Below are 57,671 nucleotides of genomic sequence, written 5' to 3' on the forward strand. Positions count from 1 at the left end.
TGACTTCGCATATTCCGCAGGCCTCCCCAGATAAGAACGTCATCTGTCTGCCCGCGACCACCCAAGTCTACAGGACTAGCCCTTGGCGGCTTTGGATTTCGTTGTGTTTTGGCAACTCATCCGACTAACCCTGCCTCCAATTGGGTTCGTGTACCTTGGCCCGTGCATTTGCCTCCGGCTTCCTTCAGATTCCGCCTCACGACGGACACCCTTGCCCTTGGCTACGGTAGGCGCTCGCCAGCCCCCGCTCGGGACTTTCACCCTAAAGATGACGTCCATGCTGGGCGTACAAAAAACGGGAGACAGCCTCACAAGGCCGTCTCCCGTTGCCGTTTTGCCGCGTTATTGAGGCAGCTCGACCGAGACCTCGCGGCGCTGCTCCGCCGAGCGCAGCACGCCGTCGATAATCGCCTGCTGAATCAGAATCTGCTCGCCGGGTATCGGCGCCGGGCGACCGTCGCGCACCGCTTCGGCGAAGTCGCGCACTTTCTCGTCGAACAGGTTCAGCGAATGCTCGATCAGCGGCACCGGCGTTTCCGTATGGCCGCCGAACGCATCGTGGTAAACGGTCATGCTGCCGATCGAGCCGTCCCACACCCCGGACCACGGCCCCGTGCCCGCCGGCGTCACTTTCAGGCCGGCATCCGTGCCGAGAAACAGCGTCGCGCCCAGTGAATCCATGTGCATCGCCCATGAAATTTTGAACTGCAGCACGACATCGTTTTCAAACCGGACCATCGCCACGCCGAAATCCTCGACCTCGAAGCGGTCCGCCTCCGGATGGTATAGCGGATTCGTGCCGAAGTGATTCGATGTGAACGCCGACACCGTGAGCGGACGCGGATAGCCGAGCGCGTTCAGCGCAAGGTCGAGCGAATAGCAGCCGATATCCGCCATCGCCCCCGCCCCGGCAAGATCCTTGCGGATGAAGGTTCCGCCCGGCATGCCCCGGCGCCTTCCGCCGCCCGTTTCGACATAGTACACTTTGCCGAGACGGCCGGACTGCACGATCTCCTGCAACCGCTTCATATTCGGATCGTAGCGCGGCTGGAAGCCGATGCTCAGCATGTTGCCCGTCTCCCGCGCCGCCTGCGTCATCTCGACCGCTTCCTCAAGCGTGACCGACATCGGCTTTTCCAGCAGCACCTGCTTGCCTGCGCGCAGCGAGTCGATACTCGTCCGGTGATGGGAAGCGTTCGGCGTACAGATGCTTACCGCATCCAGATCGTACGCAAGCAATTCCGTATGGCTGTCAAAAGCGGCCGCTTCCGTCAGCCCGTTCGCCTCCGCGAACTGCCTCGCCTTGCCCGGGATCACGTCCGCCACCGCCACGATGTCGACGAACGGCAGCTTGCGGTAGGCCGAGACATGCGCGCGGGCGATCCCGCCCGTTCCGATAATGCCGACTTTGATTCGTTTTTCCATGGTAAGCCGCTTCCTCCCTGTCCGTGTTTCGGCTGTTCCGCCTTAGCGGGCCCCGCGCTTGTGCTTGCGGCGGTAGGCCGAGGGCGTCATGCCGAATTTGTTTTTGAATACGGGATACAAATAGTTCGGATTGCCGAATCCGTACCTCAGCGCGATTTCTTCGACCGAAAGGTCGCTTTGCAGCAGCTCCGAGCCGATCCGCTGCATCCGCGCGTTCTCCACCCATTCGCGGAACGTCGTCCGGCCTTCGCTCCTGAATATGCGCTGCAGCTGCCGGGGGCTGACCTGCACGCGTTCGGCCACTTCCTCCAGCGCAATCGGACGATCGGCATTGTCCTCGATGTACTGCGTTGCGAGCCGGAAGCGGTGTCCGTTCATGTCCCGCACGGGAAAACGCGCGGCCTCGTCCGGCTGGGCGAACACCCGCGACGATCTCAGCAAAATTTGAATGATGATCTGCTTCATCGTCGTGTAAAATCCGGTTCCCTGGTTTTCCCAGGTGCGATACGCCTCCAGAAATCCCGGCATGGCCTGGTAGCGGTCGGGCACGGGATAGCTCGGCATCGTCTGCAGCAGACGGACGCATTCCTCGGCCTCTCTCGCTTCCAGCTCGTCTCCCCATCCGTCCGGCGCCGCCCCGGCGAGCGGCACGATCTCGCAATGCAGGCACAACTCATGCATCGGGTCGTCTTCGTCCGACTGCTGCTCGTGCATCACGTCCGGCCCGGTCAAGTAAAACATCCCCTCGCGCAGCTCGTAAACGGTGCCGTCGATTACAACCGTTCCCTTGCCTTTGGGAATAAAATGAAACTCGAATTCGGAATGCTTATGCATCGGGATCAGGTGGCCCGGGGGAAAAGAAGCCAGATGGCAGCGCAGCACGCGAATGCCGAACCGCCCCCAGCGGAACTGCAAATCGAGCCGGTCCATCCCGTAGCGTTTTTCCGCCATTCGCGCATAGGGAAACGAAACCGCCGCCGCCTTCCGTTCGTGCGCGTTCGAACGTTCTTCCGTCTGCATGCCTTCCCCCTCCAGTCCTTTTTTTCCATGCAAATGCTTGGCCGCTTAGCTTTCCAGCTCCTCGAGCCGAATCTGGCGCCGCTCTTCGTACGAACGGTTCGACGCTTCCATCAGCTTCGTCAAATCGAGGGCGAGCGCCACATTTTCCGTTGCTTCCGTCCCTTTTTGAATATGTTCTACCCATTGGCTGAACGCGGAAGGAAGCGGCTTGCCGAGCGGCACCTCATGCCAGCCTTCGCCTTTGCGGTTGCTGCGCACAAGCAGCTTCTCCTCCGGGAAGCCGAACAGCAGCGTGCCCTCGGTGCCGTGCACTTCGATGGAAAACGGCGAATGGCTGTTGACAAAGCCCGCTTCCACGATGCCAAGCGCTCCGTCCTTGTATTGTAAAACGCTTACAGCATTGTCCTCGACCTCGCGCCCCGTCACAAAGCCGAAGCCGGACGTCACCGCATCCGGAAGCCCGAGAAACAGCCGCACCAGGTACATCGGGTGGCAGCCGAGATCGATCAGCGCGCCGCCCGCGCATTGTTCCTTGGAATAGAAATGCTCGGGCAGCCAGTTCGCGATCGCCCCGTTGTGCGACAGACGAACTCTGGCCAACGTCAGCTTGCCGAGCGCGCCTTCCGCCAGCACGCCGGCAATCGCCTGCGTATAGCCGTCATACAGCCGGGGCAGGGAAACCGTCAGCTTGACTCCCGCTTCTTTGACCGCCGCCAAAATTTCGCCGGCTTCCTTCAGCGTCGGCGCGAGCACTTTTTCCGTAAAAATATGTTTGCCTGCCTTGGCCGCCTTTACCATCACGTCCCGGTGGAGATGGGTCGGCGCATCCACGACGACGGCGTCAATGTCCTTGCGCGCCAGCAGGTCATCAAGCGATTCGTAAAAAGGAACATTGTACTTGGCCGCCTTCTCCCGTCCCCGCTCCGGCCGTTCGTCCCAGACAGCGGCAATTTCCGTATCGGGATGGTCCAGCACCTGTCTCGTGTAATCCTCCGCGTGCACATGCCAGTAGCTTAACATGCCTACCCGAATCATCCGTCTCGCCCCTCACTTTAAATATACGACACAAGGAGAAGATATCATATGAGTTTGCATTACATAAATGCATTTTCACGCCATTCCGACTATAAAAATGCGACAATTTGTTTTCTCTCGCTTCTTTCCCCCGCGCCGAAGGAACCGCCGCCGGTAGGCTTGACGGACCCTGCCGGAAAAACAAAAAGGCCCCCCGAAAGGGGAGCCTTCTTTCCGGCTTAGCCGGTTATCACATCATGTCCATGCCGCCCATGCCTGCGCCGCCTGCCGAAGCTTTTTCCTTCTCCGGCTTGTCGGCGACAACCGCTTCGGTCGTCAGGAACATGGACGCAACGGAAGCGGCGTTTTGCAGCGCGGTACGGGTAACTTTTACCGGGTCGATGATGCCGGCTTCGAACATGTTCACCCATTCGCCGGTAGCCGCGTTGTAGCCGATGCCGACTTTTTCCTTTTTCAGGCGTTCGACGATGACGGAGCCTTCTTGACCCGCGTTCGCAGCGATCGTGCGGATCGGCTCTTCCAGCGCGCGCAGGACGATGTTCACGCCGGTCTTTTCGTCGCCTTCCGCTTCGATTGCGGCAACAGCGTTGTATACGTTCACGAGCGCAGTACCGCCACCGGAAACGATACCTTCTTCAACCGCAGCGCGAGTTGCGTTCAGAGCGTCTTCGATGCGGAGTTTGCGTTCTTTCAGTTCGGTTTCGGTTGCAGCGCCGACTTTGATAACCGCTACGCCGCCGGCCAGTTTCGCCAGACGTTCTTGCAGTTTTTCGCGGTCGAAGTCGGAAGTCGTTTCTTCGATTTGCGCCTTGATTTGGTTGACGCGAGCTTTGATGTCTTCCGGATTGCCTGCGCCGTCCACGATGATCGTGTTTTCTTTGTTGACGCGAACTTGGCGAGCCGTACCGAGTTGTTGCAGGGTCGTGGATTTCAGTTCGAGACCCAGTTCTTCGGTGATGACTTGGCCGCCCGTCAGCGCCGCGATGTCTTGCAGCATCGCTTTGCGGCGGTCGCCGAAGCCCGGAGCTTTAACAGCTACGCAGGTGAACGTACCGCGCAGACGGTTGACGACGAGCGTAGCTTGCGCTTCGCCTTCCACGTCTTCCGCGATGATGAGCATCGGTTTGCCGGATTGTACAACTTTCTCGAGGATCGGCAGGATCTCTTGAATGTTGGAGATTTTCTTGTCGGTGATCAGGATGTAAGGATTGTCGAGGACAGCTTCCATTTTGTCCGTGTCGGTGATCATGTACGGCGACACGTAACCGCGGTCGAACTGCATCCCTTCGACAACTTCCAGTTCCGTCAGGAAGCCTTTGGATTCTTCGACGGTGATGACGCCGTCTTTGCCCACCTTGTCCATCGCGTCCGCGATCAGTTGGCCGACTTCTTCGTCAGCGGCGGAGATAGCGGCTACTTGCGCGATGTCGGTGCTGCTGCCGACTTGCTTGGAGATTTTCTTCAGTTCTTCGACGGCTGTGCGAACGGCTTTGTCAATACCTTTGCGCACGACCATCGGGTTGGCGCCCGCCGTAACATTTTTCAGGCCTTCGCGGATCATCGCTTGAGCCAGAACCGTAGCGGTCGTCGTACCGTCGCCAGCGACGTCGTTGGTTTTCGTCGCGACTTCTTTCACCAGTTGAGCGCCCATGTTTTCGAACGCGTCTTCCAGTTCGATTTCTTTCGCGATCGTCACGCCGTCATTCGTGATGAGCGGAGAACCGAATTTTTTCTCCAGAACGACGTTGCGGCCTTTCGGTCCGAGCGTTACTTTTACGGCATTCGCCAATGCGTCCACGCCGCGGAGCATGGCGCGGCGAGCGTCTTCGCTAAATTTAATCTCTTTAGCCATTCTTCAAAACCCTCCTCAAAATATCCTTGATCGTACGTATTCAAAAAACGTTGTTTATGTGGGTATATCGCGCCCCCGCGGCCCATTAGCCGACGATGGCGTGGATGTCGCTTTCTTTCATAATCAAATACTCTTTGCCCTCATACTTGATCTCGGTGCCGGCATACTTGGAGAACAGCACCCGGTCGCCGACTTTCACTTCGAGAGCAATGCGCTGGCCGTCCTTGTTCAAAGCGCCGCTTCCCACCGCGACGACCGTTCCTTCTTGCGGTTTTTCCTTCGCCGTGTCCGGCAGAACGATGCCGCTAGCGGTTTTCTCTTCTTTGGCACTCGGCTCGACAAGTACGCGATCGCCCAAAGGTTTGATCATGAAAATAGCCTCCTTTAGAACAAAGCTTGATTTGTATTTTTCATGTTCTTGTTAGCACTCGATTGTCTAAAGTGCTAACAGACAATTATTATGATACTGATTTTGGGAGTGCTTTTCAAGTCCTTTTCCGTTAAAATTGGCCGGCAAAAACGGGTCTCCGGCCGCATGTGGCGGAAACCTGAAAAGAGCGCCGTCCCGGCAGCGGAACGGCGCGTAGGTACGACATCAATTATTTCCCCATCTTTCTGCGTTCATTCAGACGCGGTAATTCCCGGTCATTCCTTTCAGGCGCGATGCCATTGCGCTCAGATTGCGGGCCGTCCGGGCCATCTCCTCCGTCGAGGACAACTGCTGCTCTGTCATGGCGGACATCTGCTGGGAAAAGGAGGCCGTCTCTTCCGTAATCTGCGTAATGTCCTGAATGGACTTCAGCACGGCCTGGCTTCCTGCCGACATCTGCTCCACGGCCGCAGCCGCTTCGATAATATTTCCGCTGAATTTGCTCACTTCGTCCACGATTTCGCGGAACGCTTCCTCCGCCGTGCGCATGCCGGTTACGGCGCCGTAGACCTGCTCCGCGCTCTGCTCGAACATTCCGGCCAAAGCACCGATGTCGTCCGACATCGTCTCCAGCGTGCTGCCGATCTGAACGGCCGATTGCTGCGTCTGGTCGGCCAGCTTGCGGATTTCCTGGGCGACGACGGCAAAGCCGCGTCCGTGTTCGCCGGCTCTCGCCGCTTCGATGGCGGCGTTAAGCGCCAGCAGGTGCGTCTGGTTGGAGACTTCCGATATGTACCCGATGACTTCCAACACCTGGGAGGACTGCTGGTTCAACCGCCGGACCGTTTCCAGCAAAGACCGGAAAGCGGACTCGACCTCGACCACGTCGGCAGCCGCTTTTTGCAGCAGCGCGGAACCGCTCTCCGCCCGGTTGCGCGCGGACATGGCCGTGTCCGACACGCCGGTTGTCGTCTCCGCCACCTGATGAAGGCCGTCCATCGTCTCGAGCATGACGGCGGAAATGTGTTGCGACTGCGTCACCTGCGTCTCCGAACCGTTTGCGACACGCTCGACCGCGCGCGTGACTTCCGCGCTGACTTTGGCGTTCTCGTCCGCGCCCTGCTGCAGCAGCACCGCCGCGGCCGCAAGCTCCGCCGTGCTGTCTCGCAGCTCGCGCATCATCTTCTGCAGGCCGCTCAGCATATCGTTCGCCGCCTGGGCCAAATCGCCCACCTCATCCTGCGACCGGAAGTCGATCCGGCGGGTCAGGTCGCCGCCCGAACCGGCGATATCCTTCAAAGCGGACGTTACGCGGCCGATCGGTTCGACGACGGACCGGTTCAGATACACGATCACGTATCCCAAGGCGATGAAAAGCACCGCTTCGATGGCGACGACCCCGAAGAACAGCAGTTTATCCTTCGCCCAGTCCATGCCGAGAAGCATCAGCGCCAAAGCGGCCGCCTGCAGCACGGCAGCGACGCCTCCGAAAATCCCCAACTTTTTTCCCAGTCCGATGCCCGCACTTCTCATAAACTCGACTCCTTCCCTTCCGTCCCGCGAAAAAATATAACGATGGCCCTAAAATATGTAATCGCTTCCAGGCGATTGTGCTACCAGTTTACCATAAATTTGTCGCAAAGAACATCGGGAAACAGCAAATGCTGTCATTTTTCGTCATAAAACGCATTTTCATGGAAAGGAGCCGAGATCGTTCATCGGAAAGGAAAGCGGGGAGATCCGGGCAAGGAAGCGCAACAGTTCACGCAAAAAAACGGCGAACCAGCGGCCCCGCCATCAAACGGCATGTAGTCCGCTCAGTACCCTTCTTTGCCGCCAGTCTCGCCGTTCACCCTTCATGTAGTCCGCTCAGTACCCTTCTTTGCCGTCAGTCTCGACGCACACCCTTCATGTAGTCCGCTCAGTACCCTTCTTTGCCGTCAGTCTCGAAGTTAAACCTTCATGTAGTCCGTCCAGTACCCTTCTTTGCCGTCAGTCTCGCCGTTCACCCTTCATGTAGTCCGCTCAGTACCTCTCTTTACCGCCACCGCCACTGCTAACGCGCCAAGCAGTCCGTTCACTACCTCACATGGCCCCGAGCGGTTATATTGGATTTTGTGCAGGATACCGGCGAATTTCGCTCATTTACGGAACCTATGTTGAATTGTCTCCAATGAAACGGCCCGAGAGCGTAGCGGATGCGGCTTCTGCGGGCCAAAAAACTGGATATATCCAACATAGACCGGCTTTCGGCGCCTGAACGGCGTATTGGGTTGGATTTTTCCAATTAGACGCGTAGCTGGGTTGCTATTTAGTCCCGATGGGGATATAAACGCACAGGCTGCGGATGCTCATAGGTTACGGAGGCTCTATGGCCGTGGTTGCGATAAATGGCCGAAGTTGCGGTATAGGGGCAGTTGCGGTATAGGGGCAGTTGCGATTATAGCCGCTGTAACGATATGGCTGGAATTGCGATTATAGCCGCGGTGGCTATACAGCGACCGGTTGCGATGAACGAACAGCCGCCGCGTGCTCTTGAACAACTGCGGCCGCTGCCGGCTTGCCGTTTTCGATTCTCCTTTCGGGTACAGCGCGATTCTTGGGGCAGGGGGCATTATCCAACCGCCGTCCAATAAGGCTCATCCCATGCTCGACAAGAGCGTTTGGGATGTTTGTCTGTTAACGAGCCAGCCGTACAAAAAAGCCGAGAAGGGCAACCCCTCTCGACTCGGGAGACGATTCACGTTTTCGAACCGGCCGTCCCCGCTCCGCTTGCCGCCTCGCGCTCCCATTGTTCCTCCCATTCCTGCTGCCGCGCCAGCTTTTTCCGATAAGCGGCGGAGGACAGCAGAATGCTCAGTTCGTACAGCACGATGAGCGGCACGGCCACCAGCAAATCCGAGATCACGTCCGGCGGCGTGATGACCGTCCCGACGAAGACCATGACAAACCAGGCCAGCCGGCGGAACTTCTTCAGAAACTGCGGGTTCAGAATGCCCAGCCGGGTCAAAAACAAAATCAAAAGCGGAAGCTCGAACAAAACGGCGAGCGGCAGCACGATATTAAACAGGAAGGAGAAATATTGCGCGGCTCCGTAAGTCTGCTCGAGTCCCAGCGTTTCCGTCATCTTCTCCGTAAAGGAATAAGCCATCGGGAAAACGACGTAATAGCCGAAAAGAATGCCGGCGACAAGCATGACAAGAGCCCCCGGCACATACCGGAGCGCGGCTTTTTGTTCCTGCGGGTGAAGCGCCGGACGGACGAACAGCCACATTTGAACCATGGCAAAAGGGATAACCACGACAAAGGAGACGACGAAAGCGAATTTCATGTATAAGCCGATCGCGTCCCAGGGCGAGAAGGTGTGCAGATCGATCCTCTCCGTCGGAGCCGCCGCCACGAGATAGTCGAACAGCGGCTTGGCGCAGAACAAACCGCCGACCAATCCGAGAACAAACACGATCAGAACGTAAATGACGCGTCTTCTCAGTTCGCCGATATGCTCCAAAAGAGGCATCCAGCCTTCGCCCGCTGGAAATTCCCCGGGAGAGTCGGTTCGTTCGTTCCGTTTCGTCATATTATTCCGGCAGTCGCCTTTCCGCTTTCGGCTGCTCCGGCTTCGCTTGCGTTTCCCCTTCCGAAGCGCCGACTTCGATGCGGCGGGACGGATTATCTTCCATGATATCGTTCGCGCCCCGCTTGAATTCCCGCAGCGTGCGGCCTACCGCTCTGCCCAATTCCGGCAGCTTGTTGGGACCGAACAACAGAAGCGCGACCACCACGAGCAAAATCATTCCTGTAGCGCCGATGCCAGACATCCAAAAGCCTCCTTGTTTGAAATCAAATGATCTTGCTTGTCTTAAAGGGCGGCCGTTCGCGATCAGCAGCGGTGCAAACCGCCGTACCCCATTGCGACAATATCTTCTTTGACAATTCTATCACCGGCAAGCACGCGAGGCAAAAGAACGTCGAACGAGGTATACGGGTCATGCATGACGCAGCCCGGCAAGCCGAAAATCGGCACATCCCGCAAATAGCCGAACAGCAGCATCGAACCCGGCAGCATCGGCGTGCCGTAGCTCACGATATCCGCGCCGGCATCCGCAATCGCCCCCGGTGTGCGGTCATCCGGATCGACGGACATGCCTCCGGTCACGAGTATCATATCATACCCTTGCCGAAGGAAATAGTGAATTTCGTTGACAATTGTTTGTCGGTCGTCGGGCGCGAAGCGCTGTTCGGCGACTTCCGATCCGAGCGCCGCCAGCTTGGCGGTCACCACGGGGCCGAATTTGTCGGCGATGCGTCCGGAGTAGACCTCGCTGCCGGTGGTGAGAAGCCCGGCCCGAAGCTTGCGCAGCGGACGGACGTCAACCGGGGAAGCCCCTGCGTTGCGTTCCCGGTAGCGCGCAGCTATTCGCTCGACCTCGGCCACCTTCGCTTCGGGCACGATGAGCGGGATGGCGCGCGTCGCGGCCACCGCTTCGCCCTCGCGCACGACCGTATGGGTTGCCACCGTCGCGAGCGCAATGTCGCCCAGCCCGTTAATCGCGTTCACGACCTCCTTCGCTACCGAAGCAAGCCCCGTAATGGCCGACTTGAGCGTAACCTTGCCTTCATGCGGCTCGCCGTAACGGATCCGATCGCCCGCCAATGCCGCGGCCATGCGCAGCGCCGCGTCGTCCTCGTGCAGATCTCCCGCGCCCAGCTCCATGACGTACAGATGTTCTTTGCCGATATCCTTCAGCTTCGGAATGTCTTCGGGAACGACCCGGTGTCCTTTCCGAAAAAGCCGTCCCTTGAACGCGCCGGGCAAAATTTGGGTCAAGTCGTGAGCCAGCAGCATTCCGACCGCGTCTTCGACCTTGACTTCGCGCAATACCGACGAGCTGCCGGCTCGCCGGATATGAGGTTCAGAAGCGCCTTCCGGTTGTTGCGTCATTCTTCAAGCTCCCCTCTCAGCCCCTTGACCTGATGCAAGGCGTACGGGAGCTGATCGATAATCCCCATGAACAGCTTGTGGACGGCTTTCGGTTCGCTCGGCAGGTTGATGATGAGCGTCTGGCCCCGGATGGCGCAGACGCCGCGAAACAGCATCGCCCGCCGCGTCCAGCTCATCGCCGAGGCGCGCATCGCTTCGGCCATCCCCGGAACGACGCGATCGGACACCTTCAACGTCGCCTCGGGCGTGACGTCCCTCAGTCCAAGCCCGATGCCTCCCATGGTGAAAACGAGGTCGGCCTGAAAATAATCCGCCATTTCAATGAGCGCGGCGCGAATTTCGTCCTGCTCGTCGGGCACGATCCGGTAATCGACGATTTCCCCGCCCAATTCCTCTTCCACCAGCTCGCGGATGACCTGTGCGCTCGTATCTTCCCTTTCGCCTCGCGAGCCTTTGTCGCTTGCCGTCAGCAAGGCCACTTTCCAACGCATGTCCTTCTCTCCCCTCCGCTCACCCGTTCTGTCTTTGATGCCGGCCTGTCCGGAACCTTTGGCGGCGCGCTCCCGATCGCGTCCGAAGCGGCGGCGCTAATCGGATGCCGGGTTTTCGGCCGGCCGACATTCGTCCGCGTAATAATCGCCGCTTTTGCCGCCGGTCTTGAAGACGAGCCGGGTCGGTCCGATCACCATATCCTTCTGCAGCGCCTTGCACATATCGTAAACGGTTAAAGCGGCTGCGGAAACGGCGGTCAAAGCCTCCATTTCGACGCCGGTTTTGCCCGTCGTTTTCACCTCGGCCGCAATAAAAAGCGTGTCCGTCCCGTTATCCGAAAACGTCAGGTTGACGCCCGTCAGCGGCAGCGGGTGACACATCGGAATCCAATCCGACGTCCGCTTCGCCGCTTGAATGCCGGCGACCTGCGCCACGGCCAGCACATCGCCCTTGGCGACGGAGCCTTCGCGAATCCGCCTCAGCGTCTCCGGCGCCATCGCGATGCGGGTCTCGGCCCGGGCCGTGCGGGCCGTAACGGGCTTGTCGGAGACGTCCACCATGACGGCCCTGCCCTGCTCGTTAAAATGAGTCAACCGATCTCCGTCCGGACTCATCCGCTTCCCTCCCTTCAAACCGGATCAATCCGTTCTCCGTTGCCAGTCCGTCCAGCACGAGATCGTGCGGCTCTCTCGGCAGCGGCTCCTCCACCGTCTGCAGCTCGAACGCGAAGCCGATCCAAAGCGAGGTGTGGCCGGCCGATTGCCTTGCGACGAACAAACGGTCGTAATAGCCGCCGCCGTACCCGAGTCGTCCGCCCTGCCGGTCGAACGCAAGTCCCGGCACGAGCACGACATCGAGCGTATCTTGCTCGCCGTACGTCCGGGTTCGCTCCGGGTTCGGTTCCGGAACGCCCCATTTGCCGGCCCGCCAATCCGCCGGCGAAGCGACCAGGCGCAGCTCCAGCCCGCCGCCGTCTTCGCGCACGCGCGGAGCCGCGATCCGGTGGCCGCGCGCCCAACACCAGTCCGCAAGCCATGCCGGATCGGCTTCGGAGCGGAATGCGCCGTACAGGCATACCGTCAGCGGACGGCCGAGCTTTTGCTCCATCGGAAGAAGAAGCCGGCCGGCGACGATCCGGCCGATTTGCCGCGACTTTTCGATTCGCTCCCGGGCCGGAAGGGCGTCTCTTGCGCTTCGGATCCGTTCCCGCCAGCGTTGCTTGTCGGTCGTCATCGCGAGAAATCATCTCCTGCGGAAAACAGCTTGGCAAAACTGTTTAAAGTTAGCTTCAGTTTATCATTATTTCGCCCTTTTCGCCAAATGCCAACGCTTATCGGACGATGACGCCCGCCGGCTGGCCGAAGGCGAAAAATCTGCGATTGAAGTCGGATGGAAACCTATTCGTTATGAGTCGTTATCCCGTCGAAGCCTAGGTCTTCATTTTCCATACGGTCGATGACATTCCCTTTTAACAGCCTCTCATCCTGTAACTCGACGATGTTGCATCCTTTATATACCGAATATTGATCTTTAGCACTTCAGACAGGAACCGAAGGGGAACCATCGCCGTTTCGTTTTGGACGACGGGCTTCGTGTCCAGCTTTACTTGTTGATTATTCACGAGCGCCGTATCCTTACCTATAAATAATACTATCGTTTCATCTTCGACCGCGACAATCGCTTTTTGCTCTTTCCGGTCCCAATTCACGGAAGCCCCCATCAAATCGCCGACCAACCGAAGCGGCACCAAGGTTCTGCCGTTGGCGTCGGCGGACGGCATCTGCTGCGACGAATAAAGCAAGTACGGATGGTTCAGTTTCAGCTTAATCCCATCGTTCTCCCCAAAGCGGCTTGGGCGGACGGCATATGAAAAAACAGCATGACGAGTCCTCCACACATAACGTTCATCTCCAACCTGCGTTTGGACGTTCCTGCCGATTTACGCTAAACTTGTAAGGAGCCATACTGCATGAAACGACGAGTCGGAGGGATTCCTCTTGCTTTTGCAAGCATCAGGCATAACCAAGTATTACGGAGCTACGCCCGTCCTGGACGGGGTGGCGATTCAAATTAACGAACGCGACCGGATCGGGCTCGTGGGCGTGAACGGCGCGGGCAAATCGACTTTTTTGCGCATTTTGGCCGGAGAGACGGCCCCCGATGCGGGCTCCGTGTCCAAGCCGCGGGAGATCAGGATCGGCTATTTGGCCCAGAACAGCGGTTTCGACGGGCAAATGACGCTGCAGCAAGTCATGTCGTCCGCGTTCGGCCCCCTGCTGAAACAGGAAGAGGAGCTTCGGAGGTTGGAGCTGCGCATTTCCGATCCGGCCGAACAGGAAGATGCCGCCCGTTACGAGGCGCTGCTCGGCCAATACGCCGACCTGAGCGACCGGTTTCGCGAAGCGGGCGGCTTCGAGATGAACAACCGCATCCGCAGCGTTTTGCACGGCATGGGCTTCGGCGACTTCGCGCCGGATACCCCCGTATCCGCGCTTAGCGGAGGACAGCGCACGCGCCTTGCGCTGGCGCGGCTGCTTGTTGTGCAGCCCGACCTTCTGCTGCTCGACGAGCCGACCAACCACCTCGACATCAAGACGCTGAGCTGGCTGGAGCAGTACCTCCGAACGTACGCCGGAGCGATGGTGATCGTCTCCCACGACCGCTACTTCCTGGATGCGACCGTCACGTCCATCATTGAAATCGAGCGCCATTCGGCCACCCGATATACCGGCAATTATACCCGTTTTATGGAGCTGAAAGAGGCCGAATTTGCCCAGCGCGTCAAGCTGTACGAGCAGCAGCGCAAAGAGCTGCAACGAATGGAAGATTTCATCCAGCGCAATCTGGCGCGGGCTTCGACGGCGCGGCGAGCGCAAAGCCGGCGCAATGCGATGGAGCGGATCGAGCGGCTTGAGAAGCCCGGACACCTGAAGCAGGCGAGCTTCTCCTTTACAACAGAGCGGCGGACCGGCAAAGACGTACTGCAGGTCGCCGATGCGTCGGCCGCTCCTGCGGCGGGGCTGAGCCCGCTGTTCCGCCATGTGTCTTTTGAAGTCAAGCGAGGCGAGCGGATCGCGATTCTCGGCCCGAACGGCGTGGGCAAGTCGACGCTGCTGCGGGCGCTGGTCGGCGAGCTTGAGCTAAGGGAAGGGAGCATCCGCTGGGGCACCGGCGTCATGCTCGGCTACTACGACCAGGAGCAGCGCCAGCTCAATCCGGCGAATACGGTGCTGGAGGAAGTGTGGAGCTCGTATCCGCAGCTTCCGGAAGCGGAAATCCGCACCGTGCTCGGCAATTTTCTGTTCAGCGGCGACGACGTCAAGAAGACGATAGGCTCGCTCAGCGGCGGCGAAAAAGCGCGGGTCGCGCTATCCAAGCTGATGCTGCGCAAAGCGAACGTGCTCGTCCTGGACGAACCGACCAACCATCTGGATCTGTGGAGCCGTGAAGTGCTGGAGGCGGCGCTCGAGGAATACGAAGGCACGCTGCTATTCGTTTCGCACGACCGCTACTTCATCAATCGGCTGGCGGACCGCATCCTCGACCTGCATGCGGACGGCGTTCGTCATTTCCTGGGCAATTATGACGATATGATCGGGAAGCAGCAGGAGATGGAAGAGTGGGGCCAACAAACGGAAATGCCCGCACCTACAGCGGACCCCGAAAAGGCCGCCAACGATTACGAAGCGGAAAAACGGGCAAAACGCGAAGAAAGGGCCCGGCAGCGCAAGCGCGAGCAGGCCGAGGCGGAGATCGAACGGCTTGAAAGCGAAATCGCCGCAGTCGAGGAAGAAATGGCCTCGGAAGACGTCTTTACCGATTACGTGAAACTAAAAGAACTGCAGACGGCCGTCGAGCGGCTCCGCAAGGAACTGGAAGCGGCTTATGCGGCTTGGGAAGCGCTCGTGGAATAAACCGCATTAGATGGAAAGGAGAAACGCGATGGCATCGGGTCCAAAAGAGCCTCAGGAATCGCCGCTGCCGCTGGCGCAGCTCCGGTTCGTTAAGGAAGAATGGCTCCGGCAGCGGCTGGAAGAAGTGAAAGTGCTTTATCGGGATGAAAACGAACTGTATCGCCTGGTCAAAGATTCCGCTTACGGAGACCATTTCCTCCACTACGCCGTCCGGCACCTGAATTTGACGGCGGGAGCGGCGGAGGAGGAATATCATCATCTGCTGCCACTCGAGCACGACGAAGTCATCTCCTTTGCGTTGGGCTCCCCGTTTTACCGCTATCCGGATGAATGGAAGGCTCCTTATTTGCGGAACGGCAGCGAAGGCGGCTATGTCTGGTACGATCCGAACGGAGCCGCCCCTGATATTGCCGCCTACGAAGAAGCGGCCGCCGCGCTGAAGGAGAAGCTGCTTGCCTTTCGCCGCGAAGGCAGCTTGGGCGAGGAAGAAATCCGCCGTTTGCTCGAGGAGACGGAACGGCTGTTTCCGCCGAAAGCGCCCGACGAAAAGTAGCGGAAGCGGCCAACAGGTTATCCACAATCGAAATGCGAAGCAAAAAACCGGGAAGCGGAGAACGCCGCCCGGTTTTTTTGGCTGTATATCAATCTTTCTGTTAAAGGATCGTTAACGTCGGATCAACTCCGGCTGTTTATATCCACACTGTCCACATTATCCACAACAGGGTTGTGAAAAACTCATCCCCTTTTCATAATTTTTGAAGTTCAACTCCCCCAACGGATTGACAGCTTTACCCACACTATGCACAAGGGGTGTGGATAACCTTGTCCACAACTTGTTCAATTCCGTTTTTCGGCGTTATTGACCGGCCGCCTGCTTGCCCTCTTGACTGAGCCTGACCGCCATAATGGCGCTGTTGCAGGCCGATACGTACGCCCGGGCCGCGGCGAAAATAATGTCGCGATGAATCGCCGTGCCGCGATAACGTTTGCCCTGGCATACGACCGTGACAACGGCCTCCCCGAACGCGTCCTCCCCGGTCGACAACGAATGCAGCTCCAGGTCTTCGAACCGCGCGTCGACCGGCATCGCTTCGCGGATGCAGCCGATCACCGCTTCGAGCGGCCCTTCGCCCGCCCCCGTGTACGTTCGCTCGGCATTGTCTTCCGCGGCCCGGATCGTGACGGAAGCGATGCGCGAACGGTTCGAGCCGGCGAGCACCTGCAATTCCGTCAACGCGTACGGCTCGATCGCCTGCTCGGTCGACTCTCCGATCAATTGCAGCAGCACGTCGTCTGTGACGATTTTCGTCTCGTCCGCCTTGACCTTGAACCGGTTGTACACCTCGTCCAGCTCGCGGTCCTCAAGCGTAATTCCATACTCCGACGCGCGGTGCTTGATCGCATGGCGGCCGGAATGCTTGCCCAGAACGATCATGCTGCGCGGAATGCCCATCGCTTCCGGGTCCATGATTTCGTAGGTGTTCCGGTTTTTCAGCAAGCCGTCCTGGTGAATGCCGGATTCGTGCTGAAAGGCGTTGCGCCCGACGATCGGCTTGTTGTACGCGATCGGAAAATGCATCGCGCGGCTGACCATGCGGGACGTCTCGAATATTTCCGAGGTGCGGATGTTGGTTTCGACCCCGAGCGCATCGCTGCGCGTCTCGATGGCCATGACCAGCTCCTCGAGCGAACAGTTGCCCGCCCGCTCGCCGACGCCGTTGACGCTGACTTCGACTTGCGTGACGCCGTGGCGGATGGCCGCCAGACTGTTGGCTACCGCCAGTCCCAAATCGTTGTGGCAATGGGCGCTGTATACGACCTTGTCCCCGCCGCGAACGTTTTGCCGGATTCGCGCAAACAGCGGGCCGAACTCCTCCGGCAGCGCATACCCCATCGTATCGGGGATGTTGATGATCGTCGCGCCTTCCTCGATCGCCGTCTCGACCATCCGGTACAGAAATTCTTCGCTCGCGCGCGAAGCGTCCATCGGCGAAAATTCGATCTGCTCGACAAACTGCTTGCCGTAAGCGATCATTTCCCGCATCAAATCGATCACTTGGTCCTCCGTCTTGCGCAGTTGGTGCTGCAGATGAATCTGCGAAGCCGAGACGAACAGATGGAGCCGGCGGCGGGCCGCATCCCGCGTGGCGGCGACGGCGGCGTCGATGTCCGCCTTCACGCAGCGGGCGAACCCGCATATTTCGACGTCCTGCAGCTCGCGCGAAATTTGCTGAATCGCCTGAAACTCCCCGGGGCTCGAGATGGCGAAGCCCGGCTCGATCGTATCGACGCCCAGGCGGGCCAACTGCCGCGCGATCATAATCTTTTGCTCGGGCCGCAGCGACGCTCCCGGCGCCTGCTCCCCGTCGCGCAAGGTCGTATCGAAAATGTTGATTTTCTTCTTCATATGGAACGCCTCCCGATCGAATGGATTCGTAAAGATTGAAAACCGTCAACCAACGGATTACCGCTCGGTTCCGCCGCTTCAAGGTGCAGCCCGCTCGTCGGCGCGGTGCCGCCCATCATTGGGCGGAAACGGCAAAAAGCCCGCCGTCTCCTGCAAGAGACGACGGGCCGATCAGCCGCCGCGGTACCACTCCGCTTGGAGCCGCTGCCGTTCGGACGGCAAGCCGCGCTCCCCCTCATGCGCCGAATCCGACCTTCCGAACGGCCGGATTTCGGCGAGCGCCCTGTATCGGGGGCCAGCCGTAACGGCGTACAAGCGCGGCCAATTGGGCCTGCGTTCCGCCGTTCCGCTCCCGGGCGAGTTCGGAATCCCTTCGTCTGCGTCGCACCTTCCCGCAGCTCTCTGCAACCAGGGCGGTTTCCTACTGCTCCCGATCATCGCGTTGGTACCTATTCGTATTGAAAGCGGAAGGCCGGGTGTCTTGCCGGCAAAAACACAAAAGCCCGCCGTCTCCGTTAAGAGACGGCGGGCCGGACGGCCTTCCGCGGTACCACTCTTGTTGACGCTCCTTCCCCGCATAACGAAGAACGAGTGTCCACCTCACGCGTCAGCCGGCAAATGACATCGCCGCTGCCGCACCCGGTCACGGGGGTTAGCCGTATCGCCGTACGCGGATGCGCATTCCGCGCGCATCGTTCCGACGATCCGCTCCCAGGCGAGTTCAGGCTTCCCTTCCACTGCGTTGCACCATCCCGCAGCTCTCTGAATCCGGGTGACCGCCTTACTGCTCCTGTTCCCAGCGTTTTCCCTTTGAATTGGATTTTATTATATTCTCCGCTGAATGTTCTGTCAATTCGTTATCGTCCAAAAATTTTTATAGTCCGCTTCCGAGTGCCGCGAACCAACCGCCGCCGTCCCATTCCTTGGCCAAATCCGTGCGCGCACAGTCAGCATGCCGTTTTCCCCGTTCCGCGAACAACTGAACAACATAAAACCGGGGGCTCAGCGGCGTAAACGAGTCTCAGAGCCATCTCATGAATCGTCCCTTCCTTACGGGGACGTTATGCTGCGCAGCCCACAGAATCAAAGCTTTGCGGTCGTTCGCATCGCGGATGTCGAGGCAGAGCCGGACGGGCGGGACCCGGCGGCCTCTGGGCACAATGCCGACGATCGGGCCATCCATGCGGATGTCCCGGATTTCGCTCGGCGTCAGCGGCAAGCCGTTCACCTCGACCGACCCGTAACGAATCGTCAGTTCCGCACGGCCCCCCGCTCTTCTCGCAAACAGGTATATGAATCCGAACAGGCAGATGGCGGCAAGGCTTCCGAAACCATAAAAGACGGCGTCCTTATGCTCGGCTTCCAGCAGATTGCGCAGCGACAGCAGCAGCAGAAAAGCGAACAGGGCAAGCGTTTTGAGCTCCAACGGATACTTAACAGCCGCGCGGCGGCGCAGACCGGCTTGCGAATCGGACATGGCGCATCTCCTTTCCTGGACAAGTTGTCTCTATTATCCTATTCGGAGTGCGCGTAAACATTCGTTTTTTTAACAAGGATTGATCAAAATTGACTGTCTTTCCGTTATTTTGCCCTAAAACGGCTAAAATCCAGGCGACGAGGACACGGAATCCGTTATTCGGTTCAAACACACGCGATTTGCGATGTCCCGGCATCATTAACGGATCTACGGTCCGAAAGGAAGACGATTAGGAGCCGAAAAGGGGATATAGCGGATTCTCTGTCCTCATGTTGCCGTGTGGAGGGGATGCGCGTAGGAGCGTTCGACGCGAGGCAAGCTGAACTGCTCGGGCGGCATGGGCGATCAGGCAACGCATCCAAGAGCCAGGTCAGAACGCGACACGGATGGGCGCCGGTCTGCGAGCCGCTCGCGGCCAAAGTGACCGACGGCTCTCCGAACGTTCGATGCGGTTGTTGCCGAGTATCCGACGTTGCCGATTTCGCTCCCTACGGTTTCCGCTTCATGTTCTGGCCGTAAAAAATTTCGTCCATTTCTTCCCGCAATTGCGCTGCGATGTTCCGCTGCTCTTCCGGGGTCAGCTTCTCCTTCGTGTACCCGAACAGGTAGTTGTCCAGCTCGAATTGGCGGAGCTTGCACTTCGTATGGAAAATATGCTCCTGATAAACGTTGACGTCGATCATGTCGTATTGGGCCTTCACTTCGTCGGGAATGTAGTTCTGTATGGAGCTGATGTCATGATCGATAAACAGCTTGCGGCCTTTGATGTCCCTTGTAAAACCCCGAACCCGGTAGTCGATCGTCATAATATCGGTATCGAAGGAATGGATGAGAAAACCAAGCGCCTTGAGCGGCGAAATTTCCCCGCAGGTGGAAACGTCGATGTCCGCGCGGAACGTGCTGATGCCTTCGTCCGGGTGGTATTCGGGGTACGTATGGACGGTAATGTGGCTTTTGTCCAGCGATATAACAACTGCGGCGGGAAGCGGGCCGGCCGGCGCATCCAATGGCTCTGCGGGTGCGGGCGCCTCTACGACCGGCCCTTCCGAGATCAGCACGGTTACGCTCGCCCCTTGGGGGACGTAATCCTGCTTGGCGACGTTGAGCACGTGCGCTCCGATGATCTCGGCGACGGTCCGCAAAATGCCGGTCAGCCGCTCCGAATTGTACTGCTCGTCGATATATTCGATGTAGGCTTCGCGTTCCTCTTTCGTCTTGGTGTAGCAGATGTCGTACATATTAAAGCTCAGCGTCTTGGTCAAATTGTTGAAGCCGTGCAGCTTCACCCGCCGCCTCGTTTCCGGCTTGCGCGCCATGTCCGATTCCTCCCGTCCGGTTACGGTTCGGTTCTATCTTGCCCAGCGGGCGAAAGGCGCACACATCGGCTTGTTCAGTCGGGGACCGTTCGGGTCGGGGACGGTTCAGCCCGGGACCGTTCGGAGCAATATTGTGCGGCAGATGCGCGGCAATCCGGCGGTCATTCGGGGCGTTCCGGAGCGAACGTTATGCGCTCCTAGCAGCTGCGGCGAGGCCGTGCAAAAGCAAAAGCCGCCCGGACAACCGATGTCCGGACGGCCCGCGAATATTCGGATTGAAAACCGCCGCCGCATCCCCCGCGGTTTAGGTCGCAACCGACCACCGCTCCAGCGACAGCTGCGGCTCGGCCTGCATGTCGAGCGGCGTGAATTCGCCCCGGCGCCATTTCAAATCGGCGGCCGCGGCGATCATGGCGGCGTTGTCGCTGCACAGCGAAAGCGGCGGGATCAGCAGGGGCAGGCCCGCCTTCGCGCACAGCTCGCTCAGCCGGCTGCGCAGCCCCTTATTGGCGGCAACGCCGCCGCACAGCAGCATCTGGCGCACGCCGAATTCGGCCGCCGCCCGCATCGCCTTCGTCGTGACGACGTCGATGACCGACGCCTGAAACCCTTTTGCGAGCGCCCCATACGCCGGTTCCTCGCCTTTCATTTTCCACCGGTTGATTTCGGCGAGCACCGCGGATTTCAAGCCGCTGAAGCTGAAATCGTACGAGTCCGCTTCCAGCCAGGCCCGCGGCAGTTCGATTTCCTGTTCCGCGCTCTGCGCCAGCCGGTCGACATGAGGCCCTCCCGGATACGGGAACGACAGCGCCCGCGCCACTTTGTCGTACGCTTCGCCGACGGCGTCGTCCCGCGTTCGGCCGACAATCCGGAATTTCCCTTCCCGCTCAAGCAGGACAAGCTCCGTATGCCCTCCGGAGACGACCAGCGCAAGGGCGGGGTATTCAATTTCGCCGATAAGCCGGTTGGCGTAGATGTGCCCGGCAATATGATGGGTGCCGATGAGCGGCACGTCCAGCGCCAGCGCCAGGCTCTTTGCGGCGACGACGCCGACCAAGAGCGCCCCGACGAGTCCCGGTCCCTGCGTAACGGCGACCGCGTCGACATCGTCGAGCGAAATCCCGGCTTTCGTTACGGCTTCCTCCAAAATGACGGTGATGCTCTCCACATGCTTGCGCGAGGCGATTTCCGGCACGACTCCGCCGAAGCGGCGGTGCGTGTCGATTTGGCTGGACACGATATTGGACAGCACTTCCCGTCCGTTGCGCACGACGGCCGCGGATGTCTCGTCGCAGCTGGTCTCTATGGCAAGCAGATGATAAGGCCGAGTCATTGCGCTTCCCCTTCCGATGCTCCGGCGGTTTCTTCTCCGGCGCCCAGGTCCGGAACCAAATCCGCCCACATGATGATGGCGTCCTCCCGGTTGTCCGAATAATATCCCGGACGAATGCCGGAAGCGACAAAGCCGAACTGGCGGTACAGCCGCTGCGCCCGCTCGTTCGAAACCCGCACTTCAAGCGTCATCCGGCGCGCGCCGAACCAGTGCGCGGTTCGCATCAGCTCGCGGAGCAGGCGCTTTCCCAGCCCCTGCCCTTGATAGGGCTCCCGGATCGCAATGTTGGTGACATGGGCTTCGTCCACGATCACCCACATGCCTCCGTAGCCGACAATCGTTCCGGCCCGCTCCATGACCATATATTTGGCGAACATGTTGGAAGTCAACTCATTGCGAAACGCATCTTCGGTCCACGGAGCGGTAAACGTCTCCTGCTCGATCTGCGCGATCGTTCCGATATCTTCCAGCGTCATGGCGCGAAACTGAAACTCGTCCCGCTCCCGCTTTCCGTTTTCCAGCATTAACGTCCACGCTCCTCCCGCGCCGCCAGCAGCTTGGCCTCCGCCTCCGCCAACTGCGTATAGTTCGGAACAAAAGCAAACGCGTCGTCGCGCTCTCCGCCGCGAATCCGGCGCTCCGCCAAAAGGCCGACCGCGCCGGCATGCATCCGGTACGGATAAAGGTCAAGCCGCGTCCCCGCCAATCCGTCTGCGCCCGCCGCAACGGCCTCCGCAAACGGTTCGGTCTGGCCGACGAACAAAATCGAAGCCGGCTTGCCGCCGGCATCCCCCTCCGCCGCTTTAAGCGCCAGCTTCTTCAGCCAGTCGCCGAACAGGCGAATGCCGTCCTCCTCGATTCGCGTCCATCCCCCGTCCGGCTGCGCCGCAAACAGCGCAGTATAAGCTTGTCCGCGCCGTCCGTCCATCAGCGGGACGATCCAGACGGCGCCTTCGTTCCCGCTCCCCGCTCCGGGCGCAGCCTGCAGCTCCATCCAGGCTCCCAGCGCCAAAGCTTCGAGACTGGATACGCCAACGAGCGGCTTGTTCCACGTCCATGCGAGCGTCTTGGCCGCGGTCACGGCGATCCTTACCCCCGTATAGGAACCGGGGCCTTGTCCCGCGGCGATTGCGCCGATCTCTTCCCGGGACATGCCGTTTCGCGCAAGCAGCGACTGAATCTCCGTCGCGATTCGCACGGCATGGTTGCGTTCCGTCAACGACACCGAGGAATCGAGAATGCTGCCGTCTCTTACGATCGCGGCGGCAAGCACGGAAGTCGACGTATCGAACGCAAGCACCGTGAGCGGTTCATTTGCGGGATGCTCCTGATTGTTCACTCGAACGGCTCCTCCTCAACAATTTCCTGTAATCATCGCCTAGACGGGAAGCATTCCGAGTTCCCTGCACCAGGCGGCATACCTTTCGCCCCGCGGCTCGGCCACGACGTCGCGCGAGGTCGGTCCGGTCACTTCCAGCCGGATGTGCAGACGTTCGGGCGGCAGTAACGGCTCGATTAACGAAGCCCATTCGACGAGCGACACGCCGTTGCCTTCGAAATACTCCTCCAGCCCGAGCTCGTCCGCCTCCTCCAGCGAAATCCGGTACACGTCCATATGGTAAAAGGGCAGGCGGCCGTCCTCGTATTCTTTGATAATGGTGAAAGTAGGGCTGCTGACGATATCGCGCACGCCAAGACCGCTTGCAAAAGCCTGCGCAAACCTCGTCTTGCCGGCTCCCAAATCCCCGTCCAAAGCCAGCACGGTTCCCGGACCGCAAAGCCGCGCGAGCCGCTCCGCAAAGCGGGCGGTATCCGCTTCCGACCGCGACTGCCAAACGAAGGCGGTCCCGTTGCCGCCGCGGTAATCCCTGTGTTCACGATCGCTCATGTGCCGCATTACCCCCGGTCCATAATTGTCCTTATTATATCGGGGCAAGCGCGAAGTTGCAAAGACCGTTCGGTGCGCAAAGCGGCGCGGGTCGATTCCGGTTCCGAAACGTCTATCCGGCAACGGTCTGAAACGGAATCTGGATATGGAACGAGCTTCCGTCCGTGCGCTTATCGTCCATCCAAATCTCGCCTCCCATCAATTTGACCAGATTTTTGCTGACGGCAAGTCCCAATCCCGCCCCTTCATTCGCGCCGGCGGAGGACGCATCGATTTGGGAAAACGGCAAAAACAGCATGTCGCGTTGGGACGGCGAGATGCCGATGCCGGTATCGATGACCGAAAACCGGATCATCGTTGAACGTTCGGTTTGGGAATCCGTTTCGCCGACTCGCACGGCCTCCAGGCGCACGAAGCCGTAATCCGTAAATTTGACGGCGTTGCCGAGCAGGTTGGCCAGAACCTGCCTCAACCGCAGCGGGTCGCCGTAAAGCGCGTCGGGCAAGGTCTTGTCGATGGCGTACTCGAGGCGGATGCCTTTTTGCTTCGCGCTGACCGCGAACAAATGGATGCAGTCCTCGACGCATGCCGAGAGACTGAAGATGGATTTCTGCAAGCTGATGCTGTCGAGTTCAATGTGGGAAAAATCGAGAATGTCGCTCAGAATGCGAAGCAGCGCGTGGCTGCTCTTCTGCTGGATTTGCAGAAGCTCGCGCTGGCTGTCGCTGATCGGGGAATCCTGCAGCAATTCGTTAATGCCGACAATCCCGTTCAGCGGCGTTCGAATCTCGTGATTCATCGTCGCGAGAAACCGGCTTTTGGCCAGATTCGCGCTTTCCGCGGCCTGCCTCGCCCGAATCAGTTCCAGTTCGGTCGCCCTCTGCTCGGTAATGTCCCTTCCGACGGTATACAAAAGCGGCTTGTTGTCATCCGTCAACGTGAAAAGGGTAACCTTGATCAGCAGTTCCTCGCCGTTTTTTTTCGCCACGTGAAATTCCGCCTCCTGCGGCTCGGACAGGCCAAGGGCCTTTTGCACGCTGATGCACAGCATGGATCGCTCCTTCCGGTCCTTGATCAGCTTTTCCGGATCGATATCGGCCAAATCTTTCTCCGTATAGCCAAGCCCGCGGTTCAACGCCGAATTGGCATGCACGACGCGGCGGGCATGGGGATCGTAACAAGCAGCCATTAGGGGAGTGTGCTCGAACAGGGAGAGGAACCGGCGTTCATGATAGACCGCCGTCTGTTGCGCGCGCCGTTTTTCGAAATACATGCTTGTCCACCCCGCGGCAAGGATGAACAGGACGAAACCGCCTGCGGCAACCAGCATGTGGCGATGGATATGGATGCTCAGCCCTTCGGAGGACCCGCCGGCCGGAACGAGATCGGCTCCTGCGAGCGAAACGTAATGCATGGATGCGATGGCAAAACCCAGCAGAACGGCTCCGAACATTCTGGCCCGAAGCGGAATGCGGCTTCCGTTTTGTCCGGAGAACGCCACATGAAAAGACAACCACGAACAACCGAAGGCCAGAACGGAGGAGATGACAACCGACGCCTCGCGGTAATGGATGCGCACAGGCATCTGCAAGGAGGCCATGCTGACGAAGTGCATGAGCGCAATGACAAGACCGGTCAGCAGACCGGCAGCCGCGATACGCAGCCCGCGATACGCCGGTCCGGTCAAACACTTCAACGCTCCGAAAGAAGCGATAATCGGAAATACGATGGACAAGACGAAATTCCGCGAGCAGCGGGCCGACGCAACATCCATCCGCAGCGCAAGCATGCCCGCGACATGCGCGATCCATACGGCCAAGCCCATCGCAATGGCGGCCATCGCCAGCAATCGCGTGTTCGTTCTGCCTTGTTCGAGGAAACGGTTCAAAACGTCAAACGAAATCAGAGAATAAACGAGAGTTGCAAGCACGGAGAACAGCACCAATAAGTCGCAATAATGTCCAAAGTCATGATGCATAGGCGCAGCTCCTACACCATTCATATGTATGCCTAAATCTTAAAACGCCGAAGTTTAAAAATCAAACCCAAAAGCCGGATATGCGGACAGATCGGCAAAAGAAAAACCAGCGACAAAAGTCCCTGGTTTCGTCCTGTTTTTCGATATGGAAAGAGCGGTTTTTTACGCTTGTTTCAATACGTCATGATCGACGTAGCGTTCGCCGTTCAGCTCGCTGATGATATTGATCGCGACTTTGGCGCCGTCGCCCGCCGTGATGATCGTATGCATGCTGACGCCTGCGACGGTTCCCGCCGCCCAGACATTGGTGAGGCTGGTCCGGCCTTCGGGGTCGGCATCGATCACCGTCTTGATGCGCGGCTCCGTGCCGGGTTTCGTCCGAATGCCGCTGGCCTCGGCCAAATCGGCGAACATGCCTGTCGCCACGATCACGTGCTTGCCTTCGTAGGAAGCGCCGCTTTCGGTATCCACCTTCACGACACCGTCGCCCGCGGTCAGCTTGACCGCCTTGTCCTTCGCGAATTCCGCGCCGTGCTTTGCCGCCTGCCGCTTGCCGGTCTCGACCAGATCCGGCCCGGAAATATCCGGGGCGCCGTAATGGTTCTCGATCCAAGCGCGCCGGGTGACGCTCTGATCGCTGTCGATCACCAGCGTCTTTTTCCCCGCTTTGGAGGTGAAAATAGCCGCGCTCGCGCCCGCAGGTCCTCCGCCGATAATGACGACGTCGTATGCCATGTTGCCCTCTCCCTTCCATTCTAAAATAAGATTGCCAGTTCATCCTTATCATAACACTGCAAGAGTGCGCTTTCAAAAACAATTACGGAGAAAGCTGCCGCGAGGAAGCAAAGCCGACCCGGCCAGGAAGCGGGCAAGCTCCCCGGCAGCCGGCGCCCCGCGGCGCGGCTTTCCGTCAATCCCGTCCTTCTTCCAGCCGGCCGACCGACACGGTCATCGTGTTCAGCGGATTCGAGCCGACCCGTACGGTTGCCATCCCGTTTGCCTCATCGACATTTTCGATCCAAACCGGCCGTCCTTCCAGACGAACCTCGATCGTCTCTTTCGATTCGTAAATTTCCTGAGCTCTCCGGGCGTCCATTAAGGGTTATCCTCCTCCATCGTATCCGTCGTCGAGTCTCCGATATAGCCGTTGTGTTCGGTCACCTGACCGCCGCCCAGCCCTTCGTTGATCATCCGGTCGACGTCCATGTCGAAGTCGTCTTTGCCTTCATAATCGGAATCGCGGTGAATTGGATGCTCCGCCATCGTCATTCTCCCTCCGGATCGAAATTCAAAACTTGTCTTAATGTCTCCGCGCCGGGTTGAATTCATGCATTCAGGGGACGCTATAGGCAGCGAAACAACGCATACCCGGAAAAGCAAAGGAGTGTAAGCGAGATGCATACGGTCTGGAAAGGGGCCATCAGCTTCGGGCTCGTGCACGTTCCGGTCAAAATGTTCACGGCCACCGAAGACAAAGACATCCATCTACGTTATATTCACAAGGAGTGCGGCACCCCGATCTCCTATACGCGCAGCTGCCCCCATTGCGAGCGGCCGGCCGAATGGGACGAAATCGTGCGGGGCTACGAATACGAGAAAGGACGGTTCGTGCTGTTCGAGAACGAGGAATTGGAGGCGATAAAGCCCGAAAATACGCGAACGATCCGGATTTTGGATTTTGTCGCGCTGCAGGAGATCGATCCGCTTTATTTTCAAAAAACGTACTACTTGTCTCCCGATCAGGCGGGAGCCGGCGCTTACAGTCTGCTGCTGGAAGCGATGCGCGACTCGGGGCGAATCGGCATCGCCAAAGTCGCCATCCGCAGCAAAAGCAGCCTGGCCGCAATCCGCGCGGTCGAGAATTGCATCTGCATGGAAACGATGTTTTATCCCGATGAAATCCGGCCCGTTCAAGCCGTGCCCAACTTGCCCCAGCAGGCGAACGTGAACGACCGGGAACTGGCGATGGCCAAATTGCTCATCGAACAATTGTCCACCCCGTTCGAACCCGCCAAATATACGGACGATTACCGGGCCGCGATGCTGGAGGCGATCGAGCGCAAAGTCGCGGGACAAGGCCTGGATGTAGTGACGGCTCCGGCGGCGGAGAAGACCAACGTCATCGATCTGATGGCGGCTCTGCAGGCCAGCCTCGAAGCCGTCAAAGCCGCTCCGCCGGACAAGGGAAAGGAAGCCGACGCGCCCGGCGCGCCCAAGCGCCGGTCAACGCGCGGACGCAAAGCCAAAGAAACCGCTCCTTGAAGGGGCGGTTTTATCACGGCGGCGGGGGGGGGGGGGGTTAGGCCACCAGCTTATGTAGTCCGTCCAGTACTCTACATTGCCTCCAGCCACGGTGCTCAACCTCCAAGTAGTCCGTCCAGTACCCTTCTTGGCCGCCGACCCCTACGCTCACCCGCCATGTAGTCCGTCCAGTACCCTACATTGCCCCCAGCCCCGCTGCTGACCCGTCATGTAGTCCGCTCAGTACCCTACATTGCACCCGTCCGCGGCGCTCAACCGCCAAGTAGTCCGTCTAGTACCCTTCTTTGCCAGCAACCCCACTGCTAATTCGTCATGTAGTCCGCCCAGTACCCTACATTGCCCCCAGCCGCAGTGCCCAACCGCCATGTAGTCCGCCTAGTACCCTTCTTGACCGCCGCCCCCTACGCTCACCCGCCATGTAGGTCCGTCCAGTACCTCACATGCCCAGAGCGGCTATATTGGATTTTGTGCAAGATACCGGCTCCTTTCGCCCATTTCCGGAACGTATGTTGTATTTTTTCCAACGAAACGGCTCAAGAACCCCGCTGATTCGGCTTCTGCGGGCCAAATGACTGGATATATCCAACATAGACCGGCTTTCGGCGCCTGAAAGGCGAATAGGATTGGATTTTTCCAATATAAACGCGTTGCCGAGTTACGTATGTAGTCACCGATGGGAATATACGACGCATAAGCTGCGGTTGCTCATAGGACTGGGTTGCTCATTGGCTACGGTTGCGATTACAGACGCCGGTTGCGATAAATGGCCGAAGTTGCGGTATGAACGCAGTTGCAATTGTAGCCGGAGTTGCGATTATAGTCACGGTAACGCTATCGCCGCGGTTGCGATGAACGAGCGAACAGCCGCTGCGAAACTTGGGCAACTTCGGCCGCTGCCGGCTTGCCGTTCCCGATTTTCTTTTCGGATATACCACGATTCTTAGGCAGGGGGCAAAATCATGGACCGGCCGTCGTTTTTTTGCGTGCAACGTGGCAGAAAAGAAGGATGCTCTTTCCTCTTCTACCATTCCAATATTTATAGAATGAATTCTCGCAGAATCCTTGATAGAATGAAAAGCGTTCCAGAGCCGAAGCCTTGATCAAGGCGCGGGGGAACCAAGTTGTTGTGGGGTGAAGCCGCAATTGAAGCTATCGCGGCAGGGTGTACTCTTTGACCCTAACCCGTCAGCTAACCTCGCAGGCAAAACAAAGGGAGGAATGCTTTTTGTTTAAGCAAGGTTTCAAACGTTGGGGTATGTTGGCGATTACCGGCGCGCTGGCGGCGGCATTGTCCGTTCCCGCGGGCGGCGCTTCGGCGGCATCGAAAGCTAGCGACGTGCAAGTGAAAACGTACGCGTTTGCGCTCGATTACGATTCGCTATCAAAGCTGGCCGACAGCTACGGCATCGATCTCGACCAATTGCTCAACCAAATTCAACAGGGCATCCCGCAAGGCGTCACGACGAAGCCGACGCTGCCTTCCAAGCCTTCTTTCGACTGCGGCAATAACGGTTCGAACACGAATGCAGGCAAAGAAAATGCGGGTTCGAATAAAGGCGGCGCAAACAACGGCAACAGCGGAGCAGGCTCGAATGCAGGCAGCGGGAACAAAGGATCGAACAACGGCGGATCCGGCAGCAATACCGGTTCCGGCTCGACGGTCGGCGTGTCGCAATATGCTGCCCAAGTGATCAATCTGGTCAATCAGGAACGCGCCAAAGCGGGCCTGAAGGCGCTCAAGACGGACAGCAAGCTGACGGCCGTCGCTCAAGCCAAGGCCAAGGATATGTACGACAATAACTATTTCAGCCATACTTCTCCCACTTACGGTTCTCCGTTCGATATGATGAAGAAATTCGGCGTGTCCTTTAACTATGCCGGCGAAAATATCGCCAGCGGCCAAAGGACCCCGCAAGAGGTCATGAACGCCTGGATGAACAGCCCGGGCCACAAAGCGAACATTCTCAACCCGAACTTCACTTCGATCGGCGTTGCCTATTACAACGGCAAATGGGTTCAAGAATTTACGGGCTGACCAGCCCGGGACAAAACGGCCGGCGCCCCGCGCGATGCGGGATGCCGGCCTTCTTTTCGATTGCCGCCGAATTTCCCGTTTTTAGCGGCTAAATTCGGTTTTGCGCCGAAGAGTCCGCTGCCCCTCAAAAAAGAAGCCACAGCAGCAGCAAAAATCCCGCCAGCGCGCACAGCAGCCCTCCGATCCGGTAGCGAAAGCATGAAGCGGCTTCGGGCTCCCTGAACGGTCTTTGTCCTTGCAGCAAGTCCCGGAACGCTCTCGGGTGAAGGGCGACAAACAGCGCCGATCCCGTCCAGAACACGAGCAGCAGCGAGAGGGCGGTCTGCGGGGTGTCCATGGGTTCCTCTCCTCATCGTCGAATAATGCCGGGCGAACAGCCGCAAATCCGGCGAATCGCAAACCCGTTATTGTTGTTGTATTCAGCTTCGCCGCGCAACGTGACTTCATCGGCATTTAGCGTACATAAAACGACGGATTTCGGCGCACATTCTGGGGTAGATCCCCGGGGAACGCAAACCGGGTTGCGCAAAGGAGAGGGACATGAAACAGCGCGTGATTTTGCAAATCGGCGAACACGAATTAAGCGTGTCCCATCCCGACAAGCTGTTATGGCCGGAGTCCGGCATTACCAAGCTCGCCTACGTGCAAACGCTGGCGCAGCTCGCTCCTTTTATGCTGCCGCACAGTGAGGGACGCTATTTGACGACGATCCGGTACCCGGAAGGAATCGCAGGGGAGACGTCGTTTTACCAAAAAAATTGTCCGCAGCCCGCCCCTCCGTTCGTCCGGACGGCCAAAGACGGGTCGATCAACTATGTGGTGCTCGACTCGCTGCCCACATTGGTTTGGCTGGGCAGCCTATACAGCCTCGAATTCCACGTTTCGTGCGAACGAATCGGCGATCCGCTGCCCGACCGCTGGATACTGGATATCGATCCTTCGCTCGAAGTCGAGCCGCGGCTGATGGAGGCGGCGGACGAAGTGCTGACTTTGCTCGAGTCGCTCGGTCTGCAGGCCGTGGCGAAGACGTCCGGCGCGACCGGCGCGCAAATCGTGATGCCGATCGAGCGCGGACCGACCTACGAGCAGCTACGCGCCTTCGGCAAATTCGTCTCCGAATATCTGGCGGCGCAAAGACCCGAGCTTTTTACCGTCGCCCGGCTGAAAAAAGACCGCGGCACGCTCATCTACCTCGATTATTTGCAGCATCACCCGGGCCGGACGTTAGCCGCCCCCTACACACCGCGGGCGCGTCCCGGCGCGCCCGTGTCGACGCCGCTCACCCGCGAGGAGATCAAGCGGGACGTAAAGCCGGCCGACTTCCACCTGGCGAATGTGCCGCAGCGCCTGTCGGCCGTCGGCGATCTGATCGCCCAGTGCAAGCCGCAGCCGCTCGGCCGCGTGCTGCAATCGCTCTCCAAGCTTTAATCCGCTTCAGGCATTCGGCGGCGCAAAGCGCTCATTTTTTCCCGGCTTGCTTCCGGTAGTCGCTTGGCGCGCAGCCGAACGCCTTCTTGAACGTGTTGCTGAAATAAGCCTGATCCGCATAGCCGAGCCGCTCGGCGATTTCGATCACGCGCAGCGACGTTTTTTCTAGCAGCTTGGCCGCTTCCTTCATCCGCATCGCGGTGACGTAATCGGTAAAGGTCGTCCCTTTCGTCTGCCTGAACAGCTTGCTGAAGTAGCTCGGATTCAGGTGAACCCATTCCGCCGCTTCGGCCGAGGACATATCGTACGCATGGTTCGACTCGATATAACGAATCACCTGATCGACGGGGGACAGCTCCTCCATCGCGACTTTGTCTCCGTCCCCGTTATCCTGCGGAGCCGCCCGCTCTTTCTTGCGCATCCAGACGTCGAAGCATGCTTTCAGCTCCTCGAGTTCGACGGGCTTCAGCAAATAATCGACGGCACCTTGACGCAGCGCTTGCTGCGCGTACATAAAATCGTCATGGCCGCTGACGATGACCACGTCGGTCGGGTAGCCGTTTTCCCGAATGTCCTTAAGCAGCGTAAGACCGTCCATCACCGGCATGCGGATATCGGTCACCACCAGCTCCGCTTGGTTTGTCTTCAGCCAATCCGCCGCCTCCATGCCGTTGGCCGCCTCGTGAACGATGTCAATCGGCAGTTCCGTTTTTTGGATCACTTTGCGAAGCGCGGTACGAACCCACTTTTCATCCTCCACCAGCAGAAGCCGGTATCCCATTGCGATCTCCTCCCAGATGCGGATCGTAAGGCAATACGACGCTGACTTCCGTTCCTTCCCCTTCCGCGCTTTCCATCCGCAGTCCGCACCGCTTTCCGAATACGTGGCGGATGCGGCGGTGCACGTTTCGGACGCCGATGTGCGATTCCCGCACGGGCTCCTCCTCGTCGAACCGGAGCCGGAGCTGCTCGAGTTTGTCCGCCGGGATGCCCGGTCCGTTGTCCGATACGCGCACTTCCATAAGCCCGTCTTCCAGCAGCGCGGCCGACAGCCGGATGCGCGTTTTGCCGGCGTTTGGTTCCATTCCGTGAACGATGCAGTTTTCGACGAGCGGCTGCAGGGTAAACTTGCAAATCTGCTGGCGCATCGCCCAATCCGGAACGTCGAATTGGACTTCCAGCCTGTCCTCGAACCGAAACTGCTGAATCCGCAAGTACACTTCCACGATTTCGACTTCCTGCCGGATGGTGACGGTCAGGCCGGCATCCTTCACGTTGTACCGCAGCAGCCGGGCAAGCGCCGCCGCCATCGTTCCGATCTCGTCGATATCGTGCTCGAGCGCCATGCCGCGGATCGTGTCAAGCGAATTGTAAAGAAAATGGGGATTGATTTGGGCCTGCAGCATTTTGAGTTCCGTTTCCGTCTGGCGCAAATGCAATTGCGTTTCGTTCAACTTGGAAAAATACACTTCATCCAGCAATTGGGACAAACGTTTCACCATGCGGTTGAACCCGTTGGCCAGCATGCCGATTTCATCTTTCGACCGGACGGGCACCTTGCCGTTAAAGTCGCCGATTTCGACGCGCTTCATATACCGGTAAAGCCGCTTGATCGGCCGGACCAGGCTGGCGGCGAGCCCGACGCTGCAGACAAGCGCCAGAACCGTAAAGATCGCCGTCGTGACAAAAATCGTCCAGCCGATATTTTCCCGGCTGCTTCGCATCATTTCCGAATAGGGAATGGAGGTAACCACCTGCCAATGAAGCGAGTCGCTGCGGCTGAACGTGAGCAACTGCTTCTCTCCTCCGACTTCCGTAACGAAGGAGCCGACGCTTTCGCTGCGCATGGCCTCGACAACGCCTTCAGGCGCCTTCGTGCCGATCAGCCGATAGTCGGGATGGTAAACGTAAATCCCTTGTTCGTCCAAAATAAACAGGTACCCTTTGCCGGATTCCCCCAGTTTCACCTTCCGGGTAACGTCTTGCAAGCGCTTGTAATTCACGTCGATGACCAGCGTCCCGAACGGCTGCAGCGTGTTGGGATTGGCAATCCGCTTCACGATCGAAAGGACGGGCTCCTGCCTGCCGTTCCACTCGATCACGCGGCTGTACACCTTCGGGCTTCCCGTGACCGGAATGTTGGGGAACCAGTATTCCTTCTCAATGCCATCTACCGTCGATACGCCTTCTTGAACCGCCGAATTGACGACTTGAATGTGGTCCAGAATGAGCGTGATGTTGATGACGTCGGACTGCGAATAGGCGGAGTTCTTCAACACTTCTCGAACCGCGGGCACAATGTCGGCATCGCTTACTTCCTTGAGCGACTTCAGCTTCAAAAAGGCGACGACGTCCGGATGGTTGACAATCTTCAGCGTGTTGATTTCGAAGCCGCGCAAGTATTCTTCCACGTAGTGTTTGACCTGCTCGATAATTTGCCAGCTGTACCGCTTGGCTTCGTTTTCGAACGTTCGCGACGTTTCCCGGTACGAAATAAGCCCGACGCACACCATCGGGATGACGACCAGCAGCGTCGAATAAACGATCAGCTTCGTCATGAGGGGACGGTCGGCCAGCAGCAGCTTCCGGAAAAAACGTTGTACGAAAAGCCTGACGCGTCCTGCCATGATTGTCCCGCTCCTTTCCCGCGCATTCCTTGAAACCGCTATCCTGCATTTGCGTTCTTTATCTTAACACAAAGGAGAGACGCCTGGCAGGCGCCTCCCCTTTCCGTTTATTTCGCGGCTTCAATCGCATCCAGGACGTTGCGGTATTCGGAACGGTAGCTTTCGATAACCGGTTTTACGGCGTCTTTCCACGGCTGCAAATCGGTTACTTCGGTGATGGTCACGCCGGCCGCGCGCACGGCTTCTTCGGATTCCTTCTCGTATTTCGCCCATTCTTCCCGTTGATAATCGATCGAATCCAAAGCCGCCTGGCGGATAATCGCCTGATCTTCTTCGGACAGCTTATCCCATACCGTCTTGGAGACCAGCAGTACTTCCGGCACCCGCTGATGCTGATCGAGCAGCAGGTAAGGCGCCACTTCATAGTGCTTGCTGGAATAGTAGCTCGGATAGTTGTTTTCGGCCGCGTCGATGACGCCGGTTTGCAGCGAGCTGTAGACTTCGCCGTAAGCCATTGGCGTCGCGCTGGCGCCGAGGGCGTCCATAATGGCCAGATTGAGCTTGTTCTCCTGAACGCGGATCTTCTTGCCTTTAAGATCGTCGATGCTTTTCAGCGGCTTGGCGGAATAGAAGCTGCGGGAACCCGAAGAGTACCACCCAAGCCCCTGCAAACCGGAAGACTGCAGGCCGTCCAGCATGCTCATGCCCGTTTCGCCCAACAGGAAATTCCAGACATGCTCGTCGCTGTCGAAGATGTAGGGAAGGCTGAAGACGCCGAAATCTTTGTTGAATTCCGCCATCGGACCGGTGCTGACGCGGGTGAATTCGATGGCGCCGAGCTGTACCTGCTCGATGACCGCCTTTTCTTCGCCCAACTGCGCCGACGGGAAGACGTCGATCGTGATGCGGCCGTTCGTCCGCTCCTTGACCAGCTCAGCAAACTTCATATCGCCCTTGGTCGTCGGGTAGTCCGCCGGATGGGCCTCCGCCAGACGGAACGAATACGTCGGCCCGTCGCTTCCGCCGGCTTCCGGCCCGCTCGGCTGCGCGGAACCGCCTCCCGCTTTTCCGCCGCCCGAACCGCAGCCTCCCATCAGCAGCACGGCCGTGAGCGCCATTGCGATCATGCCCCAACGTTTGTTCTTGTTTTTGTTCATGCCGGATTCCCCTTTCCTTTGTGTATCGGTCTTACGACCCGTTCACCAGATTCGGCAGCCACAGCGAAATTTGCGGCACGTATGTAATCACCATCAACACGGCGACCATGACGAGGAAGTACGGAATGAGCCGCTTCGTTGCCGCCTCGATGCTGACTTTGCCGATGGCGCAGCCGACGAACAATACGGTGCCGACCGGCGGGGTGATCAGGCCGATGCCCAGGTTCAGAATCAGCACGATGCCGAAGTGGACCGGGTCCATGCCGAGCGAGGTCACCACCGGGTACAGAATCGGCGTCATGATCAGAATGAGCGGTCCCATATCGAGCGGCGCGCCGAGAATCAGCAGCAGGATGTTGATGATCAGCAAAATCATGACCGGATTGTCCGAAATGCTCAGCAACCCGTCCGTGATGAGGGCCGGAATTTTCAAATAGGTCAAAACCCAGGCAAAAGCGTTGGAAGCCGCGATCAAAAACAAAACCATCGAGACGGTGCGGAACGTTTTCAAAAAGATGACCTTCACATGCTTCAGCGGAAGATCCCGGTATACGAAGAACGTCAGGATAAACGCGTACACACAAGCGATCGCCCCCGATTCCGTCGCCGTAAACCAGCCGGAGAAGATGCCGCCCAAAATAATGACGGCCGTAAACATGGACAGGAACCCGTCGGCGATAATCTTGGGCACTTCTTTCAACTTGACCGGCTCGCCCTTCGGGTATCCCCGTTTCTTGGCGATGAAATAGGTCGTAATGAGCAGCGATGCCAGCAAGATCAGGCACGGCACGATTCCCGCGAGAAACAGGCTCGAAATCGACACGCCGCCCGCTGCAAGCGCATACAAAATCATGTTGTGGCTCGGCGGCATCACGACGCCTTGAATCGCTGCCGCGGACGTGACCGCGACCGAAAAATCGGCATCGTATTTTTTCCGCTTCATCGACGGAATCAAGACGGAGCCTACCGAAGAAGCGTCTGCCGCGGCGGAGCCGCTGATGTTCCCGAACAGCATGCAAGCTACGCAGTTGACCAGCGCAAGGCCGCCTCGCACGGCGCCGACGAGCAGCTGCGCCAGGTTGACCAGCCGCATGGCCAGCTTGCCTTCGCTCATAATCTGGCCCGCCAGAATAAAAAACGGAATCGCCAGCAGCGAGTAGGAATTCAGCCCCTGCACCATCCGCTGCCCGATAACGGCCAGCGGCAAATCCAGCGTAAAGGCCGTGAGCAGCGACGACAGCGCCAGCACCATGGCGATCGGAAAGCGCAGCAAAATCAAGATGACGAAGCTCGCAAGCAGAATCATAATGGAAACCGTCGCGCTCATTCAACCGTCTCCTCGTCCAGTTCTTTATGCTGCACGGTATCGACTCGGAAAAGATGGAGGATGGAGTAGCAGCTGACCATCACGCCCGTAATCGGCATAATGACGTACATGACGCTGCTCGGCCACTCGGTTGCCGTCATTCGGTTGTTGCTCATCAGCTCCGTAAACTGCCAGCCGTAGATGATGAGAAACAGGCCGAAGCCAAAGTTGCAAAGCGCGATAAACGCATCCAGCACCCGATTGAACCATTTGGGCAACAGCTTGGAGAAAGAATCCATCGCAATGTGCAGATTGTCCCTGAAACCGATTGCAATTCCCAAAAACGAAAACCAGATCAACAGCAGCAATGTAATTTCTTCCGACCAGAAAAACACAAAGTTGAACACTTTGCGCGTCACGACCTGCATCGTGACGATGATCGTCATCAACGCGACCAGGCTGACCGCGACGGCTTCAATCGCGCGATCGATCCGCACGGCAATCGCCTTCAACTTGGGAAGGAGAGCGCCCATCCGTTCTTTCACCCCTTGCGTTTCGTATTCGCTTATTCATTTTAAGCGCTTACAGAAAGCCGAAGAAGGATGCGATCTTGTGCTTTATTTGTAATATTTTTGTTTGTTGGGAGCCGGGATCTGCACAAAGCCATTCGGGGCGATGTAGCGCAATGGACGGACTACTTGGAGGCTGAGCACTACCGCACATACCCCAATCGCCCTAGACGGCCCCCTCCTGGCGGAGCTCCCGTTGCGAGCCGGCTTCAACGCGCGGAATTCCCGCCTGTTCCCGCCTTGAAGCCGACGGCTACGCCGGTTCAACCGGTTGAAGCCGGGTGCTGCTTGAACGCGCCGCAGAAAAAAAGAACGGAGCAAGACGCGAACGACATCCGCGAAACCTGCAGGCAGGTCTCGGATGGTTCGCGCCGCTCCGTTCCGTTATTGGCGTGCGCCCGCCGGTTGAGCGGCCCGGTGCACGGCCGGCCGGAACCGCCCTTTCGGCCCAAGGCTCCGCCGGTCAGCCCGCCACGTCCCGTTTGCAGAACACGGTCCAGGAAACGAGATTAAACAGCACGAAGTAGACGGCCAGCACGGCAAGCGAGAAGCCGAGCGTCGTCGGATGGTTCGGCAGCGGACCGGTTCCCGAGTCCAAATAGCTCATAAGCTGCAGATGGGGGAACAAGACGAACTTGATCCAGGCTTTGCCCGTCAAGGAAAGCAGCCCGCTGATCAGGCTTCCCGACAGCAGCAGGAAAATCGACAAACCGATGGCCAAGCCGCTGCTGCGAAACGCAGCCGAAAACATAAACCCGAACGTCACGATGACGATCTGGGAGACGAACAGCAGCAAGTAGGACGCTCCCATGTAGGTCCAGGGCGAACCGCCGGCAAGCGGAGACGTTTCCGGAATGAGCCCTTTCGGCGAAGCGTCGTACCCGAAAATCGCCACATTCACGGTAAAGGTAACCGCAAAGCAGACGGCAATAAACAGCAGCGAGAACAGAAGCACGGAAATATATTTGGACAGCAGGATCGACGAACGGCTCCAGGGCCGGATCAGCAGCAGCTTGATCGTCCCCCACGTGAACTCGCCCGCGACGGAGTCGGCCGCCTTCACGACGGCAAAGACCGTGATGAGCTGAAAGACGATGGACGACTCGAGCCTCATCAGCTCCCAGTTGTTCATGGAATCCGTCCCGTCCATAACCGCGACCAGCACGCTGATCAGAACGGGCACCAGCACAACGAAGCCAAACATAATCCAGGTTCGGGGCCGGCGGTAAATTTTCATGTTTTCGTTTTGAACCAGCTTCCAAAAGTCAGCCAATCGTATCACTCCCCGTCACTTCGAGGAATTGGTCCTCCAGCGATTTCGTCTTTTTGCGGATGCCGTACACACGGATGCCGGCTTCGACCAGCCGGCGGTTTACGGCCGCCGTCAGATCGCGGTCCGCCGTTATGGTCAGCAATCCGTCCACAATGCGGCCGGCTCCCTGTCCTTCGAGAATGCCCAGCGCCGCATCGGGTTGATCGACCTCGAACAGCACTTCCTCCGCCGCGCTCGACGATTCGGCCTGAGCGCCGATGGAACGGATGTCGATGAGCTTTCCTTGTTGCAAAATCGCGACGCGGTCGCACATCAGCTCCATCTCCGACAGCAGATGGCTCGATACGAACACGGCCGTTCCTTCTTCCCTGGCCAGGAGGCGCAAATAATCGCGGAGCTCCCGGATGCCGGCCGGGTCCAGCCCGTTGGTCGGCTCGTCCAGCACCAGCAGCGACGGCCGGTGAAGGATCGCCTGCGCGACGCCGAGACGCTGGCGCATGCCGAGCGAGTATTTTTTCACCTTGTCGTGAATCCGCTTCTGGAGCCCGACCAATTCCACCACTTCGTCGATTCTCGCTTTCGTAATGGCCGGATTCATGCGGGCGAAATGCACCAGGTTTTGATACCCGGTCAAAAATTTGTACATTTCCGGATTTTCCACAATCGCGCCGACGCGGGAAATGGCCTGCCGAAACGCGGTTTTGACGCTATGGCCGGCAATCGTAATATCTCCCGAAGTCAGCGACATCAGCCCGACCATCATCCGGATGGTCGTCGTCTTGCCGGAGCCGTTCGGTCCGAGAAACCCGAACACTTCCCCCGGCTGCACATCCAGGGACACCCGGTCGATAATCGTCCTGCTGCCGATCCGCTTGGTCACTTCCTGCAGCCGGACTATAGGTGCCTGCGACATGACTTCCCCCTCCATTCATCCAATACCTTATAGCAAACACCTAATAAACTAATACAAATTATAACAACGGTCACTAGACTTGGGGCTAAAATTGTCGGTCTTTAGGCTAATTTTAGATTCGCTCCGCCAAAAAGCGGCCGTTAACGCGCTCATCCCCTCCGGCACCCCAGGCACGGCCGGACATCCAGCGGTAAAGGGCATGGATGCGAGCCTGGCCGGGACACAATCGCATCAGCAGGCCGTTCAGCAAGCGGGCCAGTCTGAAGCGGTCCTTGGGGCACAGCTCGAATTGCATGCCGTAGCGATACCCGCCGTTCTCCTCATGCCGCCAAACGATTTTGCCCGCGAGCGCGGCCTCTATTTCCCCCTCTGCCAACTGCACTTCCAGCACCAGGGCGGGATGCACCGGAAAGCGGAGCCCGCTTGCAAAGCAGCAGCCGCCTTCGCTTATATTAATTAGCCTGGCTCCGCCGTACGGAGACGGCGTCCGGGCGTTGTGAACGGCAAGAATGCGTATGCGGGCAAGGCTTCCTTCGGGAAGCCGAAGGCGCACATGCCGCCGTCTCGAAAAAGCCGGTTCCGACCGGTCTTGCCCCATAACCCCTTTCCCCTTTCTGAACGCAACCTGCCCCGGCACGGTTTAGCCCCTTCATCTTGCGGGCCGCGCCGAGGACATTTCCATTATGATACAATTCGTATCTATTGTGGCTATAACGATAGGATACGAGAGGGATCGTGTCAAGGAATTTTTGGCAATCAACCCTTAATATAGAGGGTTAAAAACCGACAGCGTCGTATCTATCGGCTATTTCGAGAGGATTCCGGATTCGGCGGTATGATACGTTTTGTATCATAGAATGCAAACCATTCATTTACATATTATGATGATAATCAAACGACTCTCTTTGGAGGGAATACGATGAAAACCGGAAACCGCATCGCATTTTTGCGAGATCAACGCGGTTGGACTCAAGAAGAACTCTCCTCTTCCCTCGGCATTTCGCGAGCCGCCTTATCCCATTACGAGAAAAACCGGAGAGAACCGGATACGGAAACGTTGGCTAAAATCGCGGATTTGTTTGGCGTATCGATAGATTATCTGGTCGGTCGGACGAACAGACCGGACATGATTGTAGACGGGGATGTGCGTGAATTCGTCTCGCAGCTCGAACTGACAAGCGACGTTCTGGACCGGTTCGAATTGACGGTTGACGGACGAAAGCTGACCCCCGAGGAAGCCAGGCGCTTCATCGCCTTCATTCGGGCCGAACGATCGATGAGCTGAAAAGGCGAAGCGGACCTCTCCGGCAGATCAAAACCTCCGCGATCGGGCCGGATGCGCAAACGGCCATCGTGGAGGTTTTTCGCTTGAACCCGGCTTTGGGGCCTGTCGGGCTTCAGAACTTCGATCTATGGCTTCATCGGCGATTTGCCGAACCATTCTTCCGGCCATTTTTCCCGTTCAATCCCTAGCTGTTCCAGTACCTTCCGGATGTCAAGCGTAATTTTTTTCCGCTCCTTCTCGAGGCATATGCGCAGAATGTCATCCTTCTTCACACCGGGTACCCTCTCTTTGGCTGGCAGAATCCCAAGCATTAAAGCCAGTATATAAGACTTGCAACGCAGAGGCTGTCGAACCGCCTATCCGGCATCGGCTTTTTTTCCAAGTTTTTTTGTCGAATCCGCCTCGCAAAGGGGCAGCCCGATAATTCCGTTTCCATTCCATAAAAAAAGCGATCGGCGGAGGAAAAATTCCCCCAACCGATCGCTAGTCTGAATCAGTTGCCGCCCACACGGGCCAAATCCCGCATATTCGCTTCGAACGCGGCCAGCATGGCCTGTTCCCCGCTCAATCCTTGGGCTTCGACTTTGGCGATTTGTTCCATCATCCGCTTGTAGTCTTTCGGAATCACTTTGACAAACCGCGGCAGGAATTCCGTCCATTCCTTCAGCACGCGCTCCCCGAGCTCGCTGCCCGTATATTGCACGTGCTTCTCGATCATGCCGCGCACCTCGGCGATTTCTTTTTCATCCTCCAGGGTTTCGAGCAAAATCATCTCGAAGTTGCAGCGCTTGAAGAAGTCGCCGTCCCAGTCGATGACATAAGCGATGCCGCCCGACATGCCCGCCGCGAAGTTGCGGCCCGTTTTGCCGAGAACAACGACGCGCCCGCCGGTCATATATTCGCAGCCGTGGTCGCCCACGCCTTCGACGACGATCTTGCCGCCGCTGTTCCGAACGGCGAACCGTTCGCCCGCAACGCCGCGGATGTAGGCTTCGCCGCTCGTCGCCCCGTAGAAGGCGGTGTTGCCGACGATAATGTTCTCTTCGGCTTTGAAGGTTGCCTTCGGCGACGGATAGACGGCAATCTTCCCGCCGGACAGCCCTTTGCCGATGTAGTCGTTCGCGTCGCCCTCCAGCGTCAGCGTCATGCCCTTCGGAATGAAAGCGCCGAAGCTTTGGCCGGCGGTGCCGACGAAGTGGAAGCGGATCGTATCCTCCGGCAGGCCGTCCTTGCCGTGCTTCTTGGTCACCTCGTGGCCGACGAGCGTCCCGACGACGCGGTTCGTATTCTTGATCTTGAACGTGCCCTCGACGCGCTCCCCGCGCTCGATCGCCGGCGCGGCCGCCTTAAGCAATTGCTGCATGTCGAGCGACTCTTCCAGACCGTGATTCTGCTGCTTGACGTTGTAGCGGTACGAGCCTTCCGGCAGCTCCGGCATATGCAGCAGCGGAGTCAGATCGACGCCTTTCGCCTTGTAGTGGGAAATCGCCTTTTTCGTATCGAGGCGGTCGGTGCGTCCGACCATCTCCTCGACCGTCCGGAAGCCGAGCTGGGCCATGATCTCCCGCAGCTCTTCCGCCACGAAGCGCATGTAATTGACGACGTATTCCGGGTCGCCCATGAACTTCTTGCGCAGTTCCGGATTTTGCGTGGCGACGCCGACCGGACACGTATCCAACTGGCAGACGCGCATCATGACGCAGCCGAGCACGACGAGCGGAGCCGTCGAGAAGCCGAATTCCTCGGCGCCGAGCAGCGCGGCGATCGCGACATCGCGGCCGGTCATCATCTTGCCGTCCGTTTCAACCACGACGCGGTCGCGCAGGTTGTTCAGGATCAGCGTCTGATGCGTTTCGGCAAGGCCGAGTTCCCACGGCAAGCCCGCGTGGCGGATCGAGCCGATCGGCGAAGCGCCGGTGCCGCCGTCGTAGCCGCTGATCAGGATGACGTCGGCCCGGCCTTTGGCCACCCCTGCGGCAATCGTGCCGACACCTACCTCCGACACCAGCTTGACGTTGATGCGGGCATTCGGGTTGGCGTTTTTCAGGTCGTGGATCAGCTCGGCCAAATCCTCGATCGAATAGATATCGTGGTGAGGAGGCGGCGAGATGAGTCCTACGCCGGGAGTCGTGCCGCGAACCTCGGCCACCCACGGGTACACCTTGCGGCCCATCAGCTGGCCGCCTTCGCCCGGCTTGGCGCCCTGCGCCATCTTGATCTGGATTTCATCCGCGTTGGACAGGTAATGGCTCGTGACGCCGAAGCGTCCCGAAGCGACCTGCTTGATCGCGCTGCGGCGGGAATCGCCGTTGGCGTCCGGAATGTAGCGCGCCGGGTCTTCGCCGCCTTCGCCGGAGTTCGACTTGCCGCCGATGCGGTTCATCGCGATGGCAAGCGACTCGTGCGCTTCCTTGCTGATCGATCCGAACGACATCGCGCCCGTCTTGAACCGCTTGAAGATCGATTCGACCGGTTCGACTTCCTCGAGCGGCACCGGCGGCTGGTCGAACTTGAAGTCCAGCAGCGAGCGGAGCGTGCGGATCTCTTCGTATTCGCCCTGAACGAGGGCGGAATATTTCTTGTAAAGCTGGTAATCGTTGGCGCGGGTCGCCATCTGCAGCGTATGAATCGTCTTCGGGTTAAACAGATGGTCTTCCCCGTCTTTGCGCCATTGATAGTCGCCGCCGGAGTCGAGCTCGAGCTCGGCGCCTTCCCGTTTGGCGAACGCCCTCCGGTGCGGCTTGAGCGCCTCTTCGGCGATCGTGTCCAGGCCAATGCCCCCGATCCTGGACGGCGTCCAGGTGAAGTATTGGTCGATCACGTCTTCCTTGAGCCCGATCGCTTCGAAGATTTGCGCGCCGCGGTAAGACTGGATCGTCGAAATCCCCATTTTGGAGAGGACTTTGACGACGCCTTTGTTGGCGGCTTTCAAATAATTTTTGACGGCTTTCTCGTGCGAGATGTTCTTCAGCCGGCCTTGGCGAATCAGATCGTCCAGCGTCTCGAACGCCAGATACGGGTTGACGGCGCTGGCGCCATAGCCGATCAGCAGCGCGAAATGATGCACCTCGCGCGGTTCGCCCGATTCGAGCAAAATGCTGACTTTCGTCCGCGTTCCCTGACGAATCAGGTGATGGTGGACGGCGGAGACGGCCAGCAGCGACGGAATCGCCGCGTTGTCTTCGTCGATGCCGCGGTCCGAAAGAATCAGAATGTTGTGCCCGTGCTCGATGACGCGGTCGGCCGCCTCGCACAGAAGCTTCAGCGCGTTGCGCAGCCCTTCTTCTCCTTCGTCGGCCGGGAAGAAGATCGGCAGCGTGATCGATTTGAAGCCCGGCCGGCGCACATGGCGCAGCTTCGCGAAATCCTCGTTCGACAAGATCGGCGACGCGAGGCGGATGTGGCGGCAGCTTTCCGGCTCCGGCTTGAGCAAGTTGCGTTCCGGTCCGATCGTCGTGTAGGTAGAGGTTACGATTTCCTCCCGGATCGCGTCGATCGGCGGGTTCGTCACCTGCGCGAACAGCTGCTTGAAGTAGTTGAACAACCGCTGCGGACGCTCCGACAGCACGGCGAGCGGCGCGTCGTAGCCCATCGACGCCAGCGGTTCGACGCCGCTTGTCGCCATCGGCTCGATGATTTTGCGGACATCTTCAAACGTATAGCCGAACGCCTGCTGGCGCTGCCGAACGCTGTCGTGGTCTTCTTCCGGAAGCTCCGGCGCATCCGGCAGTTCGTCCAGATCGACGAGATGTTCGTTCAGCCACTCGCGGTACGGATGTTCGGAAACGATTTTCTTCTTCAATTCCTCGTCGGATACGATCCGGCCTTCCTTCGTATCGACAAGCAGCATCCGTCCCGGGCGCAGCCGGTCCTTCAGCACGATGTCCTCCGGCGGAATCTCGATGACCCCGGCTTCGGAAGCCATGATGATCAGGTCGTCCTTCGTGACGTAATAGCGCGCAGGGCGCAAGCCGTTGCGGTCCAGGATGGCCCCGATCTGCACGCCGTCCGTAAAGCCCATCGCGGCCGGACCGTCCCAGGGCTCCATCAGCGTGCTGTGATATTCGTAGAAGGCCCGTTTGTCGTCGTCCATGTACTCGTCGTTCTGCCACGGCTCCGGCACCATCATCATGGCGCAGTGGGCGAGCGAGCGGCCCGACAGGTACAAAAACTCGAACGTGTTGTCGAATTTGCCGGTATCGGACAAATCGTGATTGATGATCGGCTTTACTTTCTCCAGATCGTCGCCGAACAGTTCCGATTCGAACAGCGTCTGCCGGGCGTGCATCCAGTTTTCGTTGCCGCGGAGCGTGTTAATCTCCCCGTTGTGGATCATATAATGGAAGGGATGCGCCCGCTCCCAGCTCGGGAACGTATTCGTCGAGAACCGGGAGTGCACGAGCGCGATGGCCGTTTCCATGTCCGGATCGTGCAGCTCCGAGTAGAATTGCCCGACCTGCTCGGTCGTGAGCATCCCTTTGTATATGATTTTTTTGCTCGAAAGGCTTGCGAAATAGAAGGTTTCGCCCCCCGGGATGCCGGAATAGCGAATCGCTTTTTCGGCAAGCCTGCGAATGACGTACAGCTTGCGTTCGAACGCCAGATCGTCGTCAAGCCCTTCGGCCCGCTCGATAAACACCTGGCGGACAAAAGGCTTCACCCGTTTGGCGGAAATGCCGAGCATGCTGTCGTCCGTCGGCACCGTGCGCCAGCCGAGCAGACGCTGCCCTTCTTCCGCGACGATGGAGGCGAACATTTCCTCATGCTTCGCGCGCTGTTCGGCGTCTTGGGTCATAAAGACCATGCCGACGGCATAGCGGCCCTCTTCGGGAAGCTTGAACCCGAGTTTGGCCGTCTCCCGCTGAAGGAATTTGTGAGGAATTTGCATCATGAGGCCCGCGCCGTCCCCGGAATTCGGTTCGCTGCCTTGTCCGCCCCGATGCTCCATATTGATAAGCAGAGTCAGCGCCTGCTCGATGATATCGTGCGATTTGCGGCCTTTGATATGGGCGACAAAGCCCATGCCGCAGGCATCCCGTTCGTATTGCGGATCATACATCCCCTGTTTCGGAGGCAATCCGTTAACGAGCTCTTTCATTTTTACGCATCCTTTCTATAGGAGAAAATCTGGAAGAGGAAGGAATAGAACGCGTTGGCAGCACCGACTCCAATGGCTGGACTTGACGGACACGATCCGGCAACGGAACGCGCGGCCGCCGCCGCTTCCCTTGGCGAACCGTTCCAAACCTGCTGCCCTCCACCGCATAGTCTGGTACAATAAAAACATGCCGACCGTTCTTTGGCTCCGAACATTGCATTCCTTAAGAGCTTCGCCGACCGGCAAGCCTGGAATCCGCCCCGACTCACAATGGTTCTTTTATTATTATGTTATTTTAACACCAGCGTTCGGGAAATGACAATTTAATATTTCGCCAATAGTTTGCAGAAATAGACAACTCGCCGAATAATTATTCAGGAGGGTGAACATTTATGCCGAGCGGAAAAGCGATTCGAGGCCTGTTCGCGTTTTTGTTGGCGGGAACCTTGATGTGGACGCTCCCGGAAGCGGCGCCAATCGCGGCCGAAACCGGCGGTCCGCCGGCGGAAACGCCGCCGCCGGCCGCGATTGGCGCCGACGCCCCGGACGCTTACCGGATCGTCGTGCTCGGCGACTCGATCGGCGTCGGCTACGAGCCCGGCGCGGCGGCCGAGTCCGACCTGTACGGCTACGCGGACCGGCTGTACGAACAAACGCTGCTGCGCGGGCGGGCGGAACTTGCCAACTACGCGATCCTGGGCCTGCGGACCGAAGGGTTGATCCGCCAGCTTCAAGGAGCCGCCGAACGGAAATCGCTCCCGGCTTCGGCGCTGCAGGACTTCTCCGCATACGGCGATCCGCGGATTTCCCGGCAGGCGGAGACGGTTGCGGCCAAAGGACCGGAATTGCTGGCCGACCTGGCGGCAGCGGATCTTGTCGCCATCACGATCGGCGGAAACGATTTTCTCGGCTTCATCCGCGGCGTTCTCGCCATGCCCGCGGAAGAAGCTGAACAAACCTTGAAAGCGGATATTGAAACGATTCTGAATAATTATGCAGAACATGCAGAAACGGCCGTCCGGCTCGTCCATGCGCTCGCTCCGAACGCTTCCATTGAATTGTCCGATCAATATTTGCCTTTTCCCCGGCAGACGAACGCGGATCTGTACGACTTGCTGACCGGCTCCGTCGGCCAGCTTTCCGCCGATCTGGACGCGCTTGCCGCCAAGCTTCAGGCCGAAGGCATACCGCTGCGCATCGTACACATCGGCTCGGCTTTTGCCGGCTACGAGCTTTCGATGACGCACATGTTTGCGGACCAGGACGTCCATCCGAACCAAAACGGCTATAACGCCATTGCCGAAGCCTTTGCCAAAACCGCCTGGAACGCTTACGTCAAGCTGGTTCCGGCGGACAGGGGAACCGCCGCTTCGCCGGCCGCTCCCGCCATTTACGTCGACGGCAAGCCGCTTGTTACGGCCTACAAGCCAAAGCTGCGCGGCGGCGCCACGTTTCTGCCGCTCCGCGACATCGCCGACGCAACGGGGGCGCAGGTGTCGTGGGACGGCAAAACGAAGACGGCGCTGTTCCGCAAGAACGGCCGGGAGGTCGCCATCGCGATCGGCTCGAAGACGCTTCGCGTTGACGGAGCCGAGAAGCCGCTTGCCGCGCCGGCTTATTTGGAGAAGGCGGGCAGCGAGCGGAAAACGTACGTCCCTCTCGCTGCCATCGCAAGCGGATTGGACTACCAGGTCGTTTATCGTCCGAAGCTGTATACCGTATTCATCCATTCCTGATCCCGCTTGATGCCCATAGTATAACCAGCCGGATTTTTCCTACCCTTGGTCTTGTTCCCATACGTCGCGTACGTCGCGCGTGAAGCTAGATGCCCACGGCCAAAAAGAAACGGGACGAAGCGTACCCGCTTAGGTACCTGCTTCGTCCCGTCTTTCATGGGCCGGATAATATGAATAGACTTTTATTTGCCGACTTTGACGCGGATCGTCACCGTTTTGCCTTCGAATTGCGCCTTGATGGTCGTGCTGCCTTTGGCGACGGCCGTCACGACGCCGGAGGAGGATACGGTTGCGACCTTCGAGCTGCTTGCGGTCCATGCGGCGAGCGACGTCACGTCCGCGGTCTTGCCGTTTTCATAAACCGCCGTCAGCTTGACCGTCGAGCTTGCTCCCGGCGCAAGCGTAAGCGGCGAATCGGAGGCGGTGAGCTTGGTCAGCTTGGCCTTGACCGTAAACGGGATGGACAGCGTTTTGCCCTGAATCGAGCCCGTGATCTTGCCGCTGCCTTCGGCGAGCCCCTTGACGCTGGTGCCGTTCACGCTGACAAGGCTTTCGTCGGACGGCGTCCATTCGATGCGGGAGGCGATCGAAACCTTTTTGCCGCTCTTCGTTTTGCCCGTCACCTTGATGCTCTTCGATTTTTTCAGCGTCAGGTCGATGCTCGCCGGATCGATCGTAAAGGAGACGAACTCCTCTTCGACGGTAACGGATATTTTCACGGTTGCGTTCAGGTAGGTGCCGGTCAGCGTCGCCTTCGCGGGCGCAAGTCCTTTCCAGGTACCGTCTTTCACCAGCAGGTTGACGGACGAAGACGTCCATTTCACCTTGTCGGTCACGACCTCCTCGTCTCCGTTGTCATAGACCGCCGTGATGGCCGGGAAAGGCGTTTCCTTGCCGATGATCAGGCTCAGCGAATCGGTTTCCGGAAGCAGCAGATGCACTTTCTTGTTGACGACGACTTCGACCGTGCCCGACAGCTCTTCGCCGCTGCCGTTCCGAATCGTGGCCGTCAGCGTTGCCGTGCCCGTTGCCCGCGCGGTCCATTTGCCGTCTTTGACGGAGACGACCGAATCGTCGGAGCTTGTCCAGGTGACCGCATCGCTGATGTCGATCGTGTCGCCGGAGAGCGCCGTACCGCTGACGGAAGGCAGCGTGCCGGTTTCGTCCGCGTACGTATCGATGCGCTCCTTGCCGATCGTCAGCTCCGTAATGGTCGGATACACGGTGACGTTCAGCGTCCGGGTCAGCCCTTTGTAAGAGGCCGTAATCGTCGTCGTGCCCGCGCTCTTCGGCGTTACATAAGCTTTGCCACCGGAAATGTCGACCGTAGCCGCCATCAGATTCGATGAGGTCCAAGCGGCTTCGGCGGTAACGTCGGTTTTGGAGTCAAGGCCGTTCAGCACGTAAGCGCTAATCTCCTTCGGACCGCCCTGCAGAGGAATTTTCAAATTTTTCTCCGGTGTGATGCGAAGCGCTTCGTACGGCGTGCGCACGACAAACGTAATCGTGGCGGACACGCCCAGGTACGTCGCCTTGATTTCGGCCGTACCGGCCCCGACGACGGTCACGACCCCGTTCTCGTCAACCTTCACGACGCCCGTGTCGCTGCTTGACCAAGCCGCCTTGGACGTGACGTCTTCGGTGCCTCCGGACTTCAGCGTCGCGGTAACGGACAGCGAGTCGTAATCGTCGTCTCCGACATACAGCTCGATGGGCCCCTTTTGGTCGAATTTCAACCCCGAGTAAGGGGAGGAGACCGTCAGCTTAACCGAATCGGACCTTCCCAGATAGCTGGCTTTAATCGTCGTTTCACCGGATGCAACCAGCGTCACCACTCCGTTTTCGACGGTGGCCACGCCGGTATTCGACGACGTCCAGGACGCTTCGTCGCTGACGTCGGTCTCGCCGCCTCCGCTCGTTTCGATCCCGATCGCCTTCAGCGTGAGGGACTCGCCCAGCCGGATGTCCAGCTTGTCCGCCAAGTTGGCCGATTCCCCCTGCTTGCGAAGCTCGAGAGAGCTGTAGCGGTATACGGCATTGACGGTTACCGACGCCGTGTAGCCGGCGTATTTCCCCGTGATGACGACGTTCTTGGCGCTTGCGGTAGCCGTCACGACGCCGCCGCTGACCGAAACCGCGGAATTGGAAGAGCTCCAGGTCGCGACCGACGTCACATCCTTCTTCGTCGTCGATCCGCTGACCGTAGCCCATAAGGTCAATGCGATCGAATCTTCATTCACGTAGATCGTGTTGGATGGCAAGGAAGACAATTCCACAGCCGTAATCGTTTCATCCGCCGCCGCCGCAAGGCCGCCGATCTGGCCCCACAACAAAGCCGCGGTTAAAATGGCGACAATCCAACGAATCGTTATGCGCTCCGGACGCCGCGGCCGCTGTCGCGCCGCTTGAATCGCGTTGCTGTTCATCGGGTAGAATAATCCTCCTAAATCATACTTTTTCGTCCATATCCGCTATATTTATCGGCATGCAGATCGAAATATTGAAGAGTAGAGGGAAAATCTGTTCAAATTCCTATTTTCGAGGAAGCTCACCGGACATAAAAAAGGACCGCTCCATGGGGAGCGGTCCCTTGATCGGTCTTACGAATGGACGGCCGAATTCGCCGCTGCGTAACGGGCTCCGGAAGACCCGCTCAGCCGGCGGCTGCGCACCGTGAACAGCGTCACGATCAGCGCCACAAAGACGGCCGCGTAAGCCGCGAGATCCAGAAGCTGCGCGCGGATTTCCCAGGCGTCTCCGCCGGCGATAAGCAGGCGCAGCGCCTTGATCGCATGCGTCATCGGCATCCAATCGCCGATCCGCTGCAGCCATTGCGGCAGCAGCTCCGCCGGATAGGTGCCGGCGCTGGACGCAAGCTGCAGCGTCAGCAGAATGACGGCGACAAACCGCCCGACGTTGTCCGCAAGCGTAACGAAAAATTGCACGATCGTCATAAAAGTTAAGGAAATGGCCGCCGTAACCGCGACAAACATCGGCACATCGGGCACCTTGAGCCCGATGCCGTAAATCAGCAGCGCATCGGCCAGCAGCGTCTGGATCAACACGACGGGCGCAAACAGAAGCAGCTTGGACAGATACCATCGGAAGCCGCTCTTTACCGTAGCGGCGGCATCCCGCAGCGGAAGAATCACCGTCGACATCAGCACGCCGACATACAGGCCGAGCGAGAGGAAATACGGCGTCATCCCGGTGCCGTAGTTCGGAATATCGGCCAGCTTATGCTCCTGAACGGCCACGGGGTTGGCGAACATCTCGGCCTGCCGGTCGTTCCCCGCTCCGGACGAAGCTTCCGCGGAAGCCTCTCCGAGCTTGTCGGCCAGCTCTTTCGAACCGTCCTCCAGCTTGAGCAATCCGCCCTTCAGCTCCGAAGAACCGTCGGCCAGCCGCAGCGTGCCGTCGTTGACGGCGTCCAACCCTTCGGCCGCCTGCGCCAGCCCGCTGCGCAACGTTCCGGCGCCGTCCGCCACCGACTTCGCGCCGGCGGCCAGCTTCGACGCCGCTGCCGATGCTTCCGCCAGCTTGCCGCCAAGCGACTCCGCCCCTTGCCGGAGCTTGGTTTGCCCGGCGGCAAGCTGCGCCGCGCCGGACGCGAGTTCCCCTTGCCCGGCCGCCAACCGCTGCGCGCCGTCCGACAGGCTTGCCGCGCCCTGCTTGAGCTCATCGGCGCCGGCGGCGACGGACTTCGCCGCCGCCAGCAATTGCATGAACGCCGCGTCGCTTTCCATCCCGCCGTGCGCCGCCGCATACTGCTCCAGCCCGGCGGCAAGCTGTGCCGCGCCTTTGGCCAAGTCGGCGCTGCCCGACTTGGCGGCCTCCGCACCGGCAGCGAGCGATTGCCCGCTGCTTGCCAGCTGATCGGCTCCCGCCGCAAGCCGGTTCGCCGCCGCCTCCGCGTCCTTCGCGCCGGACGCAAGCGCCTTTCCGCCGTCGGCGAGCTGTGCGGCGCCGGACGCCAAAGCCCGGCTGCCGTCCGCCACCGACTTCGCGCCGGCCTGAAGCTTCGCCGCGCCGCCGGCGAGCTGGCCGACCCCTTGCTCCAGATCCTGAGTGCCGCTGGCCAGCTTGGCGAGATTTTCGCGCAGCCGCTCCGCGCCCGACTCGGCTTCCTTCGCGCCGTCGGCCAGCTTCGACGCCCCTTCGCTGGCGTCGCTGAAGCCGTCGGCCGCTTCGCCGATCGAGTCGAATACCGCTTGGGCGTACGCCTTCGTCACCGCCTGCGCGACGTCGCTCCGGAGCTTCTCCGAAGCTTCCGCCCCGATCCGCGAGGACAAGTAGTTCCAGCCGTCATCCACGTAATATTGAATAGCCGCAGGCTGCGGCGCCTCGTCCTTCAGCGTCGTCGCCTTTTGCGAGAAATCGTCCGGAATGACGAACGCCATCGAATACCGGTGTTCCTTCAGTCCGTTCATCGCTTCCCGCTCTTCCGTAAACGTCCATTTGAAGCTGTCGTCCTCTTTCAGCTCGCCGATCAAATCCTCGCCGACATGAAGCTGCTTGCCGTTCATCGAAGCTCCCGCATCCTTGTTCACGACGGCCACCGGCAGCCGGTCGAGCTTGCCGTAAGGGTCCCAAAAGGCCCCGATCAGCATGCCGCTGTACAGCAGCGGAATCACCGCCAGACCGGCGATGGACAGCATCATCATTCGGTTGCGCAGCAGCCGTTTGAACTCGGCTTTGACAGGTCCGCTTCCCGGGTTCTTTTTCCCCATGCATCTCCCGCTCCTTCTCTCTCGTTTCGGCGCGGCTCGACCGCGCCATCCGCCATAATACGACATGACCAATTTGGACATCCGGTCAGTTTGATTCAAAAAAAGAATGCGTCAGCGCACCGCCAGCCCTTCGATACAATAGAGCCGGAAGCTGCTCAGCACCTTTTCCTTCGTCAGCGGCTTATGCAGATGATTGCCTTCCGCCGTAAGCGCCAGATACATTTTCAGCATCATATAAGCGGTCAATTCCGGATCGCAGGGCCGAATTTCCCCCTTGTCGACCGCCTGTTTCACATGCTTGGCAATGTAGCCGATGATCGCCCGCTCGATCTTTTCCAGCCCTTGCTGCGCCATCGGGGTGCCGATGTCCCGGACCTCCTGGGACAGCTTGACGGCCAGCGCGTGCCGGTCCCGGTAATCCAGCACCCGGCTGAGCACCTTCAGCAAATTGTCGGCAAAGGAAAGGGAAGGGTCCAGCGTTTCATCCGCCACCTTCTTCATGTCGCGAATGAGATCGTCCATGATCTTCTCAAACAGCTCTTCCTTGTTCGCATAGAACGTGTAAATCGTTCCTTTGCCGACATTCGCCAGCTTCGCGACCTGTTCCATGGTCGTCGCCTTGTAGCCGAAGGAGGCGAACGAACGGGCTGCGGCTTCGGTTACCTGCTTGCGACGGTCCGGCGTCTTCCGTTCTTGAACCATCGGTCGTGCGCCTCCTCTCCGAAAAAACTGACCAAAATAACAAATTGGTCATTTCGTTCTAAAGGCTACGATAACACAGGCGGGGCTAATCTTCAAGCTTTACATTTTATATTCCTTTCGGAGTCCCTCAAGCAGCTCGAGCGAACGTTCCGCCCAGCGCTTCAGCCGTTCGAGCCGCTCCACCTCGGCCGCAAACGCCGTCTGCAGCGATTCTCCGTACGGCGGGACCGCCCCTTCGTAAGGCTGTATGGCCGAAGACGGCACCCACACCTTCTCGCGGAAAGCGGACGCGCGGCGTTCGTGGAACATCGGGACGTCCGGATCGTAGGGATGATGAAGATCCCCTTGCGACGGATGCCGGAGCACGGCCAAGATTTGCACAAGCGTTCTGCGGCCGTCCGATTCCACGACTTCCGCGATATATTCTCCCGTTTTGTAGCTCGCTTTGACCCTTTGTCCGCTTGCATGGTTCGTTTCGCCCATTCACGGATTCCTCCCTGAAAAAAACGGATTCGTGCCTACACCGAAATTGTACACCGCCGGCGGCCGCAACGCACGATTGCCTGGAAAATTTCGGAGCGAATCCGGGCGAATGCCCATTCGCGTTCGGGCGCACTTGTCCCGAGTCCGATAACCGCGTAATATGGAAAGTAGGTAAAGTGGAGGAATGTTTACGATGCGTAAAAAACGAGTTCTGCTGCTTTCCGAAGGTTTCGGCACCGGTCATACCCAAGCGGCGCACGCGCTTTCGGTCGGGCTCCGCCAACTGTCTCCCCGCGTGCAGACGAAGGTCATCGAGCTGGGGACGTTTCTGAACCCGGTTATCGGGCCGCTGATTTTGTCCGCATACCGCAAAACCGTCAGCAGCAGACCCAAGCTTGTCGGCAAGCTTTACCGCAATCACTACGACAAATCGCTGAACCGGATGAAGAGGTTCGCCCTGCACCGGTTGTTTTACAATCATGTTTCCGATGTCATCGAGCAGCTTAAGCCGGACATCATCGTGTGCACGCATCCGTTTCCCAATGCGGTGGTCAGCCGGCTGAAGCGTCTCGGCCTGGACGTGCCCTTGTGCACGGTCATCACCGACTACGATGCGCACGCCACCTGGGTGAACCCGGAGGTGGACATGTATCTGGTCAGCACGTCTACCGTCCGGAACAAGCTGATCGCCCGCGGCATTCCGCCCGGCAAGATCGAAGTGACCGGCATCCCGGTGCATCCGAATTTCTGGCATCCGCATGACCGCGCCGAAATTCTGACGCAGTTCGGGCTTGCCGACATGCCGACCGTCCTCATTATGGGCGGCGGATGGGGGCTGATGTATTCCGAGCAAATGGTCGAGTACATGACCTCCTACGCCGACAAAGTCCAGCTGATCCTTTGCGTGGGCAGCAACGAAAAAGCGCGCGAGAAGCTGCTTGAGGATCCGAAGTTCCAGCATCCGAACATCAAGGTGCTCGGCTTCACCAAGGAGATCAGCAAGCTGATGGACGTCTCCGATCTTCTGGTCACCAAGCCCGGCGGCATGACCTGCACCGAAGGGATGGCCAAAGGCATTCCCATGCTGTTCTACGAGCCGATCCCCGGACAGGAGGAGGAAAACCTCGACTACTTCGTCACCCACGGGTTCGGCGAAGCGCTCACGTCCACCGAGACGATCGACCGCTGGTTCCGGCTGATTCAGGAGCCCTACGCGGCCGGTCAGCATCGCGATACGCTGCTTGCGCTGCGGAATGCCGAGTATAATCCGGCTAGGTGCTCGGAGGCGATTCTGGCCCTGTTGGAGTAAGCCGGGTTCCGGTCTTCCGCCGGCTCTGTCCGCTCTGTCCGCGTCCGGGCGTTTTGCCCGTCGCCTGCCCTTGCCTGAAGGGCCGGCTGAAGCGGAAAAGTATTGTTGTGTCCGAGCCGCCGGACGATGCGGCCGTCCGAAATCCCGGCCCTTAAGAAACGAACCTCCAAAACCACGGCCAAAGCGCGGGTTTGGAGGTTCGTTTGTTGCATATCAAAAGCGGGGAAAACGAAAGCTTTCCAAATTTCGAAAATGGCCGTTTGACACAGCCTCGCGCATCCGGTCTGACAGGGTCGAGCACGCCGACCCGCTCGAGCGGCTATGCAATTGCCACAACAGCAACTGCATAGCCCGTTTTCGCGTGCACCCCCGATTTAAGTGCCTAAACAGCAACTAAACCGGACATCCGCCCCGCCGAGCCGGTCGATCAGCTCTGCAATTGCCACAACAGCAACTGCATAGCCCGTTTTCGCGTGCACCCCCGATTTAAGTGCCTAAACGGCAACTAAACCGGACATCCGCCCCGCCAAGCCGGTCAAGCGGGATTGCAATTCGCAAAACCGTGCCGAATTATAACGCGCTGCCCCCGAAGAGGAAACGGTACTCCCAGTGCTTGCCGGCGATCGAATCGATGCGCACCCCTCCCGATTTTTGCGAATAGGTGTGCAAAATTTGCCCGTCGCCCAAATAAATGCCGACATGCGAGATTCTTGTGCTGAACGGGCTTTTGGAAGCGTAATTCGAGAGGCTTGTCCCTTTGTAATCCATAAAAAACATCAGGTCTCCGCGCTTTAGCTGCTTCCAGTCGGTCGTCACCTGCGACTTGCTGCGGACATAGGAGCCCTGGCCGCGGGAATCGGCCGGCAGCGTAATGCCCAGCGCATCTTTGAAGGCTTGTCTGACGAAGTCGGAACAGTCGAACGTCGACGTATCGTTCCGGTCCGAGCCGAATTCGTACGGTGTGCCCAAATATTTCATTCCCGCGGCGATGACGGACTCCACTTGGGAGGACGAGGGCGCAGCCCCGCCGGGAGCCGAGGGAGTAGAAGGCGTCGAAGGCGCCGCTATGCTTCCGGTCAGCTTGATGTACTTGGCCGACGAGCTGACGTAGCCCGATACGCCGTTCGCATCCGTTACCGCGTACCAATAGGCATTCACCTTCGAAGTGACCGTAACGTTCTCGTTCTTTTTCAAATAGCGGATGAGCGCCCCCGAAGTCGACGGCGACTTGCGGAAAGCCACGCCGGACACGATGACGGCATTGCTGCCGCGGGCCGTGACGGCAGAAGCGTCGCCGCCGACGAGACGGACGTACTTTTCCTGAGAGGAGACATATCCGATCTGGCCCGAAGCGTCCTTGACCTTGTACCAGTAGCTGTTCGTTTTTTCCAGCAGCGTCAAGGTCTCGCCCGGCTTCAAATGCCGCATGACGCTGGAAGACGTGCTCGGCGCCGTCCGGAAGTTGACCGGAGCGACAATGCTGACCGATTCCGGCTTCGCTGCCGCGGAACCTCCCGCCGGCGCGATCGCGGCCATCAGAAGCATGCCCGACAATAACAACGTGATTCGTCTCATGCGCATTTGGGTCCTCCTGTGATGTCAACGTTGTGAAGCGCGGCTCGGCTGCTTCGGGGTCTATTATAGGCGGCCCCCGGACGTCTTCCATCGGACCCGTTTCATAGGACTTCTCCAATCCATAGGCAAATAGGATCAAGAACAGACTAGGAACAAAGAACGCAACTTCGCTTCGCGCAAAGGATCAACCCGACTCGGAAATCCACCAATTACCAAACCTTATTTTGCATCCAAACGCAATTTGCGGAATTTTAAGCCTCAAAATTTGGAAACCGCAACGATCTTCCCGTTCCGCAAAAGGCTCCGACAACGAAAAAACACCCCGCCCTCCGGGTCTCCCGAAGGCGGGGCATTCGCTTCGCTTGCGCTTGACGGATCTGATTTCGGAAAAAGGTTCGGCTTATGTATGGCGGTTCTCCGGTGCTCACGGGATCGTCAGCCTGAACGTTTTGGACGGTTCGTTCCGATCGGCTCCGCAAGCCGTTAGACGGTATTCGGTTCCCCGTTCGGTCGGCCGTTCCTCCAAGCCGCCGCAATATTCGACCTCTTTGGCCGCACTCCCGAACGCGTCGCGCGTGTTGTCGAACCGGTATTCAATGCTCTCTCCGTCATAGCTCAAATCGTAAAAAATCGGGGCGCCCTCGACCGTATAGGCGGTAATATGCACCTCGTCCGGCGCGTGTCCTTTGACGTTGTCCGCAAACCGCTTCCACGCGTCTCCCCGGACCTTGCCGTCCGCCCCGATCACGACGTCGCCGTTTTGCTCCGCCTGCTCGGGCGAATACCGGATTCCGCCGATGAGATCGTGCAGCTTCTTGGTCGCTTCGGCCGTCAACCGGTAGCCGGTTCCGGTATCGCTCGCATCCATGTACATGCCGCGCGAGCCTTCCGCCGCCGCTTGATCGATCCACAGATGGATCGCCTGGGGAACTCCGTCGCGCTCGATCACGACGTCATAGTCGGCAAACGCATCGTTCAGGATGCTCGGCATGCGTTCCGCCGTATCGACGGCGTCTTCGAACGCCCGGATCTCTTCCGGTTTTTCGAACTTCCCGTACACCGCGCCGTTAACGAGACCGAACGTCTTGAACCGGCTGACCGTTACGCCGGGCTCCGCATCCGTTTCGGGGTACGCGTCTTGCGGCACCGACCCCTTCTCCGCGCGGCCGCACGAAGCCAGCAGCAGCAGAACGGCCGCCAGCGCGGCCAGCCACCTTGTTCTCATCCATCGATCCCTCGCGAAAAATGGTAATAGGGGCCCATTCGGGCCCCATCGGCCGCCCGGGCCGGCCTTTACGCCGGCTGCATGCGGGCGCGAAGCTCTTTGATTTCCGGATTTTCAAGATATTCGTCGTACGTCGTCAGCCGGTCGATCAGACCGTACGGCGTAATTTCGATAATCCGGTTCGCGATCGTTTGCACGAATTGATGGTCGTGCGAGGTGAAAATCATCGTCGCGTCGGTTTCGATCAGGCCGTTGTTGAGCGCCGTGATCGATTCCAGGTCGAGGTGGTTGGTCGGCTCGTCGAACATAAGCACGTTTGCGCCGGACAGCATCATTTTCGCCAGCATGCAGCGGACCCTCTCGCCTCCGGACAGAACGGACGCCTTCTTCAGCGCCTCGTCGCCCGAGAACAGCATCCGGCCGAGGAAGCCGCGGACGAACGTTTCGTCCTGGTCTTTGGAATATTGGCGAAGCCAATCCACCAGCGTCAGGTCCACCCCGTCGAAATA

50 protein-coding genes and 1 riboswitch (1 of these 51 running past the window's edge) are annotated in these 57,671 nt (G+C 58.8%); of the genes, 8 read left to right on the forward strand and 42 right to left on the reverse strand.

What is annotated here, in order from left to right; genetic code table 11:
- Positions 1–342: 342 nt before the first annotated feature.
- The 13 genes from F560_RS0113420 to F560_RS26615 form a co-directional block, all read right to left on the reverse strand.
- Entirely contained in the window at positions 343–1,425 is a 1,083-nt protein-coding gene (locus tag F560_RS0113420; protein ID WP_019006252.1) for a Gfo/Idh/MocA family protein, read from the reverse strand.
- A 42-nt stretch (positions 1,426–1,467) separates the two neighbouring features.
- The gene (locus tag F560_RS0113425) at positions 1,468–2,445 is read right to left on the reverse strand and encodes an AraC family transcriptional regulator (protein WP_019006253.1); all 978 of its coding nucleotides are present in this window, start codon (positions 2,443–2,445) and stop codon (positions 1,468–1,470) included.
- A gap of 45 nt (positions 2,446–2,490) precedes the next feature.
- Complete coding sequence (locus F560_RS0113430) at positions 2,491–3,480, reverse strand: Gfo/Idh/MocA family protein (protein WP_019006254.1); 990 nt, start codon at positions 3,478–3,480, stop codon at positions 2,491–2,493.
- Between the two features lie 229 nt (positions 3,481–3,709).
- Complete coding sequence (groL, locus tag F560_RS0113435; RefSeq protein ID WP_019006255.1) at positions 3,710–5,332, reverse strand: chaperonin GroEL; 1,623 nt, start codon at positions 5,330–5,332, stop codon at positions 3,710–3,712.
- 85 nt (positions 5,333–5,417) lie between these two features.
- On the reverse strand, positions 5,418–5,702 hold the full coding sequence (gene groES / locus F560_RS0113440; RefSeq protein ID WP_019006256.1) for a co-chaperone GroES: 285 nt from the start codon (positions 5,700–5,702) through the stop codon (positions 5,418–5,420).
- Between the two features lie 255 nt (positions 5,703–5,957).
- Entirely contained in the window at positions 5,958–7,235 is a 1,278-nt protein-coding gene (locus tag F560_RS0113445; RefSeq protein WP_019006257.1) for a methyl-accepting chemotaxis protein, read from the reverse strand.
- A gap of 1,207 nt (positions 7,236–8,442) precedes the next feature.
- Positions 8,443–9,219, reverse strand: coding sequence for a twin-arginine translocase subunit TatC (gene tatC, locus F560_RS0113450; RefSeq protein ID WP_026298272.1), 777 nt, complete (start codon positions 9,217–9,219; stop codon positions 8,443–8,445).
- Positions 9,220–9,280: 61 nt separating this feature from the next.
- A complete protein-coding gene (tatA, locus tag F560_RS0113455; protein WP_026298273.1) occupies positions 9,281–9,520 on the reverse strand; it encodes a twin-arginine translocase TatA/TatE family subunit in 240 nt (79 codons plus the stop codon).
- 62 nt (positions 9,521–9,582) lie between these two features.
- Positions 9,583–10,644 (reverse strand): molybdopterin-binding protein, encoded by a 1,062-nt coding sequence (locus tag F560_RS0113460; RefSeq protein ID WP_019006260.1) that lies wholly within the window; start codon positions 10,642–10,644, stop codon positions 9,583–9,585.
- Positions 10,641–11,135 carry a MogA/MoaB family molybdenum cofactor biosynthesis protein gene (locus F560_RS0113465; RefSeq protein ID WP_019006261.1) on the reverse strand — a complete coding sequence of 165 codons (495 nt, stop codon included), beginning with the start codon at positions 11,133–11,135 and terminating at the stop codon, positions 10,641–10,643. Before F560_RS0113465 ends, F560_RS0113460 begins: the two co-directional genes overlap by 4 nt.
- A gap of 96 nt (positions 11,136–11,231) precedes the next feature.
- Complete coding sequence (moaC, locus tag F560_RS0113470; RefSeq protein ID WP_019006262.1) at positions 11,232–11,750, reverse strand: cyclic pyranopterin monophosphate synthase MoaC; 519 nt, start codon at positions 11,748–11,750, stop codon at positions 11,232–11,234.
- Positions 11,716–12,369 carry a 5-formyltetrahydrofolate cyclo-ligase gene (locus tag F560_RS23295; RefSeq protein ID WP_019006263.1) on the reverse strand — a complete coding sequence of 218 codons (654 nt, stop codon included), beginning with the start codon at positions 12,367–12,369 and terminating at the stop codon, positions 11,716–11,718. Before F560_RS23295 ends, moaC begins: the two co-directional genes overlap by 35 nt.
- A gap of 235 nt (positions 12,370–12,604) precedes the next feature.
- Positions 12,605–12,916: a copper amine oxidase N-terminal domain-containing protein gene (locus F560_RS26615; protein WP_425393283.1), complete on the reverse strand. Its 312-nt coding sequence runs from the start codon at positions 12,914–12,916 to the stop codon at positions 12,605–12,607.
- Positions 12,917–13,133: 217 nt separating this feature from the next.
- On the opposite strand from F560_RS26615, the gene F560_RS0113485 reads away from it, so the two are divergent.
- Complete coding sequence (locus F560_RS0113485) at positions 13,134–15,050, forward strand: ABC-F family ATP-binding cassette domain-containing protein (protein ID WP_019006265.1); 1,917 nt, start codon at positions 13,134–13,136, stop codon at positions 15,048–15,050.
- A gap of 28 nt (positions 15,051–15,078) precedes the next feature.
- A complete protein-coding gene (locus F560_RS23300; RefSeq protein WP_019006266.1) occupies positions 15,079–15,603 on the forward strand; it encodes a hypothetical protein in 525 nt (174 codons plus the stop codon).
- A gap of 303 nt (positions 15,604–15,906) precedes the next feature.
- Here the strand turns inward: F560_RS23300 and F560_RS0113495 are convergent, their stop codons facing one another.
- The 11 genes from F560_RS0113495 to F560_RS25955 form a co-directional block, all read right to left on the reverse strand.
- Positions 15,907–17,457 carry a 2-isopropylmalate synthase gene (locus tag F560_RS0113495; protein WP_019006267.1) on the reverse strand — a complete coding sequence of 517 codons (1,551 nt, stop codon included), beginning with the start codon at positions 17,455–17,457 and terminating at the stop codon, positions 15,907–15,909.
- A 1,021-nt stretch (positions 17,458–18,478) separates the two neighbouring features.
- A complete protein-coding gene (locus F560_RS0113505; RefSeq protein ID WP_019006269.1) occupies positions 18,479–18,934 on the reverse strand; it encodes a hypothetical protein in 456 nt (151 codons plus the stop codon).
- Between the two features lie 488 nt (positions 18,935–19,422).
- A complete protein-coding gene (gene speD / locus F560_RS0113510) occupies positions 19,423–20,250 on the reverse strand; it encodes an adenosylmethionine decarboxylase (protein ID WP_019006270.1) in 828 nt (275 codons plus the stop codon).
- 304 nt (positions 20,251–20,554) lie between these two features.
- Positions 20,555–21,583: a tRNA (adenosine(37)-N6)-threonylcarbamoyltransferase complex transferase subunit TsaD gene (tsaD, locus tag F560_RS0113515; RefSeq protein ID WP_019006271.1), complete on the reverse strand. Its 1,029-nt coding sequence runs from the start codon at positions 21,581–21,583 to the stop codon at positions 20,555–20,557.
- A complete protein-coding gene (rimI, locus tag F560_RS0113520; RefSeq protein WP_019006272.1) occupies positions 21,580–22,107 on the reverse strand; it encodes a ribosomal protein S18-alanine N-acetyltransferase in 528 nt (175 codons plus the stop codon). The genes tsaD and rimI overlap by 4 nt, the downstream gene beginning before the upstream one ends.
- Positions 22,107–22,922, reverse strand: a complete 816-nt coding sequence (gene tsaB, locus F560_RS0113525) for a tRNA (adenosine(37)-N6)-threonylcarbamoyltransferase complex dimerization subunit type 1 TsaB (protein ID WP_019006273.1) — start codon at positions 22,920–22,922, stop codon at positions 22,107–22,109. The genes rimI and tsaB overlap by 1 nt, the downstream gene beginning before the upstream one ends.
- Positions 22,923–22,961: 39 nt before the next feature.
- Positions 22,962–23,471, reverse strand: a complete 510-nt coding sequence (gene tsaE, locus F560_RS0113530; RefSeq protein ID WP_019006274.1) for a tRNA (adenosine(37)-N6)-threonylcarbamoyltransferase complex ATPase subunit type 1 TsaE — start codon at positions 23,469–23,471, stop codon at positions 22,962–22,964.
- Between the two features lie 112 nt (positions 23,472–23,583).
- Positions 23,584–25,449, reverse strand: coding sequence for an ATP-binding protein (locus F560_RS24660; RefSeq protein WP_019006275.1), 1,866 nt, complete (start codon positions 25,447–25,449; stop codon positions 23,584–23,586).
- Positions 25,450–25,611: 162 nt separating this feature from the next.
- Positions 25,612–26,184: an FAD-dependent oxidoreductase gene (locus F560_RS0113540; RefSeq protein WP_019006276.1), complete on the reverse strand. Its 573-nt coding sequence runs from the start codon at positions 26,182–26,184 to the stop codon at positions 25,612–25,614.
- Between the two features lie 175 nt (positions 26,185–26,359).
- Positions 26,360–26,545, reverse strand: a complete 186-nt coding sequence (locus tag F560_RS0113545) for an H-type small acid-soluble spore protein (protein WP_019006277.1) — start codon at positions 26,543–26,545, stop codon at positions 26,360–26,362.
- A complete protein-coding gene (locus tag F560_RS25955) occupies positions 26,545–26,712 on the reverse strand; it encodes a hypothetical protein (RefSeq protein ID WP_019006278.1) in 168 nt (55 codons plus the stop codon). The genes F560_RS0113545 and F560_RS25955 overlap by 1 nt, the downstream gene beginning before the upstream one ends.
- A 132-nt stretch (positions 26,713–26,844) precedes the next feature.
- Between F560_RS25955 and ku the strand changes: the two genes are divergently transcribed.
- Both ku and F560_RS25075 read left to right on the forward strand, forming a co-directional pair.
- Positions 26,845–27,711 carry a non-homologous end joining protein Ku gene (ku, locus tag F560_RS0113555; protein WP_019006279.1) on the forward strand — a complete coding sequence of 289 codons (867 nt, stop codon included), beginning with the start codon at positions 26,845–26,847 and terminating at the stop codon, positions 27,709–27,711.
- A gap of 1,076 nt (positions 27,712–28,787) precedes the next feature.
- Positions 28,788–28,930: riboswitch (cyclic di-AMP (ydaO/yuaA leader) on the forward strand.
- 6 nt (positions 28,931–28,936) lie between these two features.
- The gene (locus tag F560_RS25075) at positions 28,937–29,746 is read left to right on the forward strand and encodes a CAP domain-containing protein (RefSeq protein ID WP_019006280.1); all 810 of its coding nucleotides are present in this window, start codon (positions 28,937–28,939) and stop codon (positions 29,744–29,746) included.
- A gap of 124 nt (positions 29,747–29,870) precedes the next feature.
- Here F560_RS25075 and F560_RS0113565 read toward each other — a convergent pair whose 3' ends face one another.
- Entirely contained in the window at positions 29,871–30,083 is a 213-nt protein-coding gene (locus F560_RS0113565) for a hypothetical protein (RefSeq protein ID WP_019006281.1), read from the reverse strand.
- A 203-nt stretch (positions 30,084–30,286) separates the two neighbouring features.
- On the opposite strand from F560_RS0113565, the gene ligD reads away from it, so the two are divergent.
- Complete coding sequence (ligD, locus tag F560_RS0113570) at positions 30,287–31,174, forward strand: non-homologous end-joining DNA ligase (protein ID WP_019006282.1); 888 nt, start codon at positions 30,287–30,289, stop codon at positions 31,172–31,174.
- Between the two features lie 31 nt (positions 31,175–31,205).
- Here ligD and F560_RS0113575 read toward each other — a convergent pair whose 3' ends face one another.
- The 8 genes from F560_RS0113575 to F560_RS0113610 form a co-directional block, all read right to left on the reverse strand.
- Positions 31,206–31,955, reverse strand: a complete 750-nt coding sequence (locus F560_RS0113575) for a response regulator transcription factor (protein WP_019006283.1) — start codon at positions 31,953–31,955, stop codon at positions 31,206–31,208.
- Positions 31,924–33,801: a cache domain-containing sensor histidine kinase gene (locus F560_RS23310; protein ID WP_019006284.1), complete on the reverse strand. Its 1,878-nt coding sequence runs from the start codon at positions 33,799–33,801 to the stop codon at positions 31,924–31,926. The genes F560_RS0113575 and F560_RS23310 overlap by 32 nt, the downstream gene beginning before the upstream one ends.
- Before the next feature lie 107 nt (positions 33,802–33,908).
- Positions 33,909–34,958 carry a TRAP transporter substrate-binding protein gene (locus F560_RS0113585; RefSeq protein ID WP_019006285.1) on the reverse strand — a complete coding sequence of 350 codons (1,050 nt, stop codon included), beginning with the start codon at positions 34,956–34,958 and terminating at the stop codon, positions 33,909–33,911.
- A 31-nt stretch (positions 34,959–34,989) separates the two neighbouring features.
- A complete protein-coding gene (locus F560_RS0113590; RefSeq protein ID WP_019006286.1) occupies positions 34,990–36,285 on the reverse strand; it encodes a TRAP transporter large permease in 1,296 nt (431 codons plus the stop codon).
- A complete protein-coding gene (locus F560_RS0113595; protein ID WP_019006287.1) occupies positions 36,282–36,797 on the reverse strand; it encodes a TRAP transporter small permease in 516 nt (171 codons plus the stop codon). The genes F560_RS0113590 and F560_RS0113595 overlap by 4 nt, the downstream gene beginning before the upstream one ends.
- Positions 36,798–37,296: 499 nt before the next feature.
- Positions 37,297–38,106 (reverse strand): ABC transporter permease, encoded by an 810-nt coding sequence (locus F560_RS0113600; RefSeq protein ID WP_019006288.1) that lies wholly within the window; start codon positions 38,104–38,106, stop codon positions 37,297–37,299.
- Positions 38,099–39,019, reverse strand: coding sequence for an ABC transporter ATP-binding protein (locus F560_RS0113605; RefSeq protein ID WP_019006289.1), 921 nt, complete (start codon positions 39,017–39,019; stop codon positions 38,099–38,101). Before F560_RS0113605 ends, F560_RS0113600 begins: the two co-directional genes overlap by 8 nt.
- Positions 39,020–39,131: 112 nt before the next feature.
- A complete protein-coding gene (locus F560_RS0113610) occupies positions 39,132–39,617 on the reverse strand; it encodes a PilZ domain-containing protein (protein ID WP_019006290.1) in 486 nt (161 codons plus the stop codon).
- 321 nt (positions 39,618–39,938) lie between these two features.
- Here F560_RS0113610 and F560_RS0113615 point away from each other — a divergent pair, with 321 nt between their 5' ends.
- The gene (locus F560_RS0113615) at positions 39,939–40,304 is read left to right on the forward strand and encodes a helix-turn-helix domain-containing protein (RefSeq protein ID WP_019006291.1); all 366 of its coding nucleotides are present in this window, start codon (positions 39,939–39,941) and stop codon (positions 40,302–40,304) included.
- A gap of 125 nt (positions 40,305–40,429) precedes the next feature.
- Here F560_RS0113615 and F560_RS25605 read toward each other — a convergent pair whose 3' ends face one another.
- Both F560_RS25605 and gltB read right to left on the reverse strand, forming a co-directional pair.
- A complete protein-coding gene (locus F560_RS25605) occupies positions 40,430–40,576 on the reverse strand; it encodes a hypothetical protein (RefSeq protein ID WP_019006292.1) in 147 nt (48 codons plus the stop codon).
- 221 nt (positions 40,577–40,797) lie between these two features.
- A complete protein-coding gene (gltB, locus tag F560_RS0113625) occupies positions 40,798–45,402 on the reverse strand; it encodes a glutamate synthase large subunit (RefSeq protein ID WP_019006293.1) in 4,605 nt (1,534 codons plus the stop codon).
- A gap of 392 nt (positions 45,403–45,794) precedes the next feature.
- On the opposite strand from gltB, the gene F560_RS0113630 reads away from it, so the two are divergent.
- A complete protein-coding gene (locus F560_RS0113630; RefSeq protein WP_019006294.1) occupies positions 45,795–47,138 on the forward strand; it encodes a stalk domain-containing protein in 1,344 nt (447 codons plus the stop codon).
- 182 nt (positions 47,139–47,320) lie between these two features.
- On the opposite strand, the gene F560_RS23315 is transcribed toward F560_RS0113630, so the two are convergent.
- The 4 genes from F560_RS23315 to kapB form a co-directional block, all read right to left on the reverse strand.
- Entirely contained in the window at positions 47,321–49,564 is a 2,244-nt protein-coding gene (locus F560_RS23315) for an Ig-like domain-containing protein (protein ID WP_019006295.1), read from the reverse strand.
- Positions 49,565–49,738: 174 nt separating this feature from the next.
- On the reverse strand, positions 49,739–51,868 hold the full coding sequence (locus F560_RS23320; protein ID WP_019006296.1) for a YhgE/Pip domain-containing protein: 2,130 nt from the start codon (positions 51,866–51,868) through the stop codon (positions 49,739–49,741).
- 111 nt (positions 51,869–51,979) lie between these two features.
- The gene (locus tag F560_RS0113650) at positions 51,980–52,570 is read right to left on the reverse strand and encodes a TetR/AcrR family transcriptional regulator (protein WP_019006297.1); all 591 of its coding nucleotides are present in this window, start codon (positions 52,568–52,570) and stop codon (positions 51,980–51,982) included.
- A gap of 99 nt (positions 52,571–52,669) precedes the next feature.
- Entirely contained in the window at positions 52,670–53,053 is a 384-nt protein-coding gene (gene kapB / locus F560_RS0113655) for a kinase-associated lipoprotein KapB (protein WP_019006298.1), read from the reverse strand.
- Between the two features lie 193 nt (positions 53,054–53,246).
- Here kapB and F560_RS0113660 point away from each other — a divergent pair, with 193 nt between their 5' ends.
- Entirely contained in the window at positions 53,247–54,362 is a 1,116-nt protein-coding gene (locus F560_RS0113660) for an MGDG synthase family glycosyltransferase (protein ID WP_019006299.1), read from the forward strand.
- A 570-nt stretch (positions 54,363–54,932) separates the two neighbouring features.
- Here the strand turns inward: F560_RS0113660 and F560_RS0113665 are convergent.
- The 3 genes from F560_RS0113665 to F560_RS0113675 all read right to left on the reverse strand — a co-directional run.
- Positions 54,933–55,943, reverse strand: a complete 1,011-nt coding sequence (locus F560_RS0113665; protein WP_019006300.1) for a C40 family peptidase — start codon at positions 55,941–55,943, stop codon at positions 54,933–54,935.
- Positions 55,944–56,361: 418 nt separating this feature from the next.
- Positions 56,362–57,162: a DUF4362 domain-containing protein gene (locus F560_RS0113670; RefSeq protein ID WP_019006301.1), complete on the reverse strand. Its 801-nt coding sequence runs from the start codon at positions 57,160–57,162 to the stop codon at positions 56,362–56,364.
- Positions 57,163–57,230: 68 nt separating this feature from the next.
- A protein-coding gene (locus F560_RS0113675) for an ABC-F family ATP-binding cassette domain-containing protein (RefSeq protein WP_019006302.1) crosses the window boundary here: on the reverse strand, positions 57,231–57,671 show its 3' end. Its footprint extends 1,179 nt past the window's final position; only the last 441 of its 1,620 coding nucleotides appear in the window; its start codon lies beyond the right edge, outside the window — the gene reads right to left on this strand; the stop codon is at positions 57,231–57,233.

This window comes from Cohnella laeviribosi DSM 21336 (assembly GCF_000378425.1).
Classification (GTDB): domain Bacteria; phylum Bacillota; class Bacilli; order Paenibacillales; family Paenibacillaceae; genus Cohnella; species Cohnella laeviribosi.

Coding starts and splice junctions, on each gene's coding strand:
- F560_RS0113505 (WP_019006269.1), bottom strand. CDS start 18,934: ATGTCCGATTCGCAAGCCGGTCTGCGCCGCCGCGCGGCTGTTAAGTAT.
- F560_RS0113465 (WP_019006261.1), bottom strand. CDS start 11,135: ATGCGTTGGAAAGTGGCCTTGCTGACGGCAAGCGACAAAGGCTCGCGA.
- groES (WP_019006256.1), bottom strand. CDS start 5,702: ATGATCAAACCTTTGGGCGATCGCGTACTTGTCGAGCCGAGTGCCAAA.
- F560_RS0113610 (WP_019006290.1), bottom strand. CDS start 39,617: ATGGGGCAAGACCGGTCGGAACCGGCTTTTTCGAGACGGCGGCATGTG.
- rimI (WP_019006272.1), bottom strand. CDS start 22,107: ATGCTGGAAAACGGAAAGCGGGAGCGGGACGAGTTTCAGTTTCGCGCC.
- F560_RS0113590 (WP_019006286.1), bottom strand. CDS start 36,285: ATGAGCGCGACGGTTTCCATTATGATTCTGCTTGCGAGCTTCGTCATC.
- F560_RS25955 (WP_019006278.1), bottom strand. CDS start 26,712: ATGGCGGAGCATCCAATTCACCGCGATTCCGATTATGAAGGCAAAGAC.
- tsaE (WP_019006274.1), bottom strand. CDS start 23,471: ATGAGCGATCGTGAACACAGGGATTACCGCGGCGGCAACGGGACCGCC.
- F560_RS0113460 (WP_019006260.1), bottom strand. CDS start 10,644: ATGACGCAACAACCGGAAGGCGCTTCTGAACCTCATATCCGGCGAGCC.
- tsaD (WP_019006271.1), bottom strand. CDS start 21,583: ATGACTCGGCCTTATCATCTGCTTGCCATAGAGACCAGCTGCGACGAG.
- F560_RS23320 (WP_019006296.1), bottom strand. CDS start 51,868: ATGGGGAAAAAGAACCCGGGAAGCGGACCTGTCAAAGCCGAGTTCAAA.
- F560_RS0113565 (WP_019006281.1), bottom strand. CDS start 30,083: ATGGACACCCCGCAGACCGCCCTCTCGCTGCTGCTCGTGTTCTGGACG.
- tatC (WP_026298272.1), bottom strand. CDS start 9,219: ATGCCTCTTTTGGAGCATATCGGCGAACTGAGAAGACGCGTCATTTAC.
- F560_RS0113495 (WP_019006267.1), bottom strand. CDS start 17,457: ATGAAGAAGAAAATCAACATTTTCGATACGACCTTGCGCGACGGGGAG.
- F560_RS23300 (WP_019006266.1), top strand. CDS start 15,079: ATGGCATCGGGTCCAAAAGAGCCTCAGGAATCGCCGCTGCCGCTGGCG.
- F560_RS26615 (WP_425393283.1), bottom strand. CDS start 12,916: ATGCCGTCCGCCGACGCCAACGGCAGAACCTTGGTGCCGCTTCGGTTG.
- F560_RS0113545 (WP_019006277.1), bottom strand. CDS start 26,545: ATGGACGCCCGGAGAGCTCAGGAAATTTACGAATCGAAAGAGACGATC.
- F560_RS0113630 (WP_019006294.1), top strand. CDS start 45,795: ATGCCGAGCGGAAAAGCGATTCGAGGCCTGTTCGCGTTTTTGTTGGCG.
- F560_RS0113670 (WP_019006301.1), bottom strand. CDS start 57,162: ATGAGAACAAGGTGGCTGGCCGCGCTGGCGGCCGTTCTGCTGCTGCTG.
- F560_RS0113615 (WP_019006291.1), top strand. CDS start 39,939: ATGAAAACCGGAAACCGCATCGCATTTTTGCGAGATCAACGCGGTTGG.
- F560_RS23315 (WP_019006295.1), bottom strand. CDS start 49,564: ATGAACAGCAACGCGATTCAAGCGGCGCGACAGCGGCCGCGGCGTCCG.
- F560_RS0113595 (WP_019006287.1), bottom strand. CDS start 36,797: ATGGGCGCTCTCCTTCCCAAGTTGAAGGCGATTGCCGTGCGGATCGAT.
- F560_RS24660 (WP_019006275.1), bottom strand. CDS start 25,449: ATGCATCATGACTTTGGACATTATTGCGACTTATTGGTGCTGTTCTCC.
- F560_RS0113605 (WP_019006289.1), bottom strand. CDS start 39,019: ATGTCGCAGGCACCTATAGTCCGGCTGCAGGAAGTGACCAAGCGGATC.
- kapB (WP_019006298.1), bottom strand. CDS start 53,053: ATGGGCGAAACGAACCATGCAAGCGGACAAAGGGTCAAAGCGAGCTAC.
- groL (WP_019006255.1), bottom strand. CDS start 5,332: ATGGCTAAAGAGATTAAATTTAGCGAAGACGCTCGCCGCGCCATGCTC.
- F560_RS0113575 (WP_019006283.1), bottom strand. CDS start 31,955: ATGGGATACCGGCTTCTGCTGGTGGAGGATGAAAAGTGGGTTCGTACC.
- F560_RS0113665 (WP_019006300.1), bottom strand. CDS start 55,943: ATGCGCATGAGACGAATCACGTTGTTATTGTCGGGCATGCTTCTGATG.
- F560_RS0113430 (WP_019006254.1), bottom strand. CDS start 3,480: ATGATTCGGGTAGGCATGTTAAGCTACTGGCATGTGCACGCGGAGGAT.
- F560_RS0113445 (WP_019006257.1), bottom strand. CDS start 7,235: ATGAGAAGTGCGGGCATCGGACTGGGAAAAAAGTTGGGGATTTTCGGA.
- F560_RS0113420 (WP_019006252.1), bottom strand. CDS start 1,425: ATGGAAAAACGAATCAAAGTCGGCATTATCGGAACGGGCGGGATCGCC.
- F560_RS0113585 (WP_019006285.1), bottom strand. CDS start 34,958: ATGAACAAAAACAAGAACAAACGTTGGGGCATGATCGCAATGGCGCTC.
- F560_RS23295 (WP_019006263.1), bottom strand. CDS start 12,369: ATGACGACCGACAAGCAACGCTGGCGGGAACGGATCCGAAGCGCAAGA.
- gltB (WP_019006293.1), bottom strand. CDS start 45,402: ATGAAAGAGCTCGTTAACGGATTGCCTCCGAAACAGGGGATGTATGAT.
- moaC (WP_019006262.1), bottom strand. CDS start 11,750: ATGAGTCCGGACGGAGATCGGTTGACTCATTTTAACGAGCAGGGCAGG.
- F560_RS0113650 (WP_019006297.1), bottom strand. CDS start 52,570: ATGGTTCAAGAACGGAAGACGCCGGACCGTCGCAAGCAGGTAACCGAA.
- speD (WP_019006270.1), bottom strand. CDS start 20,250: ATGGCGCGCAAGCCGGAAACGAGGCGGCGGGTGAAGCTGCACGGCTTC.
- F560_RS23310 (WP_019006284.1), bottom strand. CDS start 33,801: ATGGCAGGACGCGTCAGGCTTTTCGTACAACGTTTTTTCCGGAAGCTG.
- F560_RS0113425 (WP_019006253.1), bottom strand. CDS start 2,445: ATGCAGACGGAAGAACGTTCGAACGCGCACGAACGGAAGGCGGCGGCG.
- tatA (WP_026298273.1), bottom strand. CDS start 9,520: ATGTCTGGCATCGGCGCTACAGGAATGATTTTGCTCGTGGTGGTCGCG.
- ligD (WP_019006282.1), top strand. CDS start 30,287: ATGAAACAGCGCGTGATTTTGCAAATCGGCGAACACGAATTAAGCGTG.
- ku (WP_019006279.1), top strand. CDS start 26,845: ATGCATACGGTCTGGAAAGGGGCCATCAGCTTCGGGCTCGTGCACGTT.
- F560_RS0113660 (WP_019006299.1), top strand. CDS start 53,247: ATGCGTAAAAAACGAGTTCTGCTGCTTTCCGAAGGTTTCGGCACCGGT.
- F560_RS0113540 (WP_019006276.1), bottom strand. CDS start 26,184: ATGGCATACGACGTCGTCATTATCGGCGGAGGACCTGCGGGCGCGAGC.